Genomic DNA, 57,671 nt, shown 5'->3' on the forward strand with positions numbered 1-57,671 from the left:
CTGGCGTTGACTTTTGGCACGCTGTTGAGTTCTCAAGGAACGGTCGCTTCCTTTGTACTCACCCTCTCGGGCTTTCCTCCGGGCGCTTCCCTTCGCTGTTCCAAACTCTATCAGTGTTTTTCCGGCCCTCCGACCACCGTCCTGCAGGCATGCAGAAGGCGACCCAGAGATAGGATCTGACAAGTTGGTTGCTGCCCGGCCAGGACGCAAGGTTGCGTCGCTCAGCCCCAAGCAGGAGTACGACTGTACACGCGGCGACGGAGCGGGTGCAAATCGATTTGAGGTATGGTCTAGACCACTTCGGAGCGCCTGTGCGGAACCGGCACTTCAGGTGACATACGCTGCTGAACAGTGTGCCGCCCGGTACCTACGGGGACGGCCATATCGATCTCCACCCCTGGGAGGCTTCCCATGACCACCGTGACGTCCCCGCTCGCAGGACGCGTTATCGGACTGGCGGCAGTGCCGGATCCGGTCTTCTCCGGGGCCATGGTCGGCCCGGGCACAGCGATCGATCCCGTACGCGAGCCCTCCGAGGCCGTCTCGCCCGTGGATGGCGTCATCGTCTCCTTGCACCCCCACGCGTTCGTCGTCGTCGACGAGAACGGGCACGGCGTGCTCACCCACCTCGGTATCGACACCGTGCAGCTCAACGGCGAAGGCTTCGAGTTGCTCGTGAACAAGGGCGACACCGTCAGGCGCGGGCAGGGTGTCGTTCGCTGGAACCCGGCGGCCGTCGAGACCGCCGGCAAGTCCGCGGTCTGCCCGGTCGTGGCGCTGGAAGCCACGGCCGAAGCTCTCTCCGATCTTCGCGACAACGGCGATGTGAAGGCCGGCGACAGTCTCTTCCTCTGGAAGTGACGCCAGTGCCGTCCTGTGACGGCGTGTACGACAACCACCGCGGCGGCGGGGTCCGCCGCTCTATCGGAGACGGGTGAGATGGAGACAACGCTGCGAGGCGTCGGGGTGAGCCACGGTGTGGCCATCGGCGAGGTTCGGCACATGGGAACGGCGGTGCTCGAGCCGCCCGCGAAGCAGATACCGGCGGAGGACGCGGAGCGTGAACAGGGGCGCGCCCGCAAGGCCGTCGAGGCGGTGGCCGCGGACCTGATGGCGCGGGGCAACCTGGCCGGTGGCGAAGCCCAGGCGGTGCTCGAGGCGCAGGCCATGATGGCCCAGGACCCCGAGCTCATGGCCGATGTGGAGCGACGGATCGCCGTCGGCAGCACGGCGGAGCGCGGGGTGTACGACGCGTTCGCCTCCTACCGCGAGCTGCTGGCGGGAGCCGGTGAGTACCTCGCCGGTCGCGTGGCCGACCTCGACGACGTGCGGAACCGTATCGTCGCCCGGCTGCTGGGGGTGCCGATGCCGGGTGTCCCCGACAGCGACGAGCCCTACGTCCTGGTGGCCCGCGACCTCGCGCCGGCCGACACCGCGCTGCTCGACCCGACCCTCGTGCTCGGCTTCGTCACCGAGGAGGGCGGGCCCACCAGCCACAGCGCGATTCTCGCCCGGGCCCTCGGGGTACCTGCGGTGGTGGCGCTGCCGGGTGCCGGTGAGCTCGCCGAGGGCACGATGATCGCCGTCGACGGCAGCACGGGAGAGATCTTCGTGGAGCCCAGCGACGAGAAGAAGGCGCAGCTCGAAGCGGCGGCTGCCGAGCGCAAGGCGGCGTTGGCGGCCTCGACCGGGCCCGGCGCCACGGCGGACGGTCACAAGGTGCCGCTGCTCGCGAACATCGGCGGGCCCGCCGATGTGGCGGCGGCCGTCGAGGCCGGTGCCGAGGGCGTGGGTCTTTTCCGCACGGAGTTCCTCTTCCTGGACGACAGCAAGCAGGCACCTTCGGAAGAGAAGCAGGTCGCCGCGTACCGGCAGGTGCTCGAGGCGTTCCCCGAGGGGCGTGTCGTGGTACGGGTACTGGACGCGGGTGCGGACAAGCCGCTCGACTTCCTCACGCCGGCCGACGAGCCGAACCCGGCGCTCGGCGTGCGGGGTCTGCGGACGCTGCTCGACCACCCGGAGGTTCTGCGTACTCAGCTGACCGCGCTCGCCAAGGCCGCTGAGGGGCTGCCGGTCTACCTCGAGGTCATGGCCCCGATGGTGGCGGACCGTACGGATGCCCGGGCTTTCGCGGACGCCTGCCGTGAGGCCGGGCTGCGGGCGAAGTTCGGCGCGATGGTGGAGATTCCGTCGGCCGCGCTGCGGGCTCGCTCGATCCTCCAGGAGGTCGAGTTCCTGTCGCTGGGGACGAACGACCTCGCCCAGTACACCTTCGCCGCCGACCGCCAGGTGGGTGCGGTGTCCCGTCTGCAGGACCCCTGGCAGCCCGCCCTGCTCGACCTGGTGGAGCTGTCCGCCGAGGCGGCCAAGGCCGAGGGCAAGAGCTGTGGTGTCTGTGGTGAGGCCGCGTCCGACCCGCTGCTCGCGTGTGTGCTGACCGGTCTGGGTGTCACCTCTCTCTCGATGGGTGCCCCGTCGATTCCTTACGTCCGGGCGACGCTGGCGAAGTACACGCTGGCGCAGTGTGAGCGGGCCGCTGCGGCGGCACGGGCGACGGACAGTGCCGAGGATGCGCGCAGTGCGGCGCAGGCGGTGTTGTCGGGCGAGTAGGCCCCATCGGGTCGACGGCGTTTTCTGGAGGGGCGCTCCACTGAGGTGGAGCGCCCCTTTGTGCTTCAGTGCCGGTGCCCCTGGGCGGGTTTCTCCTCTCCGAGGTCGGGCGGCGCGCAGTAGTCGACGTTGGACTCGGGGGAGATCAGGTCTCCGGATTCGACGTCGGTGCAGTAGGCGTCGAAGACTTCTCCCGCGGTGAGGGGTTCGAGTCCGTAGGAGCGCATGCGCCAGCCGTAGACGCGGTCGGGTGTGCCCGGGGCTGTGGCGCGGATGACGAGTCCTCCCGGGCTTTCGGTGGCCAGGCCGAGGGCCAGGACCGTGGTGAATTCGAGAGCTTCGGTTTCGTCCAGTTCCAGGGCGGCACCGTCGTCGGTGATGTGGAGGGCGGCGACGAGGGTCTCGGGCGGTCCGGTGACACTGCAGACGAGGTGGCGGTCGCCCGGTGGTGCCGTGTCGAGGATGCGGACGAGGAGCTCCGCGGCTCGGGTGAAGGCGGCGCGGCCGATGTCCTCGCCGCAGGAGGTGCAGGCGCCCAGGCGGGCGAGGAGGGTGGACGCGTACTCCCAGGTGGCCTGCCGGACGGCCTCGTCGACGAGGGCCGGGAGCAGATCGGCCAGCGGTCGGCCGTCGTAGGGAAGGGTCGGGCCTGTCGCCGCGATCTGGGCGGTGAAGCGTGAGCGGCTCGACGGCTTGTCGGGGTCCAGGTCCTTCCGTGTGCAGAAGTCGGCGTACTCCGCGGGGTCGAAGAGGGCCACCGTGGTGTGGCTGCCCTGCAGGGCCCTGGTCCTGAGGAGGGCCTCCACGTGTTTCAGATAGGTCGCGTGGTCGTCGAAGGTGAAGCTGCCGTAGCGCCGCATGGCCCTGAAGTCGTGATCGTCGGCGAGCAGGCCGATGGTGCCGGCGATTTCGCGGTGCAGGACGCGGCGCTTGGTCCGGTTGTCGGTGCGTGTCATGAATCCCCCTGTGCACGGTCGATCAATGCTCACTCACAGTAACCGGCGGCACTGACAGTGGGACCGGCTCGATGACCGTGCGCTCGACCGATCACGGAAGGCACAGGTCACAGCGGCTTCCGCTGCGATCTGCGCCCTGAGCTCCGGTGACGGGGAGTCGCGAGTGAAGGGGGTCAGGCCGACGTCAGGCGCGTTTGCGGGCCAGCTCCTCGTAGAAGTTCAGCAGGCCGAGATCGTCGATGGAGCCCGGGTTGACCGCCTTCTCGAGCGGGGTGCCCTGGAGGAGTCGTTTGACGGGGACCTCGATGCGCTTGCCGGTGAGGGTGTGCGGGACGCCGGGTACTTCGATGATCTCGTCGGGGACGTGGCGCGGCGACAGCTGCTCGCGGATCGTCTGCTTGATGCGGTTCAGCAGGGCCTCGTCGAGGACGGCTCCGGGGGCCAGGTGCACGAAGAGGGGCATCCAGTAGCCGCCGTCGGGCTGCTCGATGCCGATGACGAGGGATTCCTTGATCTCCGGGAGCCTTTCGACCGCTTCGTAGATGTCGGCGGATCCCATGCGGACGCCCTGGCGGTTGAGCGTGGAGTCGGAGCGGCCGTGGATGACGACCGAGCCGCGGGAGGTGAGGGTGATCCAGTCACCGTGCCGCCACACGCCGGGGTAGGTGTCGAAGTAGCTGTCGTGGTAGCGGCTGCCGTCGGGGTCGTTCCAGAAGTGGATGGGCATCGACGGCATGGGGTTGGTGACGACGAGCTCGCCGACCTCGTCGATGAGGGGGCTGCCACTGGGGTCCCAGGACTGCAGGTCGGTGCCGAGGCAGGGGGCCTGGAGTTCGCCGACGTGGACGGGGAGGGTCGGTACTGCTCCGGCGAAGCACGAGCACACGTCGGTGCCGCCGCTGACGGAGGCGATCCACAGGTCGTCGCGGACCTCGTCGTGGAGCCAGCGGAATCCGTCGGGGGGCAGGGGTGAGCCGGTGGTGGCGACGCACTGGACGGAAGAGAGGTCGAAGTCGCGGGAGGGGTGCACGTCGGCCTTGCGGCAGGCCATGACGTAGGCCGCGGAGGTGCCGTAGAGGGTGGCCTTCGTACGTTCGGCGATCCGCCACTGGGCGGCGGTGTCGGGGTAGCCGGGGCTGCCGTCGTAGAGGACGATCGTGGTGCCGGTGAGCAGGCCGGAGACGAGGAAGTTCCACATCATCCAGCCGGTCGAGGTGTACCAGAAGAAGCGGTCCTCGGGGCCGAGGTCGCAGTGCAGGCCGAGCTGCTTGAGGTGCTCGACGAGGATGCCGCCCTGGGACTGGACGATGGCCTTGGGCAGGCCGGTCGTTCCGGAGGAGTAGAGCACCCACAAGGGGTGGTCGAAGGGCACCTGTTCGAAGACCGGGTCCGTGTCGGCGGAGGTGAGGGCCGACCAGTCCAGGGCGCCCTCGGGGGCCTCGGTGCCGAGGAGCGGGATGTGGATCACGGCCCGCAGGGTGGGGAGTTCGCGGCGCAGTTCGGTGACGACCTCGCGTCGGTCGTGCTCCTTGCCGCCGTAGCGGTAGCCGTCGACGGTGAAGAGCACGACGGGTTCGACCTGCTGGAAGCGGTCGAGGACGCTGCGGGCGCCGAAGTCGGGCGCGCAGGAGGTCCAGACGCCGCCGACCGCGGCTGTGGCGAGGAGGGCGACCACCGCCTGCGGGACGTTCGGCAGGTAGCCGCTGACGCGGTCGCCGGGGCGCACGCCGAGGGCGCGCAGTTCGGCGGCCAGAGAACCGACCTGGCGGCGCAGCTCGCCCCAGGTGACGGGGCGTGGTTCGTGGGTCTCGTCCACGTGCAGGAGAGCCGGTTCGTCGGCGCGGGTGGCGGACGCGCGCAGGGCGTGTTCGGCGTAGTTCAGGGCCGCCCCGGGGAACCACTCGGCGCCGGGCATCGAGCGGTCGCCGAGCACGCGCGCGCAGGGCTGCGAGAAACGGACGTCGAACCACTCGGTGACGGCTTTCCAGAAGGTGTCCAGTTCGTCGACGGACCAGCGCTGCAGGGCCGCGTAGCCGCCCTCGGCGGGGGCGCCGTGGTGCTCGGCCGCCCACGCCTGGAACCTGGTGATCCGTGCGCGGGCGATGCGCTCGGGGTCGGGCTGCCAGAGCGGCTGGTTACTGACGGTCGACATGGTCGGCTCCCGGACTGTGCGCGTCGTGTGCGTCCTCCGCGCACGGGCTGGGGTGTGCGCGTGAGCGGCTGGCACGGACAATGCCATGTGATCGACTTCGGCACCAGGGTGCGCCCCACATAGTCCGTGTCGTGAAGATGTGGTCCTGGCACGGGTGAACGGCAGTTGAACGACACGCCCGCGCGGGGCCGTCAGTGGCAGGGTGAGCAGCATGAACGGTCGTGACCTGGTGCGTTCGGTGAAAGCGGTGGCTTCGGTGGGGGCGGCGCAGGGTGTGCGTACCGTACGAGCAGCGTGGCGCAGGCGTCGGGCCGACGCCACCGGGCTGCCGGCGCGCGGCGCGGAGCGTGCGCGGGTGCCCGGGCCCGTGGTGGATGCGGAGCCCGGGCCGGGTGGCGGTGTCGTCCGGTTCAGCCGGTCGGAGCTGCGGATTCTGGTAGCTGTGAACGGCGCCGTGTTCTGGGGCTGGGACGGGGCGGGGCCCGAGCCGTCCTACGCGCTGGCCGGGCGCTGTCCGGAGCCGGATCCACGGGCTGTCCTGGAGCCGGACAAGGACGGCGGCTGGCGTGTGGTGGCCGAGCGGGTGACGGTCGTGGTCTCGCGGCACGGCGCGGTGGAGGTGCGGACGCCGGGCGGGGTCGCCCTGCGGCGTGATCTGCCGCCGCGGTGGTGGGAGCCGGTCGGCGGCGGCCCGGCACGGTGGATGCAGCGGTCGGAGGTGGGCGCGGACGCGCGGTTCTTCGGCCTTGGAGGGCGTACCTCGGGTCCTCGGCTGCCGGACGGGACGTACCGGCTGTGGAACTCCGATCCCGGCCGCGCCTTCGCGCCCGGGGACGACCCGCTGTACATCACGATGCCGGTGCAGCTGGTGGTGTCCGACGGGGGGACGCATCTGGCGTTCCACGACAGCTCGTGGGACGGCACGGTGACGTTGCGCCAGGGTGAGGAGGGCGCGGGTTCCGGGCACGACCGTGCCGGGACGAGCGAGCTGCGGATGGACGGCGGCCCGCTGCGCTGCTGGGTGATGGTGGGCACCCCCGCGCGCGTGCTGCTCGCCTGGGCGTCGCTCACCGGGGCGCCCGCGCTGCCGCCCGCGTGGGCCCTCGGGCACCATCACGCACGGTGGGGGTTCGGCGGCGAGCAGGAGGTGCGGCGGATCGTCGCGGGCTATCTGGAGCACGGTCTGCCGCTGGACGCCGTGCACCTGGACGTCGACCACCTCGACGCGCATCAGGTGTTCACCGTCGACCAGGACCGCTTCCCCAAGCTGCCCATGCTGGCCGAGGAGCTCCGGCGGGAGGGCGTCCGGCTGGTGTCGATCGTCGGGCCGGGTGTGAAGGCCCTGCCGGGCCGGGAGGTGTACGACTCGGGGGCGGCCGAGGACGCGTTCGTGCGGGATGCCTCCGGGGAGGTGGTGGAGGGCGTCGTGTGGCCCGGGGAGGTGGTTTTTCCCGACTTCACGCACGCGCGCGTGCGTGAGTGGTGGGGCGCTCTCTACGAGGAGCGGCTCGCCCAGGGCTTTTCGGGCTTCTGGCACGACATGAACGAGCCCACGACGTTCACCGCCTTCGGGGAGTCGACGCTGCCGCGCTCGGCCCGGCACGCGCTGGAGGGGCGGGGCGGTGACCATCGGGAGGCGCACAACGTGTACGCGCTGTGCATGGCCAGGGCGGGCTTCGAGGGGCTGCGGAAGCTCGCGCCCGAGGAGCGGCCGTTCCTGTTCTCCCGTTCCGGATGGGCGGGGATGCAGCGCTACGGAGGGACGTGGTCGGGCGACGTCGCCACCGGCTGGCCGGGGCTGCGGGCGTCGTTGGCGTTGGTTATGGGGCTCGGCCTGTGCGGGGTCCCGTACTCGGGGCCGGACATCGGGGGGTTCGACGGGAATCCGTCTCCCGAGCTGTATCTGCGGTGGTTCCAGCTGGGCGCGTATCTGCCGCTGTTCCGTACGCACGCGAGTCTGCGGGCGGGACGCAGGGAACCGTGGGAGTTCGGTGGCGAGGTGCTGGAGCACGCGCGTGTGGCGCTGGTCGAGCGCCGGCGGCTGCTGCCCTACTTCCTGACGCTGGCGCATCTGGCGAGGCGCACCGGTGCGCCCTATGTGCGGCCGCTGTGGTGGTCGTCGCCGGAGGAGCGGGTGCTGCGCGACTGCGAGGACGCTTTCCTGCTGGGTGACGGCCTGTTGGTGGCGCCGGTGCTGGAGCCGGGCGTGGGCCGGCGTGCCGTGCGGTTGCCGCGGGGGCGCTGGTACGACGTCGCCACGGGGCGGGCGTACGAAGGGCCGGGGCAGGTGCTGGTCGAGGCGCCGCTGTCGCGCATCCCGGTGTTCGCGCGCGCGGGTGCCGTGCTCCCGGTACGTGGGGAGGACGGGGCGCTGGAGTTGGAGGTGTGGGCCCCCGCCCGGGGACGGACCGGGGGCGGGCTGGTCGTGCCGGACGGGGGCGAGGGGTGGGACGAGCCGGAGATCGAGCGCTACACCGCTCGGTGGGCGGGCTCCCGGGTGGTCGTCGAGCGGGAGGGCGAGGACGGCGGCGGTTCTCCGCCCTACCCGGTGCGGGTTCGCGGGACCGAGGAGACGTGAGCTGCGCCGGGCCCGGGAGTGACACGAGCGCCGGTGCCGGGAGTCATCAGTTCCGCCGGCTCCCCGGCCCTCCTGCCTCGAGCTTCGCGAGGGACGGGGAACTCGTGAGGTCAGATGTACCGGCCCTCGAACCAGGCCCGGGCCGCCAAGGTGTGCAGGGGGAAGGCGAGTTCCTCCGGCCTGCGCAGCAGGTGCCAGCCCTCCGTCTCGTCAGTGGCGGCGGAGGAGGGAAGGCTCTCGGCCGGACGTTCCGGAAGGAGGCCGAACAGCAGCAGGTGCCCGTCGGGTGAGCTCATCGCGTCGACGAGCCGTACGTCCCGGCCGGCCGCGTCGATGCCGGTTTCCTCCCGGAGTTCGCGTATGACGGCCTGCCGCCAGTCCTCGCGGTCGTCGATGTAGCCACCGGGCAGGGCGATGCCCCCGCGCGCGGGAGCGATGGTTCGGGTGATGACGACCAGGGCGGTGCCCTTGGTGTCGTACACGGGCTGGAGGGCCACCGCGACCGGGAGAGGGTTGCGGTAGGCCACAGCCCCGCACACCGGGCAGGTGCGGGGCCAGCCGGTGATGCCCTCTCCGTAGGGCGCGCCGCAGCTCGAACAGTGGGAGTTCGGGACGGAGTTGGAAGCGGAGTGTTGAGTTTCGGACACGCGGCGGACTGTAGCCGATCGTGGAGAGGACGCCATGAGCAGGCTGCTCAGTGAGCGCTCGTGAGCGACTTCCTGGCCACGGGGAAGTCGAAGTAGGTGTCCGGATGGGCTTCGGGCTTGAAGGTGTAGTGCCACCACTCCTCCGGCAGGTTCACGAAGCCGAGGCCCTCCAGAGTGTTCTTGAGGAGCAGGCGGTTGGCGCGCTGTGCGCCCTGGACACGCGGGTCGAGGGTGTGCGAGAGGGTGTCGAAGCAGTCGAAGCCGGTCCCCATGTCGATCGAGTTGTCCGGGAACCGCGCGCCCTTGGACGCGAAGCACGGCACCAGGGGCTCCCGCGGGTGGTAGGGCCTGGTCGGCTTGGCCGGGAGCCTGACAAGGGTGACGTCGAGGGTCGAGCCGCGACTGTGGCCGGAATTCGCCGCGATGTACCCGTCGGCGAACAGACGCGTCTTGTCGACGTTCGGGTAGAACTCGCCCTTCATCGCCAGGTCATCGAGGTCCTCGGCCCAGCGGACGAAGTGGTCCACCGCGCGCTGGGGCCGGTAGCAGTCGTAGACCTTCAGGGTGTAGCCCTGGCGCAGGAGCTTGCGTTGGGCCTTGTGGAGGGCTTCGGCGGCAGGTCGGGTGAGGATGCAGAGGGGCTGGCGGTAACCGTCGATGCGCTCGCCCACGAAGTTGTGTTCGGTGACGTAGCGCATCTCCTGAAGGATCGTCGGGTCCACGCTTCTCAGCGCCACGAAGTCCTTCGGCGCCTTGGGGTCGGTGCCGGCCCGGGCGGCCGGGGTGAGGGCGGTTGACGCCAGCAGGACTGCGACTGCGGCGATCAGGGCACGTGCCACGGTGGTGAGTCGTGTCATGTCCCTGCGTCTACCAGGGGAGTGGACGTCAGGGGAAGGACCGCGTGCGAGAGCAACCGATCGGTGCAACGGGTGAATTCACCCTGAGCCTCACGCTGTGTGATTGAGCGGGAATCCTGCGTGAACGTCTCGTGAACCGTGCTCGGGCGTGCGCCGGTGGCGTCCATCATGCTCCCGTGCCCTCCTGGACGGATACTCTCCGCTTCGCCTTCCAACCAGTGGTCAATCTGACGACCGGCGCGGTCGCAGGGCTGGAGATACTCGCCCGCCCGGAGACCGGCGGAATCCTCGCCGAGGCCCGCCGTGATCCCGGACTCGACTGCCGGCTGGCGGTGTCGGCGATCCGGGCGGCGGTGCGCAAGGAGACCCTGCTTCCGCTGTTCGTCAACGTGTTCGCGGGAACCCTCGCGGATCTCGGCGGACTGCCCTCGTTGCACGACGCCGTGCGTGCGGCGGGGCGGCTTCCCTGGGAGGTGACGATCGACGTCTGCCCGCCGTACGTACATGTGCCGCAGCAGGCTCTGCTGGACGCGGTGAACGCGCTGCGAGGGCAGGGCTTCCGGATCTGCGCGGACGGTGTCGGGGACGGGGACGTTCCTCTGCGGCTGCTCGCGGACCTCTCGCCCGGCCTGGTGAAGCTGGACGCGTCGCTGCTGGCGCGACCGGCGGTGGTGCGGTCGATGCGGACGCTGTGCGACGAGCTGGGGGCGCTCCTGGCCGTGGAGGGTGTCGAGACCGAAAGGCAGTACGCGGCGGCGTTCGCGGCCGGGGCGCAGTTGGCGCAGGGCGAGCTGTTCGCGCCGCCAGCGCGCCTGCCCGCCGCGGACGTGTATCTCCCGCCCCGCTCCCCCGCCGAGGTCACCGCGCCGCGGTCCGGGCCGTCGGTGCGGGAGTTCGTCCGGCCCGCTGCCCTGCTACCCGCGACTGCGTCCGCGGGGCAGGTGCGAGCCCTGCTGACCGAGTCGCCGGACGTGTCCGGGGTGCTGCTCGTGGACACCGCCGGCGTCCCGGTCCGATCGGTGCACCGCTCCCGGTTCCTGCTGTCGATGTCGGGGCGCTACGGGCACGCCCTGTACGCCGACCGGCCCGCCGCGAAGCTCGGTGACCCGCCGCGGACGGTGGGCGTCCACGCGACGGCCTGGGAGGTGCTGGACGTGGTGGCGGTCGGCCGAAGGAACCGCACCTCGGACGACGTGGCCGTGGTGGACGAACACGGTCGGTGCGTGGGGGTCGTGCGGCTCGCGGACCTCGTGCGGGCGCTCGCCGAGACGCGGGTGGAGGAGGCGGTGGGGCTGAATCCGCTGACGCGGCTGCCCGGCTCCGACGCCATCACCGGCGAGGTGGACCGGCGGATCGCCGCGGGGCGGGCGTTCGCGTTGAGCTGGCTGGACGTCGACCACTTCAAGCAGGTCAACGACGGGGCCGGATTCGCCGCAGGTGACGAACTGATCCGGGCTGTGGGCCGGGCGCTGCTGGGGGCGGCGGCGGACGGCGGGCGCGTGGGGCACGTCGGCGGGGACGACTTCCTGGTGCTCGCTGATCCGGACGGGCTCGATCCGCTGGCCGCCTCGGTCCTGGACGCTCCCTGGTCGGCGGGTGGCCGGCCGGTCACGTTGTCGCTCGCGACGCTGCTGTGCGTGCCGGGCAGCCTGGCGGACCATCGGGAGGCCGCGGCCTGCCTGGCGCCGTTGAAGGCGGCGGCGAAGGCACTGCACGGTGCGAGTTGGGTGCTGGGCCGGGCCGGCGTTCCGGGCCATGAGACCCGCCGGGGTTCGCCGCAGACGCCGGTGCGTGGGTGTGCGGCCTCGTCTGCGGCTGCGGCTGCGCCGGTAGCGGCGTTTGCACCTGGGGCTGCGCCTGCGCCTGCGCCTGCCGCAGTGCCGGAGGGCTGCGGGGCGGTGGTCGAGAGGGACGTGCAGGGTGTCTGAGGCGCCTGGGAGAGGGGCGGGCGGCGGAGGTACCCGGTCTGGTCGATGCTGCGCAGGGCATCGGGCGTCAGGGTGCATCCGCGGCGGCCACGGCCCGGCGGACCTCCTGCGGTTGAGAAACCGCCAGGTCAGGTGAATCCTGGACACTAGCAAGCGAGGAGCCAGGTGCGGCTGGGCTTTTGCCTCCCGGCGGAGTCCAGCACAGGCCGGACACCATCAGCCAAGCCTCGCGCGGCGCATCGAGGCCCGCGCGGGCCCGGACCAGATCTGAACAACCACCCGACCGGGCGCCGCCGGACCGAGCAACCGGCCCGTCGGCCCGGCGCGAGCCCGGTGGCCGTCCGACGGCCGTCAACCGTTGCGGTCGGCGACCTTGACGCTCCATTGGTGCCGGGGAACACTTCCGGTGTCAGTCGACATCGCCGCACAAATTCGGCGTATCCGGCACTTCGGCGTACGGTGCGCCTGCGCCAAGGCCCGCTCCCCTCTCGGGCGACTCGGCTGCGACGGCACGGTCTTCACTGATGCCGGGCGGGGCACCGACCTCTCCCTGCCTTCGGCTGAAGTTGCCACGGGAAACGCACCCTGCATGTGAGCACCGGGCGGCTCGTCCCGGGCCAGGCTGAGGAGCAGCCATGACTAACGGAGACATTTTCGTCGGCGAGATGATCGGCACGGCGATTCTGATTCTCTTCGGTGCCGGCGTGTGTGCCGCTGTCACCCTCAGGTTCTCGAAAGCCCGGGCCTCCGGGTGGATCGTGATCACGTTCGGCTGGGGCTTCGGGGTGCTGGCCGGCGCGTACACCGCCGCTCCCCTCTCCGGAGGCGTCATCAACCCTGCCGTGACCTTCGGCCTGGCCGTCGACACCGGCGTGTGGAGCAAGGTCTGGGTCTACCTGCTGGGCCAGATCACCGGCGCCATGATCGGGGCCGTCCTGTGCTACCTGGTGTACTACGCCCAGTTCGCCGCCAACGTGCGCAAGACGGGCACCACGGAGGGCACGGTGGACGAACCCGTTCCGACACTCGGGATCTTCTCCACGATCCCGGAGATCCGGAACCCGATCGCCAACCTGATCACGGAGATCCTCGCGACCATCGCCCTGGTGTTGCCCATCCTGGCCCTGGTCGGCCAGGACAGGCATGTCGAGGGCGTCGGCATCGGTCTGATCCCCGGCGGCGGCGGCATCTACGGGTCCGGTATCGCGATCCTGCTGGTGGCCCTGCTGGTCGTCGGTATCGGCCTGTCCCTGGGCGGGCCCACCGGGTACGCCATCAACCCGGCGCGTGACCTCGGCCCGCGCATCATCCACTCCATCCTGCCGATCCCGAACAAGGGCACGTCCGACTGGGGCTACTCGTGGATCCCCGTCGTCGGACCACTGATCGGCGGCCTGCTGGGTGGCGTCATCTACAACGCAGCCTTCTGAAACAGCCGAAGGGGTAGCCATGACGGAAAACTCCGCGAAGTACGTCGCAGCCATCGACCAGGGCACCACGTCGAGTCGCTGCATCGTCTTCAACCAGGACGGCGCGATCGTCGCCGTGGACCAGCGCGAGCACCGCCAGATCTTCCCGAAACCCGGCTGGGTGGAGCACGACGCCACCGAGATCTGGTCCAAGGTCCAGGCGGTGGTGGCAGGGGCGCTCGCCAAGGCCGGTCTGAGGGCCGACCAGCTGAGCGCGATGGGAATCACCAACCAGCGCGAGACGACCCTCCTGTGGGACCGGGCGACCGGCAAGCCGGTGCACAACGCCATCGTGTGGCAGGACACGAGGACGGCCGCGCTGTGCAACCAGCTGGGCGGCTCGGACGGGCAGGACCGTTTCCGCGAGCAGACGGGGCTGCCGTTGGCGACCTACTTCTCCGGGCCCAAGGCGGCCTGGCTGCTCGACAACGTGCCCGACCTCCGGGCGCGTGCCGAGCGGGGCGAGATCGCCTTCGGCACCATGGACTCCTGGCTGATCTGGAACCTCACCGGCGGGACGGACGGCGGGCAGCACGTCACCGACGTGACCAACGCCGGGCGCACCATGCTGATGAACCTGGAGACCCTCCAGTGGGACCCCTCGATCCTCTCGGCGATGAACGTTCCCGAGGCCATGCTGCCCGAGATCCGGTCCTCCTCCGAGGTGTACGGCACGGCCGTCGGCCAGCTCGCCGGCGTACCCGTGGCGTCGGCTCTGGGCGACCAGCAGGCGGCCGTCTTCGGACAGGCCTGCTATGACGTGGGCACCGCCAAGAACACCTACGGCACGGGAAGCTTCCTGCTGCTCAACACGGGCGACCGGCCGGTGCCGTCGAAGAGCGGACTGCTGACGACCATGGGGTACAAGATCGGCACCGAGGCGCCGGTCTACTGCCTGGAGGGCGCGATCGCCATCACGGGCGCACTGGTCCAGTGGTTCCGGGACCAGCTCGGCATCATCCGCACGGCGGACGAGATCGAGCCCCTGGCGGCGAGCGTCGAGGACAACGGCGGCGCGTACATCGTTCCGGCGTTCTCGGGTCTGTTCGCCCCGTACTGGCGCTCCGACGCGCGTGGCGTGGTCACCGGCCTCACCCGGTACGTCACCAAGGCGCACCTGGCGCGCGCGGTGCTGGAGGCGACGAGCTGGCAGACCCGCGAGGTCGTGGACGCCATGTACCAGGACTCCGGGGTGCACATCACCACCCTGAAGGTCGACGGCGGCATGACGAAGAACAACCTGCTGATGCAGCACCAGTCGGACGTGCTCGACGTGCCGGTGGTGCGGCCCAAGGTCTCCGAGACGACCTGCCTGGGCGCCGCGTACGCGGCCGGTCTGGCCACCGGTGTGTGGAACGACCTGGACGAGCTCAAGGCGCACTGGCAGAAGGACGTCGAGTGGACGCCGAACATGGAGGCGTCGATGCGGGACCGCGAGTACCACAACTGGCGCAAGGCCGTGGAGAAGAGCTTCGGCTGGGAGGAGGGCGACGACAGCTGACCACGCGCGCGTGGAGCGTCGCTGACGGCTGCGGCCCGTACCCCTGTCGGCGGGGGTGCGGGCCGCGTCCGGGATTCGGGCGGTGTCAGCCCCTGACGGCCTCGCGATGGTCGGCCGCGTACGCCATGGCGTGCTGGACGACGCCGATGAGTGCCTCCTTGACCGACTCGCGGTCGCGGGCGTCGGTCATCATGAGCGGCACGCCCTCGTCGAGGTCGAGGGCCTGGCGGACGTCCTCGACCGGGTAACGGGGAGCGCCCTCGAAGCAGTTGACCCCGACGAGGAAGGGGATCGAGCGCCGTTCGAAGTAGTCGACGGCAGCGAAACAGTCCTCCAGACGGCGGGTGTCGGCGAGTACGACCGCACCGAGCGCGCCCTCGGAGAGCTCGTCCCACATGAACCAGAACCGCTCCTGGCCGGGCGTTCCGAAGAGGTACAGCACCAGGTCTTCGCGGAGGGTGATGCGGCCGAAGTCCATGGCCACGGTCGTCGTGTGCTTGCCTTCCACGCCGCTGGTGTCGTCGACCGGGCGCCCGGCCTCGGTGAGCAGTTCCTCGGTGCGCAGCGGCCTGATCTCGCTGACCGCGCCGACGAGCGTGGTCTTGCCCACGCCGAAGCCGCCGGCCACGAGGATCTTGAGCGTGACGGGCTCGACCGGAGGCTTGCCACGCTCAGAACGCCCGAAGATCATCGATCTCTTCTCCTGCTTGATGGGGGTCGGGCGACGGCGGGCCGTAGCCCCCGCCGCCTGGGGTTTCGATGACGAGTACGTCGCCGCTGACGAGGTCCGCGGAGTCGCTGCCACCCAGTTCGGTCACCGTGCCGTCGGCGTGCTCCACCCGGTTGGCGCCGACAGCGCCCGGTTCACCGCCCGCCATGCCGTACGGGGCGACGCGGCGGTGCTGGGACAGGGTGGAGACGGTCATGGGTTCGAGGAAGCGGATGCGGCGTACGGCGCCGTCCCCGCCGTGCCACCGGCCGGCGCCGCCGCTGCCGCGCCGGACGGCGAACTCCTCGAGGCGCACGGGCAGTCGCCACTCCAGGACCTCGGGGTCGGTGAGTCTGGAGTTGGTCATGTGGGTCTGGACGACGGGCGCGCCAGGGAAGCCGTCGCCCGCCCCGGAGCCTGAGGCGACGGTTTCGTAGTACTGGTGGCGTTCGTTGCCGAAGGTGACGTTGTTCATGGTCCCGGAACCCTCGGCCTGGACGCCGAGCGCCGCGTAGAGGGCGCCGGTGACGGCCTGGGAGGTTTCCACGTTGCCCGCGACGACGGCGGCGGGCGGCTCGGGGGCGAGCAGGGAACCGGGCGGGACGACGATGCTCAAGGGGCGCAGACAGCCGTCGTTGAGGGGGATGTCGTCGGCGACGAGCGTGCGGAAGACGTACAGGACGGCTGCGTTGACGACCGAGAAGGGCGCGTTGTAGTTGGTCGGCAGCTGCGCGGAGGTGCCGGTGAAATCGATGGTCGCGGCCCGCTGCTCGCGGTCCACCCGCACGGCCACGCGGATGACGGCTCCCGAGTCGGTCTCGTAGGCGTACTCGCCGTCGTCGAGGGCGTCGATGACGCGGCGCACCGCCTCCTCGGCGTTGTCCTGGACGTGCCTCATGTAGGCCTGGACGACATCGAGGCCGTAGTCCTGGATCATGCGGCCGACCTCGTCGACGCCCTTCTGGTTGGCGGCGATCTGGGCGCGCAGGTCGGCGAGGTTGGTCTTCGGGTTGCGGGAGGGGTAGGGCGCCTCGGCGAGCAAACGCAGGGTTTCGGGCTCGCGGAAGCGGCCGTTCTCGGCGAGCAGCCAGTTGTCGAAGAGGACGCCCTCCTCCTCGATGGTGCGGCTGCCGGCGGGCATGGAGCCGGGGGCGATGCCGCCGATCTCGGCGTGGTGGCCGCGGGAGGCGACGTAGAAGAGGATCTTCGGATCCCGCTTCTCACCCTCCTGAGCGTCACTCTCCGTGTCGGCGGCACGTGTCGTGTCGAAGACCGGGGTGATCACGGTGACGTCCGGCAGGTGGGTCCCGCCGTGGTACGGGTCGTTGACGGCGTAGGTGTCGCCCGGGCGCATGCGGGGGCCGCGCCGGTGGATGACCTCCTTGACGCTCGTGCCCATGGAACCCAGGTGGACGGGGATGTGCGGCGCGTTGGCCACCAGGTTTCCGTCCGGGTCGAAGAGGGCGCAGGAGAAGTCCAGCCGCTCCTTGATGTTGACGGACTGGGCGGTGGATTCGAGGCGGGCGCCCATCTGCTCGGCGATCGACATGAAGAGGTTGTTGAAGACTTCAAGCAGAACCGGGTCGACTTGCGTACCGAGATCGGAACTCTGCGTAATCGCGGCGCGTTCCATGACCAGATGCCCCTCGACGGTCGCCGCGGCCCGCCAGCCGTCGTCGACGACCGTCGTGGAACCGGCTTCGGTGATGATCGCCGGACCGGTGACGGTGTCGCCGGGGGGAAGTTCCTCGCGGCGGCGGAGGGGCACGTCGCGCCAGGCGCCGCCCGTGTGGAGTCGGACGGTCCGGGTTGCGGTGGGGCTGTGGTCGGGGCGACCGCCGGGGGCGGTGGAGGTGGCCTCGTAGGGAGCGAGAGCGGACAGATCAGGGGGTGCGGTGATGCCGGTGGCTTCGACGGAGAGGGCTTCGACGACGATCGGGCGGTCGAGCGTGAAGGAGTACGTGGCGCGATGACGTTCTTCGAAGGCGTGCCGCATCGTGCCGGGCTCGGTCAGCTCGACGGTGAGGGTGGTGTCGGTGCCGTCGTAGCGGAGTTCCGCGCGGCGGGTGACCTGGATGTGCTCCTCGGGGACGTCCTCGGCGAGGAGTTCGGCGCGGGCTGCGGCTTCGAGGTCTTCGGCGGTCCTGAGGACGCCGGGCATCGAGGCGGGTTCGAGGGAGGCTTCGACGGACTGCTCGCGCATGGCGGTGGTATCGGCGAGTCCGATCCCGAGTGCGGACAGGACACCGGCCATGGGTGGTACGAGGACGGTGCGGATCCCGAGGGAGTCGGCGACCATGCAGGCGTGCTGGCCTCCTGCGCCGCCGAACGTGGTGAGGGCGTAGCGGGTGACGTCATGGCCCTTCTGGACGGAGATCCGCTTCACGGCGGACGCGATGTTGGCCACGGCGATCTGCAGGTACCCCTCGGCGACCTGTTCCGGCGTGCGGTCGTCGCCGGTCCGCTCGCCGATCTCGCGGGCGAGAGCGGTGAAGCGGTCCCGGACGAGCACCTCGTCGAGGGGCTCGTCGCCGCCCGCTCCGAACACCTTCGGGAAGTGGGCGGGCTGGATCCGGCCGAGCATGACGTTGGCGTCGGTGACGGCGAGCGGGCCGCCACCGCGGTAGCAGGCGGGCCCCGGCTCCGCACCCGCCGAGTCCGGCCCTACACGGTAGCGGGAGCCGTCGAAGTGCAGGACCGACCCGCCGCCGGCCGCGACGGTGTGGATGTCGAGCATGGGGGCGCGCAGCCGGACGCCGGCGACACGGCTGGTGAACACCCGCTCGTACGCGCCCGCGAAGTGGGAGACGTCGGTGGAGGTGCCGCCCATGTCGAAGCCGATGACCCGGTCGAAGCCGGCGAGCTGCGACATGCGGGCCATGCCGACGATGCCCCCGGCCGGCCCGGACAGGATGGCGTCCTTCCCGCGGAACTGCCCGGCCTCGGTGAGGCCGCCGTTGGACTGCATGAACATCAGCCGTACGCCTTCGAGCTCGTCGGCGACGTGCCGGACGTAGCGGCGCAGTACGGGCGAGAGGTAGGCGTCGACGACGGCGGTGTCCCCGCGGGGTACGAGCTTCATCAGGGGGCTCGTCTCGCTGGAGAGCGAGATCTGCGGAAAGCCGATGCGGGCGGCGATCTCCCCGACGGCCTGTTCGTGCGCCGGGTGGAGGTGGCTGTGCATGCAGACCACGGCGACGGCCCTGACGCCGTCGTCGTACGCCTCCTGGAGGGGTCCGGTGAGGGCCTCCAGGTCCGGGGCGCGCAGGACGGTGCCGTCGGCGGCGATGCGCTCGTCGACCTCGACGACACGCGAGTACAGCAGTTCCGGCAGGTCGATGCGGCGGGCGAAGATGCTCGGGCGGTTCTGGTAGGCGATGCGCAGGGCGTCGCGGAAGCCGCGGGTGATGAGCAGCAGGGTGCGCTCGCCCGTGCGCTCCAGGAGGGCGTTGGTGGCGACCGTGGTCCCCATGCGCACGCTGTCGACGGGGTCGCCCGAGCCGGCCAGCAGGGTGCGGACCCCTTCGACCGCGGCGTCGGCGTAGCGTGCGGGGTTGTCCGAGAGCAGCTTGTGCGTGAGCAGCCGGCCGTCCGGGCGCCGGGCGACGACGTCGGTGAAGGTGCCGCCGCGGTCCACCCAGAACTGCCAGCCAGTCACGTCAGTACCCCGCTTCCGCGCTGCTCACAGCGCCCGGAGGCCGTTGATCACGTCGCGCAGAATACTCTCGTCCGGCAGCTCGGCAGGGGGCACGGGCCGGTTCACATGGACGAATTCCGCGTCCACGAGATCTCCGACGAGGACCCGTACCACTCCGATCGGCAGGTCGAGTTCCGCTGCGAGTTCGGCGACCGACTGCGGGATGTCGCGGCACAGTTCGACGATATCCACATGCTCCGGGGAGAGCATGTGGTCGGCTTCCGGGTCGTCCGCATGCGGCTCCACGACCACGACCGCGATCAGGTCCAGGCGGTGCTGGCCCTGGCTGCTGGTGCGGCCGCGGGTCATGGCGTACGGGCGGACGACCGGTCCGGCTTCGTCGTCGAACCAGTGGCTTCTTCCCTGACCGTCAGCGCTCATGCCATCCCACTACCCGCCTGCGGGCAGATCGGTGCGTGGGGCGGACGCCAGATGCACGCCCACCCGCTTCACGAGGAGCGTCATCTCGTAGGCGACCTGGCCGACATCGGAGTCGGCGTCCGAGAGGACGGCCAGGCAGCTGCCGTCGCCGGCGGCCGTCACGAACAGGAAGGCATCGTCGAGCTCGACGACCGTCTGGCGGACGTTGCCGGCCTCGAAGTGACGTCCCACGCCCTTGGCGAGGCTGTGGAACCCGGAGGCGACGGCAGCCAGGTGCTCACTGTCCTCCCTGGTCAGGTCCTTGGACAAGCCTGTCGGCAAACCGTCGCCGGAGAGCACGAGGGCCTTGCGGATGCTCGCGACACGGTCCACCAGATCATCGAGGAGCCAGTTCAGCTCCCCCGTGTTGGTCGCGGTGTGGCCGGTCGCCTTCGGTGCGGTCATCGACCGTCCCCCTCTGTCGTTCCTTGTGGTGCTGTGCCGCTGTGGGCGGCGTCGCCCGCGGCGTTCTCCTCACGGCCACGCTGCCAGCCACGCTGGAGCGATGCCATGCGGCTGCGTACTTCCTCGGCGTCGCGTTCGGCGGGCTCTGCCCTGTCCTCACTACGCGGCTCCGAGCTCCGCTTCAGCTGCGGGGCCAGGCTGGCCTGCCGGACGCGCCGAGGCAGCGGGGAGGTGCCGGGACCGGACTGTGGTGCGGAGCCGGTTCCGCGGGAGGCTGCGCCCGGGCCCGCCTCACGGCCGGGGGCACCGCCGGTGCCGGCCGGCGTGGAGCCGGAGCGCTGGTCCGATCGTTCCGGCCCGCTCGAGGCGATCTCCGCACGGCGGGTACGCCTGGGGAGAGCGGACGGCTCCGACCCGTCGCCGGCGGCGCCGCCGGGTGCGGCCGGGGGCTGTGTGTGGTCCTCTGTGCGGCCGACCGCGCCGATGCCACGGCGGCCCGAGTCCGTCCCGCGACGCCGGGCGGGCAGCGGCGGCGGCGTGTCCGGCAGGGCGTCACCCCGACGGCCGCCGGTGGCCGGGCTCTCGGTGCGGCGCCGTGCCGGAAGCGGGAGCGCGGGTTCGGGTCCCGCCCAGTCGGTGCCTCGGCCGGGCGCGGGCTCCTCGCCCCGGTCGCGTGACGGGAGCGCCGAGGTGGTGCTCGAATCCGTCCGGCCGCCGGCGGGGGTCGTCTCCTCGTCCGGCCTGCCCCGCCGGGGGCGCGGCTCGGTCACCGGGCGCCCGTGCGAGCTGACCAGCTTGGGGGTGTGGCGGCGGGGCAGCGCGGCCGGAGCGCCCAGCTCGTCGTCGCTGTCGGTCCGGTCCCCCGTGCCGCGGGCGTCGGCGGGCTGCCGACGCGGATCGGTGCGGCGGCCTGCGCTCTCGTCCGGGTCGCGGGTGAGGGAGTGGCGGGGGCGGAACAGACCGCCGTGTTCGCTGTCCTCGTCCTCGATGGCACCGGGGAAGTCTCCGATGGCGTCCAGGTCGACGGGGGCCTCCAGCTCGACCGGGCCGTCCAGCAGGCCGGCGGGCAGGCCGGGGCGCTGCGCGGGCGCGTGGGACAGTGCGGCGCGGCGGCTGTCCTGCGGCTCGCTCTCCGGGGCCAGCTGGGGGCGGTCGAGTCGGAACCCGATCCCGTTGGTGTCCGGGACGTCGTCGGTGAGCAGCGTGTCGGGGATGAAGACCACGGCGGTCGTGCCGCCGTACGGGGAGGGCTGCAGGGAGACCCTGACGTTCTGGCGCTGGGCGAGCCGGCTGACCACGAACAGACCCAGCCGGTCGGTGTCGGACAGCTCGAACTCCGGCGTCTCGGCGAGCCGGAGGTTGGCGTCCAGGAGCGCTTCCGCGGCCATGCCGAGGCCACGGTCGTGGATCTCCAGGGTGAAGCCGTTGGCGACACGCTCGCCCAGGACCTGGACGGCGGTGTGCGGCGGCGAGAAGACCGTGGCGTTCTCCAGGAGTTCGGCCACGAGATGCGTGAGGTCGGCCACGGCCGGTCCGGTGATGGCGTTGCGGGGAAGGCGGCGGACCTCGATGCGCTCGTAGTCCTCGACCTCGGCGACGGCGGCGCGTACGACGTCCATGAGCTGTACGGGCTTGCGCCACTGGCGGGAGGGTGCGGCGCCGGAGAGGATCACGAGGCCCTCGGCATGCCGGCGCATACGGGTGGTGAGGTGGTCGAGGCGGAACAGGTCGGCGAGCTCCTCGGTGTCCTCGGTGCGGCGCTCCATGGCGTCGAGGAGGGTGAGCTGCTTGTGGAGGAGGACCTGACTGCGGCGCGCGAGGTTGACGAAGACCTCGGAGACGCCCGCGCGCAACTCGGCCTGCTTGACGGCGGCTTCGACGGCCGCGCGCTGCAGGGTGTTGAGGGCCTGACCGACCTCGCCCATCTCGTTCTTGTCGTATTCGAGGCGCGGGACCTCGGTCTCGACGTCGACCTGCTCGCCCGCGGAGAGGCGGCGCATGACGCTGGGCAGGCGCACTCCGGACGCCTCGTGGGCATCCAGGCGCAGCTGACGCAGATCGCGGATGAGGGTGCGGCCGACGCGTACGGACAGGAAGAGGGAGAGCAGGAGCGCGATCAGGCCGAGAGCACCGGCGATGACCGCCTTGGCGATGACGCCGACGGCCACGGGGTGGACGCGGTCCTGATAGCGGTCGTTGGCCTGGTCGTTGAGGGTGCCCAGCTCGTCGAGCACGTTGCCGGCGGCGCTGTCCCAGCTCTTCGCGGAGACACCGCGGGGGGTTCCGGCCCCGGAGGAGACGGCGGCTTCCTCGGCCACGCGCAAGGGAGCGGAGGAGGCGTTCTTCCAGAAGCTCTGGTAGCGGTCGCGCTCCGCCACGGGCAGCAGCGGCAGGTTGACGTCGTACATCAGGGTGCGCTGGGCCACGAGGTCGGAGATGTCCCGCTCTTCGGAGTGGGAGATCCTGCCGACGATCAGGGCGGAGCCGAGGAGGGCGTCCTCGCGGGAGAGCAGTTCGCGGGCGCGGGCGAGATTGACCAGGGCGCGGTACTGCTTGTCCAGTTCGATGTTGTCGACCACGTGCAGGTTGGCCAGGAGGACGTAGCAGGGGTCGACGAGCCGGTTGTAGAGGTCGAGGGCCTGGGTCCGGTTGACGGTGCCGTCCTCGACACTGCGGCGCAGCGACTCGATGCCGTCGAAGCCGTCCAGAACGGCGGTCAGCCGCTCGTCGGTGTCCGCCCCCATCGCGTCACGTACATCGGGGTTGCGGGCGTTCTCGCGGATGCCGCTGACGGCCTTGTCGGTGGCGGACCGGCTGCGCCGGAGCGCGGCGAGGCCGTCGGACGCTCGGGGGTCGGCGAGGTAGACCAGGGTCTGACGGCGTTCTTCCTGGAGGACGCGGACGGTGTCCTCGATGGGATAGCCGATCTTCTCCACCACGGACGACACGTTGAACAGGTCGCTCGCCTCACGTCCCGTGAGCACGGTGGCGAAGGTCCAGATCGCGGTCAGGGACACCAGCGGCACGAGAAGCAGCGCCACGATCTTCCGGCGGATGGACTTCCCGCGAAAGCGCATGGCCTCCCCCACCTCGGGCCCCCGGCTACCGGGGGTACACATGTACGTCAACAAACGGCGCGAGCCTACTACCGACCCACAGGGAACTCGAAGGCCGGTCCGGAACCTGAACTTCCGCGCCAGCCACGAGGCGTGGCGAGTTGTCCGGCCATTGCGGGAGTTGTCTCCCCGAAACCGGTGGTGGGGGCGCGGGTCAATCCCCGAGCAGCCCGTCGTCGGTTGGCTGAAATTTTTCGATTTCCGGGAATCTTCGTGAGCGGCCGTTCGTCCTACTCCATGGGAAACGGGGGCGGAATCGGCCACAGGAGCCGCGTCCCGCATCTGTGCGGCGTAAAACAGCGCAAGCCGGGCAGCCACTGGGGAGCACGGGTCTTCGGATGCGAGCGAGCGGTCTGCTGGCGGTGGGGAGTGACACGGTGATGGGCACGGCGGAACGGCGCGGTGCGTCCAGGGCGGGTGGGGCGCGGTTGACGGAGCATCAGAAGGTCGAGGCAGCCGATCGCGACAGCTTCGAGGGCGTGGCGGAGCCCGGCGAGCAGGAGACGGGGGTTCTGACTCGTGAGGCGGGTCGCGGCGCCCGGGAGCGGCAGTATCACCGGCCTCTGTGGGTCGAGGAGCCCGCGCGGCGGCGCCGGTTGCCGGATCCGGTGCGGACGGCGGCCGTGCGAGCGGTCCTCCTCATAGCCGTGACCCTGGTCCAGGCCATGGTGGCTTTCCTGTGCACCCTGGCGGGGTCCTGGCCGGCCTTCCCCATGGTGATCAGCAGTGTGGTCAGCACGATCGCGGCCACCTGGGGGGCGCTCGACGTGTGGGTGACGCGCCAGGTCTGGAATCAGCGCAACGGCGTGGTGTCGGTGCCGAGCAGCACGGCGCGGGCCCTGCGGCGCGAGCGGCGGCGGACCAGGCGGCAGGAGCGTGCCGCCGAGCGGGCGCAGGAGCGGATACGCCGGCGGAGTGGCGCCGGGCAGTTGTCCCACTCCTGACGCAGGACGGCAGGCGCCGGGACGAGGCGGGCGGGGCCCGGGACCAGGCCGGGCAGTTGTCTGCTCATGAGGGAGGGCGGCGGGTGCCGGGACGAGAACGGCCGGCGGGCACGGATTCCTGCCCTCGCCTTCTCACCGCAGGAGCCGCTGCGTCTGCCCCTCCCCTGAGCTCCGCGTGAGTTCGCGCCTCGCTCGCATGAACGGGCGTGGCCGGTCCACGGCGAGGACGGCGGTCGTACTGCCGTCCCGTTCGTAACGGGCCAGGAATCCGCCCTCGGCCGGTGCGCCGTCGGAGAGGTGCCCCTCGGTGATGCGGACGGTGTCGCCGTCCCGGCGCCGGCCGGCGAACTGGATCCGGGCGCCGTACTGGTCGGACCAGAAGTAGGGCACCGCGACGGCGGCCTCGGCTGTACACGTCCGGCGAGCAGGTTGGTCACGGCGGCTCTCGACGGCTGGGTGGCGGACGTCCAGTGCTCGGCGCGGTGGCCACCGACGCAGGCCACGTCCCCGACGGCGACGACCTGCGGCAGGGCCGTCACGCAGCCGTCGTCGCACAGGTACCCGCTCCTGCAGACGGCGTGGACGGTCGCCCCGGCACTCGCGGCGGGCAACACCTTCGTGCTCAAGCCGAGCGAACTGCCCCCGCACACCGCCGTCCACCTCGTGCGGCTGCTGGCGGAGGCCGGTCTTCCGCCGGGGCGCCGCCAACCTGGTGCCGGGCGCGGGGCCGGAGGCGGGCGCCCCGCTCGCCGACCATCCGGACGTGGACCTCGTCTCGTTCACCGGCGGCCTGGAGACCGGCCGCCGGCTGATGGCGACCGCCGCCGCGACGGTCAAGAAGGTGGCCCTCGAACTCGGCGGCAGGAACCCGAACATCGTCTTCGCGGACACCGGCTTCGAGGCTGCCGTCGACATGGCACTGACCGCCGTGTTCCTGCACTCGGGGCAGGTCTGTTCGGCCGGGCACGGCTGCTCGTCGAGGACTGTCTGCACGACCGGTTCGTCGACGAACTCGTACGCCGGGCGCAGGACATCCAGCTGGGCGGGCCGTTCGACGACCGGGCGCAGACCGGGCCGCTGATCTCGGCGGCTCACCGGGCCAAGGTCGAGGCGTATGTGGCCCGGGGCGTGGCGGAGGGCGCCGTGCTGCGCTGCGGCGGATCCCGGCCGGACCGGCAGGATCTGGCCGACGGCTTCTACTACCTGCCCACCGTCTGGACGAGTACGCCTCGGGGATGTCGGTGGTCCGGCAGGAGTCCTTCGGACCGGTCCTCACCGTCGAGCGGTTCACGAGCGAGGAGGAGACGGTGCGCCTCGCCAACGACACCGTCTACGGCCTCGCCGGCGCGGTGTGGACGAGCGACGAGGCCCGCGCGGCCCGGTTCGCGGTCCGGCTGCGGCTCGGCACGGTGTGGATCAACGGCTACCACCCCTACGTTCCGCAGGCGGAATGGGGCGGATTCAAGCAGTCCGGCTTCGGACGCGAACTCGGGCCCGCGGGGCTCGCCGAGTATCGCGAGACAAAACACATCTGGCGCAACACCCGCCCCAGCCCTCAGGGTTGGTTCGACTGATCGAACCGACCCTGAGACATCCATTGAGGAACCGCCCATGAAAACAACTGCAGAGTCGACCGACCCACACGGCCGGGACGACGCCGAACTCACCGAGTTCGGCTACAGACCCGAGCTCAAGCGCACCCTCGGCAACTTCCACACCTTCGCCGCGGGGATCAGCTACATCTCGATCCTGACCGGCACCTTCCAGCTGTTCTACTTCGGCTACGGCAGCGGCGGCCCCGCCTACTGGTGGTCGTGGCCGATGGTCTTCGCCGGCCAGTTCATGGTCGCCCTGTGCTTCGCGGAGCTCGCCGCCCGCTACCCCGTTGCGGGCTCCGTCTACAACTGGTCGAAAAAGATAGGCAATCCGCATCTGGGCTGGCTCGCCGGCTGGATGATGCTGATCGCCTCGATCGTTTCCATATCGGCCGTCGCGCTGGCCTACCAGCTGACGCTGCCGCAGATCTCGTCGTTCTTCCAGTTCGTGGGAGACGGCACCGGTACGTACGACGTGGCGACCAACGCGGTCATCCTGGCCGCGGTGTTGATCCTGTTCACGACCCTCGTGAACGCCTTCGGCGTCAAGCTGATGGCACGGATCAACACGGCGGGCGTGTTCATCGAGTTGATCGCCACCGTCGTACTGATCGTCCTGTTCGCGGTCCACATCACGCGCGGTCCGCAGGTCGTCATGGAGACGCACGGCACCGGCGCGGGCTACGGCAACGGCTACCTGGGCGCCTTCCTGGTGGCCTCGCTGGCCTCGGCGTACGTCATGTACGGCTTCGACACGGCCGCCTCGCTCGGTGAGGAGTCCCTGGACCCGACCCGCAACGCACCGCGCGCGATCATCCGGGCGATCGTGGCCTCCTTCATCCTGGGCGGCCTGATCCTGCTGCTCGCGCTGATGAGCGTCTCCAGCCTGAAGGGCGACAAGCTGTCCACGGACGGTCTGCAGTACATCGTGCTGGACGTGCTCGGCCCGACGGCCGGCAAGGCGATGCTGTGGTGCGTGCTCATCGCGGTGACGGTGTGCGCCCTGGCCGTGCACACAGCGGCGATCCGGCTGGCGTTCGCGATGGCCCGGGACAACAACCTGCCCGCGTCCTCGAAGCTGGCCAGGTGTCACCCGAAGTTCCAGACGCCGGTCCTGCCGACCGTGATCATCGGGATCCTGGCGCTGGCGATCCTGGTGGTCAACATCCGCCAGCCGCAGATCTTCACCGTCGTCACCAGCATCGGCATCATCATGATCTACCTCGCCTATCTGGGGGTCACGGTGCCCCTGCTGGTCGCACGGCTGCGCGGAAAGTGGCAGCCGGCGGGCGAGGGACGGTTCTCGCTGGGCCGCTGGGGCCTGCCGGTCAACATCCTGGCGGTCCTGTGGGGCGCGGCCATGACGCTCAACCTGATCTGGCCGCGAGCCGCGGTCTACAACGCCTCGGCTCCTTACCACTGGTACCTGCGCTGGGGCGCGGTGCTGTTCGTCGCCGTCATCGCGGGCGGCGGCTTCGCCTACTACTGGTTCGTCCAGCGGCACCGGACCGGGGTGCTCGCGGAGCACCGTTCCGAGGTGTCGGCCACCGCTCCCGTCACCGCCCCGGCGGCCGACTGAAGGCTGAAGGAGAACCCATGATCACTCATGAGTTCGACTACGTCGTCGTCGGTGGCGGCACCGCGGGCAACGTGGTGGCGGCCCGGCTCTCCGAGGACCCCTCCGTCACGGTGTGTGTGCTGGAGGCCGGCCCGAGCGACGTCGGCGACGACGACGTCGCTGCGGCTGGAGCGCTGGATGGGCCTGCTGGAGTCCGGCTACGACTGGGACTGCCCGGTCGAGCCGCAGGCCAGCGGGAACAGTTTCATGCGGCACGCCCGGGCGAAGGTGCTCGGCGGCTGCTCATGCAGAACTCCTGCATCGCCTTCTGGGCCACCCCGGCCGAGGACCTCGACGCCTGGGCGGCCGCGGGCTGCACGGGCTGGAGCGCGGCCGACCTGTTCCCGCTGTACCGGCGGAGGACGCCGGGTCCTAGGAGACCGGGCGCTTGTACATCCTGGTCGCCGTGATCTCGCTGTGCACCGCTTCCCCCGCCTGGGGCTGCTGCGGCAGTCCCGGGCGGAGGTGTTCCTCGACGCTGATGTACTTGAGTCCTGCCCTCAGGTCGGCGTCGTTGCGCATCCGGATGACCAGCGGGAACTCGGCCAGCGCGGTGGTGTCGAACAGGCCCGTGGTGTAGAGGAGCTGCACGCCGAGGGCGTCCGACACCGCCCGCTGGAGTTCCAGCAGGTACGTGGCGTTGGCGCGGCCGATGGGGTTGTCCAGGAACAGGGTGCCGGCGTGCCGGTGCTTGTCACGGCCCCGGTCGTTGGAGCGCAGGGCGGCCATCGTGCAGTAGAGGGCGATGGCGGCGGTGAGGAGCTGACCGCCGGAGAAGACGTCGCCCATCTGCCCGACCGGGACCCGCTCGGCGCGCAGCACCGCGTCCGGCTTGAGGATCTCGACGGCGACGCCCTTGGGCTGGAGCGCGGCGGCGACGCCCCGCAGCAGCAGGGACATGCCGTCGCGGCGCAGGTCGGAGTTCTTCTTGACCGCGGCACGGGTCGCCTCGTCGACGACCTCGCCGAGCCGCTCGGTGAGGGTGGCCTGGTCGGGCTCCTCGAAGCGGATACGGAGGAACTCCTGCCCCGACCACTCGCCGAGGCCCTCCGGGAGGCGGGAGAGACGCTGGGCGGAGCGCAGGGTGGCCAGGGCCGACTCGACCAGGCCGCGCAGGCGGTCCACGATCGAGTCGCGGTTGCGTTCCAGCTGCTGCAGTTCGTCCGTCAGGACGCGCAGGCGGGGTGCGAAGGCGTCCGCCCACTTCTGGGCGTGCTCGGGCAACGCGGAGGCGGGCAGTTCGCGGATCTGCTGGCGGGCCGGGGTACGGACCTGCTCGTAGCGCGTGGAGTTGGCGTGCCGGACGAGGATGTCGCTCGCCTCACGGACGGCTCCTTCGGCGGCGGACAGGTCGGCCGCGCAGCCGCGCAGCGAGCGCCGGGCCTCGGCGGCCGCGTGCCGGGCCTCCTCCGGGCTGCCGGCGTAGGGCTCGGGCTCTTCGGGCTCCTCGTCCGTGGCGTGCTCACGCAGCAGGTCGCGGAGCATGGCCGCGATCTCGTCGAAGCCGCTCTCCGCGTCCTCGGCGGCGCGGTGGGCGTCGAGGAGCTCGGCGTGCGCCTCGCGGGCGCGGTCCAGCGCCTCGGTGTGCGAGGCGAGTTCGGCCGTGGCGGTGCGCAGCAGGGTCTGCGCGTGTTCGGTGTCGCGCGGTCGGAGGGCCTCGGGGAGGTCCGTGTGGGTCTCGCCGTCGTCGGCGGGGGCGAGGCGTTCGGCCTCGCCGCGCAGCCGTCCGAGCTGCTCGCTCGCGGTCGACATCCGGGTCTCCAGGAGCTGCACCAGCTCCTCGGCGCGGGCGGCGGCGGCCTGGCGGCTGGGGCCGTCGGAGCCGTCGGGGGATTCGAGGAGCTGTTCCGCGCGCGTACGGACCTTGTTGCTCAGCCGGTCCAGTTCCGCGCGGGCCGCGCTCTCGTCGCTCTCGGCGCGGGCCTGCTCGGCGCGCAGGTCGGCGCCCACGCCGACCTTCTCGTACACCTGGGACGCGGCCCGGTAGGCCTCGCGCAGGGCGGGCAGGGAGGCCTTGGGGATCTGCTCCTCGTCCTCGGGCACGTCGTTGGGGGCGCCGGCGATCTCGGAGCGCTCGGCGCGCAGCGCGCGGGCGGTGCGGCGGGTGTCGTCGGCGGCGCGCTGGGCGGCACGCCGGTCCTCGTCGGCGGCCCGGGCCCGCTCCAGGCAGGCCTGGGCGCTCGCCTCGGACTCGGCCGCCTCGTCGGCCAGTTCGCGCAACTTGACCTGCCATCCGGCCCGCTCGCGCAGCCGGAAGGCGAGTCCGGCGAGGGCGTCGGCGGAGCGGCGGGCCTTCTGCGCGGTCTCCTGCCGCTCGTCACGGACGCGCGCGGCCTCGGTGGCGACCTCGTCGGCCTCGGCCCGCAGGGTCCGGGCCTCTGCCAGTTCGGCCTCCGACTCCTCGGCGAACGCGTGGGTGTCGTGGGCGGCCCGGGCCAGTTCGGTCAGCCGGCCGGCGGGGCAGCCGGTGCGCCAGGAGGCGAGCCGGGCGGCCAGTTCGCGGTCCTTGCCGAGCCGGGCGGCGAGCGTGCGGATCTCCTCGTCCCGCTCGGTGGCCCGGGCACGCAGGGCCTGCCGCTCCTCGTCGGCGGCGTGCTCGTCGTGCATGGCCGGGTTCGGCGGCACGAGGAACACGTCGCCGCTGTCGGTGTCCGCGGCCGGGGTCGGGGCGAGCAGGGCGGCGGCGGTGCCGACCGCCACGGCGGACCGGGGCAGCAGCGCCGCGTCGCCCAGGGCTTCCCGGGCGCGGGCGTGGGAGTCCGGGTCGGTGATGATCACGCCGTCGACGAGTTCGGGCCGGGCGGCCAGCACGCGTGCGTGGTCGGCCGGGTCGACGGCCTGGGCGAGGTAGCGCCAGCCGGGCAGCGCGGGGATGCCGTGCTCGCCGAGGAACTCGACCGTGGCCAGCACGTCGGGGCCGGGCGGCAGCAGCCCGCCGTCGCCGAGCGCGCCGAGGATCCGGGAGTCGTCGGCGGCGGCCGTGCGCAGGTCGAACAGCTGCCGCTCGGCGGAGGAGACCGCGCTGTCGAGCAGGTCGCGCAGGTCGTCGGCGAAGCGGTCGAGTTCCTCGGAGGTGAGCCCCTGCTCGCCGGTGGCCGGCTGCGCGGCCGGCTGACCGTCCGTGCCGTGCCGGGGCTGCGGGATGCCCGGACGGGTCTGCGGGGTGAGGCTGAGCAGTTCCGCCAGCCGCTCCTCCCCCGCGAGCGCCTCGGCGGTACGGCGCTCGGCCTCGTACGACCGCTTCGCCGCCGTGGCCGCGTCGGCGGCGCGGGCCGCGGTGAGTTCCGCGCGGCTCTCGGTGGCGGCGGCTTCGCGCGCCTGCTCCGTGGCCCGGCGGGACGCCTCGCGGGCGGCGTCCCAGGCTGCGACGGCGGTCTTCTCCGCGTCGCTGGCGGCGAGGGCCGCGCGGGCGGGGTCGGCGTCCGGCGCGGAGTCGTCGAGCCAGCCGGCCCGTACCGCTTCGGCGGTCTCCTGCTCGACCTCGGCGAGGCGCTGCTTGAGGTGCCCGGTCTCGCTGCGGGCGCGCTGTGCCTGGGTGGCGGCGGCGGTGGAGTCCCGGTAGGCCGCGTCGCTGACCTCCTGGAGGGCGGCGGAGCGCTCCTCCTCCTCGTTGGCGTGGCTCTCCGCCTTCTCCGCGGCGGCGTGCAGAGCGCGTACGAGGTCGACGGCGGCCTTGGAGCGGGCGGCCAGGGCGGGCGCGGCGTCACGCTCGGCCTCCTGGATGGCCGCGGAGACGCGGGTGACGCGGTCGGAGGCGGCGCGGTGGCGCAGCACGGCCTCGGCGGCCTGCCATGCCGAGTACAGGGTGCGGGCGTCGGCGAGCTCGCGCTTCTGCGCGGCGGCGGACTTCTCGGCCCCGGCCAGCGCCAGCGAGGCATGCCGGTAGGCGAGTTCGGCGGAGATCAGCGCGCTGCGCTCGCGGGCCTCCTCGGCGTGGGTGACGGCGTACGCGGCGGCGGTGACCCGCTGGGCCAGGTCGGCGGCCCGGGCCCGCTCCCGCACACCGCGCGCGGACAGCCTGCGGGCCAGGCTCCGGGTCCGGCGCTCGGCCGCGGTGTGGATGTCACGGGCGCGTGAGCGGGCCTCGGCGGCCTCGACGATCCGTCCGAGGAGGTCGACGGACCCGGCGGTGAAGTCGCGTTCGGCGATCAGCTCGGCGCGTCGGCCCAGCTTGTTGCCGAAGCCGCTGACCAGGTCGGCGAGCCCGTCGGTGTCGCGGGTGTCGGTGACGGCGCGCAGCAGCAGGTCGGTGAAGTCGGCGTCCTTCTTTACGGCGAAGAGACCGGCCGCCTCGCCCTCGTCGGCGTTCATCTCGCGCTGGTAGCGGAAGAGTTCGGGGTCGAGGCCGAGGTCGCCGAGGTGCTCGATCCAGCGGTCGTGGATCTCCTCCCAGTGCACCTCCAGGTGCGGGTAGTTCTTGCCCGCCTCCGTGAGGGCGTCACGGAATCCCTTCATGGTGCGGCGCCTCCCGCGAGCGCCGGACTGGCCCTCGGCCGCGGCCCGTACGGCGGTGGCCTCCGCGACGGGGAGGTTGTCCAGGCTCAGTCCGGGGCCGGGCCGGAAGGAGTACCAGGCCTCGGCGAACTTCCGCGGGTCGTTGGAGACCTGCCGCCCGCGCCACTCGCTGACCTTGCCGACGACGACGCACTCGCCGGTCAGCACGTGCTGCCACTCCAGCGCGACGTGCCCGCAGTCGTCGGCGAGCAGGAACTTGCGCAGCACGCCGGAGCTGGCGCCGCCGAGGGTGTTGCGGTGGCCCGGCAGCATCACGGAGAAGATCAGCTTGAGCAGCACCGACTTGCCGCCGCCGTTCTCCAGGAAGAGCACGCCCGCGGGCGCGGGCCGGCGCGGCGGGCCGACCGGCTCCTCCTCGAAGAACTCCGCCTGGGCGGGCGCGGGGTCGGGCACGATCCCGCCCACACCGCGCAGGTCAAGCACGGTGTCGGCGTAGCGCGCACCGGCGGGCCCGATCGAGTAGAGGCGGACCCGGGACAGCTCGTACATGGCGGACTCTCGTAAGTCTTCGTGAGATGGGGAGTTCAGGAGGAGTGGAACGGCAGCCCGGCGTCGGCGACCAGTTCCAGGTCGTCGCTCTCCTCGGCGGCCACCAGCGTCGGCGTGCCGTCGGTGACCGGGACGACACCGAGGTCCAGCAGCTCGGCCATGGCGGCGGTGCCGGCCATGTCGCGGACCTGGAGCTGGTAGCGGGCGGTCGTGCGGTAGGTGCCGCCGTGGTCGTCGCCGGTGCGCTGCAGGAAGCCGGATTCGGTGAGGAACGCGGCGGCCTTGGCGACGATGCCGGTGGTCGAACCGGCCAGGCGGCGGGCGTCCTTGGTGGCGCCGGTCGCACTGCGCCGTACCCAGATCCGCCAGGCGGCTTCCAGGCCGGGCGCGTCGGTCGCCGGGTCGGTGTTCTCGCCCTGCTCCTCGGCGCGCTCCTCCAGACGGCGGCAGGCCTGGCGGACGAAGGCGTCGACGCCGTTGACCGTGATCCGGCCGATGTAGCCGTCGTCGGCGAGGTCCTCGGGCCGCGGGAACGCCATGGCGGCGACGGCGAGATGGGCGAGCCCGTGCAGGAACCGGTCGCCGCCGTCGGCGGACGTACGACGCGCGTAGTCGCCCATGCGGACGGCGAACACCGAGTCCTCGGCGGCGGTCACGGCCATGCCCGCGCGCGGGGAGACCTCCAGCACGATCAGCCCGAGCCCGGTCGCCACGGCGTCCGCGAGCCGCGCGAAGGGCGGGTCCTCGCGGTAGCGGCGCAGCAGGTCCGCGTACTCCTGGTCGCGGGCGGGCTGCAGCTTGGGCTGCAGGCCGAACGAGACGAGCCGAGCCGCGTCGGCGGCGTCGGCGGGAGTGACGGCGGCGGTGGCCGCCGGGGCCGGGTCCTCCGGCTCGCTCCACTCGACGTGCTCGCTCACGACGTGAACTCCTTGACCTTGTGGACGGGGTTGCGGGCAGCGCCCTCAGGGGCGCGGGGAACTGCGCGGTCGGCCATGACGGCGTCGCAGCCGCCCACCGGCCGGAGCACTACGCGGCCTCCGTCCGGTCCGCCGCCATCCCCGCCGCGTCCAGCAGGGCGGTGCCGACGATCAGGTCCGCGCCGCCGAACTCCGGGTCGTCGAGCTCGGTCCCGTCGTCCACGGCGAACAGCAGCTTCTGCTCGCCCTGGCGATAGGCCGTGCCGACCGGCGGGCTGGCGGCGTGCACCGCCAGCAGGGCCACCAGGTAGGGCAGCTCGGGGTCCTGCCGCCGGGCCTCGGCCAGCAGCCCCGACAACCGGCGCGGCGCGTCCGCGGGCAGGTCGAGCAGTTCCTGCGCCGCCGCCAGTTGTTCCTCGCTGAAGCGGCTGTCGTCCGGCGTGGCGATCAGGTCGGGCTCGGGCATCTCGGCGCCCAGGTGCTCGCGCTCCACGGGCGGCGTCAGCAGTATGTCGACCAGGTCCCCGACCCGGACGGACACGGGCGTGCGCAGCCCGGTGCCGCTGCCGAAGAAGGCGTCGGTGACGCGGACGGCCTGCTCCAGCGGCAGCGGGAGCACGGGCGAGACGAGATGCCCGTAGAGGTCCGTGCCCGACGTCGTCAGGGGTGTGGCGAAGGCCTGCCGGTCCTGTTCGGCGCGGAACAGCGGTCCGGCCTCCAGCAGCCTCGACTGGAGCTGGGTGTGGCGGCGGATGCAGTCCTTGACGATGTCGACGAGCTCGGCGGTGCGGCGCTTGTGCTCGGGATCCTCGGACTCGTCACGGGCCTTGCGGATGTTGGTGAGGATCGCGTTCTCGTGGCGGTAGCGGTCGGCGACGTGCTCAAGGGCTTCGGCGATCATGTCGGGCACGGCGGAGAGCCAGTCCACCGCGCGCACGTTGCGCCGGGTCGCGTCCAGGGCGCGGCGCAGGGTCTCCGAGTACTGCACGGTCCGGTAACGGGCCTGTTCGGCGGCGAGCTGGGCGTCTGCGAGCCGGCCACGGCTGATCAGGATCTCCAGCTTGACCTCGGCGGCGATCTGCGCGCTGGTGACGTCCGTGTCGAGGGCGCCGACGAGGACGTTGACCGCCTCGTCCGTGGTGCGGAGGTAGACCGTGCCGCCGGGGCCGGGGACCTCCTCGATCAGCTTGAAGTCGTAGTCGCGGCGCACATAGGTGCCGTCCGCGCCGAACGTGCCGTACACGGCGCGGAAACCGCGGTCCACGCTGCCGACGTTGATCAGGTTCTCCAGGACCCAGCGGGCCACCCGCTCGTGCTCGGCGGCCGGGCGCTGTGCTGCCTGGGCGGCGATGCGCGGGACGAGGCGGGCGACGATCTGGTCGTGGTCCGCGCCCGTGTCGAAGTCCATGTTCAGGGTGACCAGGTCGATGGCCGCGAGGGCGACCTCCGCCATGCCGTACACCGAGTACTCGCCGGCCAGGTTGGCCTTGCGCGCGTCCAGGTCGTGCAGCGGCGCGGTGCAGGCGAGCGCGCGCAGACGCCGCGCCAGGCCCTCGTCGGCGGCCGGCCCCGGGGCGGGGCGCGGCCCCGCGCTGAGCTGGGGCGGAACGCTGTCCGTCGATGCAGGCGAAGTCACGGTGCACAGACTAGGTCCTGGGTCTGACAACCTCCCAAACGGCGCGGTACGCCCTCCGGGCCGGGCAGCTGCGCGGACCCTCGGCCGCCCTCACGGATACCCTGAGCCGCTGCCCTCGGCCGCCCTCACCGATACCCTGAGCCGCCGCCCTCAGCCGTCCTCGCCGACCCGCCGCCGGTACACCTCGACCACGCGCTCCAGCGAGTCGTCGAGATATCCCGCGAGCAGGCTCTCGGCCTTCTCGCGGTCCCCGCCCTGAAGCGCCTCCAGAATTGCGACATTCCGCGCTATATAGGGTTCATGCAGGCGCTGCGGTTCGTCCACCACATGGAAAGCCAGTCGCAGTTCGGCGAAGACGCTCCGCATCAGCTCGGCGGTGCGCTCGCTCGCGGCGAGGGCGACCAGTTCCCGGTGGAAGTGGATGTTGGCCGTACCCACTCCTTTCCAGTCACCTTCCCGGGCCGCCGCCCGCCCCTCCGCGACCGCCTCGGCGAGCCCGTCCAGGCCGTACGGCGGCTCACCGAGGCCACGGACGACGGCGCACTCGACGAGCCGCCGGGTGCGGTAGATGTCCTCGACGTCCTCGACGGTCAGGACCCGGACGAAGACACCCCGGTTCAGCTCGTGGACGAGCAGACGCTCGTGCGTGAGCAGCCGGAACGCCTCGCGCAGCGTGTTGCGGGAGACACCGAGCGCGCCGCCGATGCTGTCCTCGGACAGGCGGGTGCCGGGCGGGAAGTACCCCTCGGCGATCCGGCTCCTGAGGATGTCCGAGACCCGCTCCGCGGTGCTGGTGCGCCCCAGGAGGGCCCGGTCGTCGGCGAGGTCCTTCAGTTGCTCTGCCATGCCGGAATTCAATCGCAGATCACAAGAACGAACCAACATGGGTATTGAGGGATCGTTGAACAATCCTCTACGGTGCTACGCACGGCGTCGCTTCCCCCATAGCGGCGCGATCGCCTCCGTACGGCACGGCTCACCCCGAAGCACCCTCCGTCCTCCCTCTGCGAGGTGCCCATGAGCACGACCCCTCCACCGCAGGCCCAGATCGACGACCCACGCCCCGCGACCACCGAACGCACCTCGGACGACGGGGCGTTCGGCTGGCTGCGCGCCCTGGGCCCGCGTGGCCGCCGCGCCTTCGCCGGCGCCTTCGGCGGCTATGCGCTGGACTCGTACGACTACTTCACGCTGCCGCTCAGCATGGTCGCGCTGTCCGCCTACTTCGGCCTGAACAGCGGCCAGACCGGTCTGTTCACCACGGTCACCCTGGTGGTCTCCGCGGTCGGTGGCGCCCTCGCGGGCGTGCTCGCCGACCGCGTCGGCCGGGTCAAGGCCCTGATGCTCACGGTGATCACGTACGCGGTGTTCTCCGTCGCCTGCGGCTTCGCGCCCAACTACGAGACGCTGCTGGTCTTCCGCGCCCTCCAGGGCCTCGGATTCGGCGGCGAGTGGGCCGTCGGCGCGATCCTGGTCGCCGAGTACGCGAGCGCCAAGAACCGGGGGCGCACCCTCGGCGCGATCCAGAGCTCCTGGGCCGTGGGCTGGGGCCTCGCCGTGATCGTCTACACCCTGGTCTTCTCGGTGGCGGGCGACGACCTGGCCTGGCGCATCATGTTCTGGACCGGCGCGCTGCCCGCGCTCCTCGTCATCTGGCTGCGGCGCAGTGTGCACGACGCCCCCGAGGCCGCCGCCGCGCGGGAACAGAGCGCGGACAAGGGCTCCTTCACAGCGATCTTCAAGCCCGGTCTGCTGCGGATCACCCTGTTCGCGGGGCTGCTCTCGACCGGGGTCCAGGGCGGCTACTACACGCTGGCCACCTGGGTGCCGACGTATCTGAAGTCCGAGCGCGACCTGTCGGTCGTCGGCACCGGCGGGTATCTGACGTTCCTCATCTCGGGCGCCTTCATCGGCTATCTGACCGGCGGCTACCTCACCGACAAGCTGGGCCGGCGGCGCAACATCTGGCTCTTCGCCCTGCTGTCGGCGCTGTGCATCCTGGCGTACGCCAACATCCCGAGCGGCGCCAACACCCTGCTCCTGGTGCTCGGTTTCCCGCTCGGGTTCTGCATGTCGGCGATCTTCAGCGGCTTCGGCTCCTACCTGAGCGAGCTGTACCCGACGGCGGTGCGCGGGACGGGGCAGGGCTTCACGTACAACACCGGGCGCGCGGTGGGCGCCGTGTTCCCCACGACGGTCGGGTTCCTGGCCGACAGCTGGGGAGTCGGCGGCGCGCTGGTCTTCGGCGCGATCGGCTACGGCATCGCCGCCCTGGCGCTGCTCGGGCTGCCCGAGACGCGCGGGAAGGAGCTCGCGTGAACGGCACGAGCACCGAGGACCGCCCCCTGCTCCTCGTGGACGAGCACGCGCGCGCGTGGAGCCCCGCGACGGCCCGGGCCCGCTTCCGGGAGGGCCTCACGGGCCCCACGGCGGGGGTCGCGGCGGGCCACACCCAGGCCAACCTGATCTCGGTGCCCGCCGACTGGGCCTACGACATGCTGCTGTTCTGCCAGCGCAACCCCAAGCCCTGCCCGGTCCTCGACGTCACGGACGCCGGCTCCTGGACGACCGTGCTGGCCGAGGGGGCGGACCTGCGCACCGACCTGCCGCGCTACCGGGTGTGGCGGGACGGCGAGCTGGTGGACGAACCGACGGACGTGCGCGCGTACTGGCGCGACGATCTGGTGTCGTTCCTCATCGGATGCAGCTTCACCTTCGAGTGGGCGCTGGGAGAGGCCGGAGTGCCGATCCGCCACGTCGAGCAGGGCCGCAACGTCCCGATGTACGTGACGAGCCGGCAGTGCCGTCCGGCGGGGCGGCTGCACGGGCCGCTGGTGGTGTCCATGCGGCCGGTCCCGCCCCGGCAGCTGGCGGCGGCGATCCGGGAGAGCAGCCTCATGCCGGCGGTGCACGGCAGCCCCGTGCACTGCGGCGACCCCTCGGGGCTCGGCATCGCCGACCTCGGCCGCCCCGACTTCGGGGATCCGGTGGACGCCGAGCCGGACGACATCCCGGTGTTCTGGGCGTGTGGAGTGACCCCGCAGGCGGCCGTGACGGCCTCGCGCCCGCCGTTCGCCCTCACGCACGCCCCGGGGCAGATGTTCCTCACCGACGCCCGCGACGAGCAGTACCGCGTGGCCTGACAGGAGACACGGCACATGACCTCGATCGACCTGAACGCCGACCTCGGCGAGGGCTTCGGCCGCTGGCGGCTCACCGACGACGAACGGTTGCTGTCCGTCGTCACCAGCGCCAACGTGGCCTGCGGTTTCCACGCCGGGGACGCGGTCACGATGCGCCGGGTGTGCGAGCTGGCGGCCGAGCGCGGTGTCCGGATCGGCGCCCAGGTGTCCTACCGGGACCTGGCCGGGTTCGGGCGGCGCGCGATGGACGTGCCGCCCGCCGAGCTGGCGGCCGAAGTGGCCTACCAGATCGGCGCACTGGAGGTGTTCGCGCGTGCGGCGGGCGCTCGCGTGGCCTACGTCAAGCCGCACGGCGCGCTCTACAACCGGGTCGTGCACGACGAGGAGCAGGCCGCCGCGGTCGTCGACGGCGTGCTCCTCGCGGACGCCGCGCTGCCCGTGCTCGGGCTGCCCGGCTCGCGCCTGCTGACGCTGGCCCAGAAGGCCGGACTGCCGGTCGTCCCCGAGGCGTTCGCGGACCGGGCCTACACCGACGAGGGCACCCTGGTGCCGCGCACCCTGGAGGGCGCCGTGGTCACCGACCCGGACACCGTCGTGGAACGCTCCCTCGCCCTGGCCCGTTCCGGCGAGGTCGTCTCACGCTCGGGGACGCGCGTCGAGGTGCGCGCCCGCTCACTGTGCCTGCACGGTGACACCCCGGGTGCGGTGGAACTGGCCCGCCGGGTGCGCGAGCGGCTGGAGACCTCGGGGGTCCGGGTGGAGGCCTTCGCATGAACGTGCTGCCCGTCGGCGAGGACGCCCTGCTCGTCGAGGTCTCCTCGGACGACGAGGCCCAGGCCCTGCACGCGGAGCTGCTGCGGCGCCGCGCGCAGGGATCGCTCTCGGCCCGCGAGATCGTGCCCGCGGCCCGCACGGTCCTCCTGGACGGCCTCGACGCCCCCGCCCGGCTGGCCGCGGAACTGACCGCCGCAGAGCTGCCGTCCGCTCCCCCGCGCGCGGGTGCGGTCGTGGAGATCCCGGTGCGTTACGACGGCCCGGACCTGGGCGACGTCGCCGCGCACTGGGGCGTTCCGCGGAGCGTGGTCGCCCGCATCCACGCGGAGACGGAGTTCCGGGTCGCCTTCTGCGGCTTCGCACCCGGCTTCGGCTACCTCACCGGGCTGCCGCCGCGTTACGACGTCCCCCGCCGGGCCACTCCGCGCACGGCCGTTCCCGCGGGCTCGGTGGCGCTGGCGGGCCCGTACACGGGCGTCTACCCGCGCTCGTCGCCGGGCGGCTGGCAGCTGATCGGCACGACGGACATCGTCCTGTGGGACCACTCGCGCGTCCCGGCCGCGCTGCTGTCGCCGGGCACGCGTGTGCGGTTCGTCCCCGAGGCGGGGTCATGACGGACAGCGCGCTCGCCGTCGTCCGCGCCGGCGCCCTCACGACCGTGCAGGACGCGGGCCGCCCCGGCCATGCCCATCTCGGCGTTCCCCGCTCCGGGGCACTGGACCGGCCCGCCGCGGACCTCGTCAACCGGCTCGTCGGCAACGCCCCCGGGACGGCCGTGCTGGAGACGACCCTCAACGGCTGTGCCGTACGTCCCCGTTCCACCGTCACCGTGGCGGTCACGGGCGCGCCCTGCCGGGTCACGGTGGACGGGCGGCCCGTCGCCTGGGGCGCGCCGGTGCGGGTGCCCGCGGGGGCGTTGCTGGACGTCGGGGCCGCTGGGTCGGGCGTGCGTGCGTACGTAGGGTTCGCCGGGGGCATCGCGGTCGAGCCGGTGCTGGGCAGCCGGTCGACGGACCTGCTCTCGGGGCTCGGCCCGCCTCCGCTCGCGGACGGGACGGTGCTGCCACTGGGCCGGCCCGTGGGCGGGCACGCGCGCGTGGACGTCGTCCCGCAGCCGGCGCCCCCGGCGGAGCTGGTGCTGGGGGTGACGCTCGGCCCGCGCGACGGCTGGTTCACGCCGCAGGCCGTCCACACCTTCGTCTCCGGTGCCTTCCGGGTCTCCGCCGCGAGCAACCGCATCGGGCTGCGCACTGAGGGACCCGCCCTGGAGCGGGCCCGGCCGGGCGAACTGCCCAGCGAGGGCATGGTGCTGGGCGCCGTGCAGGTCCCGCCGGACGGCAGGCCGGTGGTGTTCCTCGCCGACCATCCGACCACCGGGGGCTATCCGGTGATCGCGGTGGTTCGCACGGCCGACCTCCCGGCCGCCGCCCAGGCGGTCCCCGGCACACCGGTCCGCTTCGTGTCCGTGCGCCGCCGCTGACCCGTCGGGACCGGCACAGCCGGGTGATCGCAGGCCGCCACTGAACCGCCAGGACCGGCAACAGCCGAGGTGACCGCAGGCCGCCGCCGAACCGCCCGGACCGGCAACAGCTGAAGTGACCGCATGACACGACATGACTGCCCGGACCGACCACAGCTGAAGTGACCGCATGACACCGCCGAACCGTCCAGGCCTGTCACGGCCGGCCGGTCTGGGCCGCTGACAGGCCCGCCAGTGCGGCGGACACCGCGGCCGAGGCCCGCAGGTCGAGCCGGGCGCTCGTGCCCCGGGCTCGGTGCCGGAGTTCGTCGGCGGCCAGGGTCAGCAACTGGGGCAGCAGGTCGGTGCACCGGCGGGCCACCCAGCCGGTGCCGGCGGTGGCCAGCCACCTCAGGCTCGCCGACCGGGTCGGGCCGGGGAACTCCGGCTCGGCCGAGGGCCCTGGCCCCGTCGCGAGGCCGTGCTCGGCGAGCAGCGCGTGGAAGCGCAGGGCGAGTTGCCGGTGCCCGCGTTCGCCCGGGTGCAGCCGGTCCGCGCTCCACAGGGCACGGTCGGTGACCCAGTCGCCCTCGCACGCGTGCAGATGCAGCGCCTCGTACCGCTGGGACAGGGCGTGCACCACCGTGTTCACGGCCCGTTGCCGCCGGGCCAGCGGGTGGGCGAGAGCCGAGGGCAGGCCCAGCATCGTGCCCGGGTCGGGCAGACAGGCGGTGAGCAGGACCGCGCCCTGCTCGCTGCAGGCCGCGTACACCCGGTCGAGCCGCGCGGCCACGGCCCCGATGTCGAAGGTGCAGCGCAGGGTGTCGTTGACGCCGACGACGACGGACACCAGGTCGGGCCGCAGCTCCAACGCGGTCGGCAGCTGCCGCTCCAGGACGTCCCGGGTCTGTGACCCGCTCACCGCGAGGTTGGTGAACCCGACCCGCTCCCCGGCGATCCCGGCCGCCTCCCCCGCGATCCCGGCCGCCTCCCCGGCAACCCCGACCACCTCACCGGCGAACTCGGCCCGCTCTCCGGCGCGCCCGTCCCGCTCTCCGGCGCCCCCGTCCCGCTCTCCGGCGCCCCCGTCCCTCTCCCCCGCGCGCCCGTTCCGCTCTCCGGCGAGCCCGGCCGCGAGCAGCGCGGCCCAGCCACGCCACTCCCCGTCACCCACGGGGTCCCCCACGCCCTCGGTGAGCGAGTCCCCGAGGGCCACGAACCGCAGGGGCCGCCTGTGCCGCGGGGGTCTCATGCCATGCCCCGCGGCGCGAGGGGCCGGGCGGGACGTACCGGGACGGCCGCGTCGTGCGCGGCGAGGAACGCGTCGACCGCCGCGTCCCACCCGAAACACTCCGCACGCGCGCGTGCCGCCTCGCGCCGGTCCGCCTCCAGGCGTTCCAGCAGCAGGTCCACGGCGTCCGCGAAGGCCTCCCCGTGGTCCGCCGCGACGGCGCCGGCGGAACCGATCACCTCCGACAGCGCGGACGAGGCGCTCGCCACCACGGGCGTACCGCAGGCCATGGCCTCCAGCGCGGCGAGCCCGAAGGTCTCGGCGGGCCCCGGTGCCAACACCACGTCGGCGGACGCCTGGAGCGCGCCGAGCAGCGGGCGGTCGGAAACGTGCCCGAGGAAGGTGACCGGCAGGCCGCTCTCACGCGCCCGCTGTTCGAGCCGCGCGCGCAGCGGGCCGTCCCCGGCCACCACCAGCACGGCCCGGCGTCCGCGCCGCCGCAGCGCCTGCAGGGCGTCCAGCGCCGTGCCGGGCCGCTTCTCCACGGACAGCCGAGAGCACATCACGAGCAGCGTCTCGTCCGCGCGCGCGTGCCGGGCCCGTATCTCCGTATCGCGCAGCGCGGGGTGCCGCTGCACCAGGTCGACGCCGAGCGGTGCCCGGACGACGTTGCGGGCCCCGATCCGCACGAACTCCCGCTCGGCGAACTCGGTGGTGCACACCACGCGCGCGTAGGTGTGGGCCGTACGGGCGTTGAGGGCGTCGGCGGCGCGCCGGGCGGCTCCCTCGGGCAGGCCCCAGGTGCGCAGCACCCCGTCGGCCGTCTCGTGGGAGACCATCACGGACGGGATCCGGGCGCGCCGCGCCCACCTGCCGGTCCACCTGAGGGTCGTGCGGTCGGACACCTCCAGCCGGTCCGGTGCGAGCTCCTCCAGGAGCCGCGCCACCCGGCGCTTGTCGACGAGGACGCGATAGCCGCCGGTGCCGGGCAGGAGCGGCCCGGGCAGGGTGATCACCCTGCCCTGCCCGGTCTCGCGGTCGCTCGTCCGCTCGCCGGGGATCACGAGGACGGGCTCGTGCCCCGCTGCCTTGTAGCCCTGTCCGAGTTCGCGCAGCGCGGTGCGCAGTCCGCCGGACGAGGGGGCGACGAAGTTGGCGAGCCGGACGATCCTCAGCGACCCGCGGTCGCCGCTGCCGGAACGCGGGCCGCTCATGCCGCCACCGCCGTCCGGCGTCCGGCGAGCACCTGCGTGTAGTGACCGATGAGCCGGTCTCCGACGGCCGCCCAGGTGCGGCCCTCGACGGTGGCACGCCCGGCGGCGCCGTAGCCGGCCCGCAGCCCGGCATCGGCGGCCAGGGACCGCACCGCGTCGCGGACGCCGGCCGCGTCGTGGGGCGGCACCAGCAGGCCGGTGTGCCCGTGCGCGACCAGGTCGAGCGGACCGCCCGCGGCGGGTGCCACCACCGGCAGGCCGCTGGCCATGGCCTCCTGAACCGTCTGGCAGAAGGTCTCGAAGGGGCCCGTGTGCGCGAACACGTCGAACGAGGCGAAGACCCGGGCGAGGTCGTCACCGGTGCGCCGGCCGAGGAAGACGGCGCCCGGCAGCGCCTGCTCGAGGCCGGGCCGGCTGGGACCGTCGCCGACGATCACGACCCGGACGCCCTCCAGGCCGCAGACCCCGGCGAGGAGTTCGACGTGCTTCTCGGGGGCGAGCCTGCCGACATAGCCGACGATCAGCTCTCCGTTCGGGGCGAGTGCGCGGCGCAGGGCCTCGTCGCGCCGGTCGGGCCGGAACCGTTCGGTGTCCACACCGCGCGGCCACAACCGGACCCGGGGCACCCCGTGGGTCTCCAGGTCGTTCAGGGCCGCGCTGGACGGCGCGAGGGTGAGGTCCGCGGCGCCGTGCACGGCGCGGATGCGCCGCCAGGCGGCGGCTTCCCCGGCGCCCATGTACGTACGGGCGTAACCGGCCAGGTCGGTCTGGTAGACGGCGACAGCGGGGATGCCGAGGCGCGCGGCGGCGGCCATGCCCCGTACGCCGAGGACGAAGGGGCTGGCGAGGTGGACCACGTCGGCACGGTGCTCGACGAGGGTGGCGGCCAGGCGGCGGCTGGGGAGGGCGACGCGGACCTGGGGGTAGCCGGGGAGCGGGAGGGAGGGGACGTGGACGACGGGGCACGGCGCGAAGGCGACGGGCTTGTTCCCCGGTGCGGGGGCCGGGGCGACGACGACGGGGGCGTGACCGCGATCGACGAGGTGCCGGGCGGTCTGGAGCGCGCAGTGGGCCACGCCGTTCACGTCGGGGGGAAAGGATTCGGTCACGATGACGACACGCATACCGGTGTTGTCGCCGTGCCGGACGTGCCCGCGTCAACGTGGATCTTTCCGGACGAGGAACGTCCCATGAGCGTTCTGAGGTGCACCCGCGCAGGTCAGGCGGTGTCCATACGCTCCTGACCCGCGGGTCACCCCTTGTTCACCCTGGAGGCGTGGTTCCGCCCCGGCATTCCGTCGGCGAAGGGCGTCCAGCGGTCACACCGCGGGCTCCTCGGGACCGATCCTGCTGCGTACGGCCGTCTGCACCTCGGCCTCTTCGGCCGGGTCGGCGGCGAGCCGGCGCAGTCGCTCGACGACGCGGGTGTCTCCGGTCTCGGCGTGCCGGGCGGCGATCTCCCGGGTGGTCTCCTCGCAGTCCCACAGGCATTCGACGGCGAAGCCGGTGGCGAAGGAGGGGTCGGTGGCGGCGAGGGCCCGGGCGGCCCGGCCGCGCAGATGGGAGGAGGCCGTCTCGCGGTAGACGTGGCGCAGTACGGGTGCGGCGCAGGCGATGCCCAGCCGTCCGGTGCCGTCCACGAGGGTCCACAGGGTGGGTGCGTCGGGGCCTTCGCCCCGCACGGCCTCGCGCAGGGCCGCGAGGACCAGGTCGCGGTCCTGGACCCCGCCCCGGCAGGCCAGCACGCGTCCGGCGGCGGCGCCCAGCGGATCCGGGCGCCGGGCCCAGCCGCGCGCCCGGTCCACGGCGGCCAGTGAGCGCATCCGCTCGAAGGCGTCGACGGCCGCGTCCACGACGAGTGTCGAGCCGTTGGCCACGGCGCCCTCGATCAGTTCGAGGGCCTCGGGATCGTTGCCGTCGGCGAGGTACCGCAGAGCCGTGCACCGTGCTCCGTCGGTGCCGGCCTTCGCCGCCTGGACGATCTCGGCCCGGTCCTCGGGTCCGGCCACGGCGCTGAGACAGCGGGCGGCCGGCACGTGGAGGGCGGCTCCCCGCTCGATGCCCTGCTGGGCCCATTCGAAGACGGCCTGCACGCTCCAGCCCGGGCGGGGGCCGGAGGGGCGCATCTGGCGCTGCCAGCGGTCGAAGCAGCCCGTCTCGTGAGCGGCACGCACACGGGTGGCGACGGATTCGCGCGGATCCTCGGCCCACAGGCGCCAAGGGCGGGGCTCGAAGGCGTCCCGGACGGTGGCGGCCAGCTCGGCGTCGCCCTCCGGGTCGGCCGGGAACCGGGCGAGGACGGGGGCGGCGAGGGCGCGCAGGCCCGCGTCGTCGTCCCTGAGGGCGAGCTCGTCGAGGGCCCAGGCCCAGTTGGAGCCATGGGCGGCGTACCTGCGCAGCAGTTCGAGCGCGTCCCGCCTGCCGTAGGAGGCGAGGTGCCCGAGGACGGCCAGGGCGAGCCCGGTGCGGGACTCGTCGCTGTCGAGGACGTCCTCGGCGCCGAAGAGATGGGCCTCGACCTCGTCCAGCTCGCCGTTCAGGTCGAGGTAGAGGCGGGCGTAGTAGAGGGAGCGGTTCTCCACCTGCCAGTCGTGGCGGGGATCGCGCAGCACACAGTGGTTCAGCGCCGCCAGCGCCTCGGGGCGCGGGGCGGTGAGCGCGTGCAGCGTGCCGTCGCCGCGGCCCCGCTGGAGCAGGCCGAGCAGCGTACCGCTGGGCGCTATGACCGGATCGAACATGGGAAACAGCCTCACATCAAGCGTCGACGCAACCGGGGACGTGTACTACCTGGCCGCGTGACAACACGTCGGAGCGCCCGCCGTTTCCTGCTTGCTGTAGACCATCTTCCTCTGCCTCTCGTCGGTGGCCCTTGCGGACCGCGTCACGGCCCGCGCGGTGCGGCAAAACCTGCCCAACCATCACGTCCGTGAACCACGTCGTCATGATGACTCGGCACTTCCGTCTGCCGCGACCGAAATTTCGGCGGCCCTTTACCGCCTCCCCCGTTTTCGTTGTCGTTCCAGGTCAGACCGGTCGGCTCAGTGCTCGCCGAACAGTTCGAGCAGTTCCGTCCGGCCGAACATCCGGGCGGTGTCGACCGCCGAGGGCGTGCCGGCGGACGGGTCGGCCCCGCCCTCCAGGAGGGCCTTGATCACGTCCGTCTCGCCCTTGAAGACGGCCCCGGCGAGCGGGGTCTGGCCTCGGTCGTTCACACGGTCGGCCTCGGCGCCGCGGTCGAGCAGGGCGCGCACCGCCCCGGAGTGGCCGTGATAGGCGGCGAGCATCACGAGCGAGTCGCCGCGGTCATTGGTGAGGTTGGCCGGAACACCCGCGTCCACGTAGGCCACGAGCGGCTCGGTCTGTCCACGCCGGGCCAGATCGAAGACCTTGGTCGCCAGCTCCACGACCTCGGGGTCGGGGACTTCGGTCATCGGGTGGACCGCCTCTCCACTACGCATCGCCTCCGGTGTGTACGCCTGCGAGGGCGCAGCCGTACGAGTGAATCGCCAGGGTACTGGCTGGCGCTGCACATGACCCGATCTGCCCGAGGTAAAGATCAGCGCAGACCGGGACGAGTGCATCCCCCCAGCTCGACCGGGCCCGTGACCACTCCGCCGCTCGGGGCGAATAGTCCGAACTTCACCCACTTGCACCTTTTATCGTATGGATACAAGCTGTGAGCCTGGAAGTACTCATGGTGACTGTCCCCGCGAACCAGGAGAACCCAAATGATCCTCTCCATCTCAGGTGTGGTCCTGCTCGGCATCGTCGTCTTCATCTTCTTCCGCAAGGACGGACTGAAGGCGTCGCATGCCGTGGTCGCCATGCTGTTCGGCTTCTATCTGGCGAGTACCGCCATCGCCCCGAGCATCAAGGCGGGCGGCGAGAGCCTGGCGAGCCTCCTCGGCGGAATCAAGTTCTGACGCGCCCGTCCCCGTACGCATCCCGCACGTACGCACTCCCTGGAGGCAGTAGTGGCCCGGCGCCCCCTCCCCCGCATTCTGAGCAACGGCAGCGCGCAGCTCGCCCGGAGCCGGGAGCTGGCCCGGACGGCCGCCGACAGCGCCACCGACGTCCTCCACCCGCTGATCACGATCACGCGGGGTCTGCGCCGGCTGGCAGCGGCCGGGCGGCGCAGATGGACCGAGACCCCCAAGGAGCGACGGGGGGCGCTGCTGTTCCTGGTGGCCTCCGTCGTCCTGGTCGTGGCACTCGCGCCGTACGGACCGCTGCTCGCCGTCATCACCCTGATGGCGGCGGCCGCCTGGCAGGGGAGGGAGCGCTCCCCGAGAGCGTCGGACGGGCCCGACGAGTCGCAGACGCAGCGGCTGAAGTCGCTGTACGACGCGCTCGTGCCGCACTTCTCCGCCGCCGAGGACCCCGAGCCGCTGTACTCCCACGGCGGCGCGTGGGACAAGGCCTTCCCCACCTACGCGTTCGACGGCGGGGGCCGGATCTCGCAGCTGGTGGTGCGCTACCCGGCGTACTTCACCGACGGCGAGCCCGAGGCCCGCGCCCGGATCGAGCACCTCCTCGCGGCCAAGTCGGGCCGCGGCCGCGAATACCACTTCACGTGGGACGAGGAGGGCAACCAGTTGACGGTCGGCGTGCTCCTGCCCCTGCCCGTCGACATCGCCGCCCAGCGTTTTGTCACCACCCCCGGCGAGACGGTCCTCGGTTTCACCGACCCCACCCGGGTCCAGCGCACGCTCCCCGTCACCTGCGGCGAGCGGCGGCGGGACGTGCCGCCGGTCGTCTGGCGCACGGGCCTGCGCTCCACCGAGCCCCACCTGCTCGCTGTCGGCCAGCCGGGCAGCGGCACTTCCACCCTGCTGCGGTCCATCGCCCTGCAGGCCCTGCGGCACGGCGACGTGGTGATCCTCGACGGCGGCGGCACGGGCGAGTACGCCTGCCTGACCGGCCGGGACGGCGTCCTGGCCGTCGAGGCGGGGCTCGCCGGGGTCACGGCCGGCCTGGAGTGGGCCGCGACCGAGACGGAGCGCCGTCTCATCGCCGCCAACCAGGCCCACCAGGCGGGCGATCCGCCGCCCGACGACACCAGGCGCCCGCTGTGGATCATCGTGGACCGCCCGACGGCGTTCACCCACCTGGCCGCCACCGACGGCCGCAAGGACCCCCAGTCCCTCCTCCAGGTCCCCCTCCGGCACGGCCGCCCGGCGAACGTGACGGTGGTCGTGGCCGAGCAGCTGGACAACGTGGACGCCCTGAGCGATCCGGTTCGCCGGCACACCCGCGCCCGTGTGGTCCTGGGCCCGGCCACGGCGGCCCAGCTCGAGTCGGTCCTGGGCGCGCCCCCGCGCACCACTCCGATCGACGAGCTCCCGCCCGGCCGCGGGTACGCCCGTCTGGGCACGGGCCCGGTCCACCGCGTCCAGGTCCCGGCCACGCCGAACCCCTACGACGACGCCACGCCCGACGCCCTCTGCGAGGCGGTCCTGGACCTCCTCCCGCCGCGCACGGCCCCGGCGGACGGGGAGACGATCCCGGAACAGGACCCGCCGGAAGGCGAGTCGGCACCGGTTCCGGCAGGGGAAGAAGCGGAGTCGGAGGCGGGGTCGGCGTCGGAGGCGGCGGATGCGCGGTCGCGACCGGCGGCGCAGGCCCTGGCAAAGGAGCCCCTGCCGGACCCGGCCAAGGAGCCGGACCCGGTACCGGTCCTCACCGAAGAGCCCCTGCCCGACCCGGTACCGGTCCTGACCAAGGAGACGTAGCCGCGGCCGACACGCCGCTGAGGGTGCACAGACCCCAACGGCCCCGCTCGGTCCGCCGGATCCGCCGGATCCGCCGGGTTCCCCCGCTTCCCCGGTTCTCCTGATCCGCCCTACGCGCTACGCCCTACGCCACGAACGTGCGCGGCGGCTCCGCGGTCCCCACCGCGCCGCTCTCCACCAGCCCCGCCGCCGCGGCCAACCGCACGGCCGCCTCCTCCGCCACCGCCCCGCCCACGGTGAACGGCAGCCGCACGTACCCCTCGAACGCCCCGTCCACCCCGAACCGCGGCCCGGACGGCACCCGCACTCCCACCCGCTCCCCCGCCTCGGCCAGCCGCGACCCGGACAGGCCCCCGGTCCGCACCCAGAGCGTCAGCCCGCCCCGAGGCACCTCGAACTCCCACGTCGGCAGCTCCCGCCGCACCGCGGTCACCAGCTCGTCCCGGTTCGCCCGGGCCTGCTCCCGCCGTACCTCCACGGCCTGCTCCCAGCCCCCGGTCCCGAACAGCCAGTTCACCGCCAGCTGCTCCAGCACGGGCGTGCCGAGATCGGCGTACGCGCGGGCAGCGACCAGACTGCGGATCACGTCCGGGGCGGCCCGCACCCACCCGATCCGCATCCCGGCCCAGAAGGCCTTGCTCGCCGACCCCACCGTGATCACCGTGGACCCGGCGGGGTCGAACGCGCACACCGGCCGCGGCATCCGCACCTGCGGGTCGAGCCACAGCTCGCTCATCGTCTCGTCCGCGATCAGCACCGTTCCGGCGGACCGCGCCGCGTCCACCAGCCGCCTGCGCTGGTCCTCGTCCGCGAGCGCCCCGGTCGGGTTGTGGAAGTCGGCGACGACGTAGGCGATGCGCGGGGCGGCGTCCCGCAGGACCTGCCGCCAGCGGTCCATGTCCCACCCCTTGAGCCCCTCGGCCATGGCGACGGGCACCAGCCGTGCCCCGGCCTCCCGCATCAACTGGAGGATGTTGGCGTACGAGGGCGACTCGACGGCGATGCGCTCGCCCCGCCCGGCGAACAGATGGCAGATGGCGTCGATCGCGCCCATCGCACCGGTCGTGACCATGATCTGCTCGGGCATGGTCGGGATCCCGCGGGCGGTGTAGCGCTCGGCGATCATCGCCCGCAGGGCGGGCAGTCCGGCGGGATAGTCGCCGTGCGTGTGCGCGTAGGGCGGCAGCTCCTCCAGGGCGCCCTGGACGGCCCGGGTGAGCCAGGGTTCGGGAGCGGGGAGGGCGGCGCAGCCGAGGTCGATCAGGGAGCCGAGTGCCTCCGGCGGCAGGGGCTCCAGACCGCGCGCGGGCAGCGGGTTCCCTGCCGGGACGGCGGTCCAGCTGCCCGCACCGCGCCGGGACTCCAGGAACCCCTCGCTGCGCAGTGCCTCGTACGCGGCGGCGACCGTGGTGCGGCTGACGGACAGGGAGAGGGCGAGTTCACGTTCGGCGGGAAGCCGGGCCGCCACCGGGACGCGCCCCTCGAGCACCAGCAGGCGGATGCCGTCGGCGAGCGCGCGATAGGCGGGCGGCCGGCGAGTGCCGGGCCCCGCCGGGCGGTCCTGCTGGGAGCTGAGGAGCCGCGCGAGCTGTGCCGCACCCACGGCCGAGGTCCATTCCGCCATCGAAATCAGTCCACCTTCCCCGGATTGGCCATGGATGGCCTCTCCATCCAAGCCACAGGGTGTCATGAAGCAGTCCACTACCACCACTGGGGGCACGTCATGGCCACGCAGGGGCGCCTCGCCCGTCGTCTCGTCCAGCTCTACGCGGGTCTCGCGCTGTACGGCGCGAGTTCGGCGCTGCTCGTCCGGTCGGGGCTCGGGCTGGAGCCGTGGAACGTGCTGCACCAGGGTCTCGCCGAGCGGACCGGTCTGTCGATCGGTGTCGTGCTGACCCTGATGGGCGCCGCGGTGCTGCTCGCGTGGATCCCCCTGCGGCAGCGGCCGGGCCTGGGCACGATCTCCAACGTGCTGGTGATCGGCATGGCGATGGACGCGACGCTGGCGCTGGCGCCCGACGTGCACGGCCCGGCGCCGCGCATCGCGCTGATGGTGGCGGGGATCGTCCTGAACGGCGCGGCGACCGGCCTGTACATCGCGGCCCGCTTCGGGCCGGGGCCGCGCGACGGCCTCATGACCGGACTGCACCAGCTGACGGGCGTCTCGATCCGCCTGGTCCGCACCGGCATCGAGCTCGCGGTCGTGGCGACCGGCTTCGCCCTGGGCGGCACCGTCGGCATCGGCACGCTCCTCTACGCCCTGGCGATCGGCCCGCTCGCCCAGATGTTCCTGCGCGTGTTCGCCGTCCCCCGGGCATCCGGCGGCAGCACGGCCGTTGCCACCGGTCAACCGCGAGGAGCGATACTGCGTTCGTGACCCCGCGGATACGCCATCCCTACCTCGACCATCCCGGCCCGATCGCCTTCGCCCACCGGGGCGGGGCCGCGGACGGCCTGGAGAACACCGTGCGGCAGTTCCGGCGGGCCGTCGAAGCGGGTTACCGCTACATCGAGACCGACGTCCACACCACCGCGGACGGCAAGCTCGTCGCCTTCCACGACGCGACGCTGGACCGGGTGACGGACGGCGGGGGACGGATCGCCGACCTGCCGTGGCACGAGGTACGGCAGGCCCGTGTGGCGGGCGAGGAGCCGCTCCCCCTCTTCGAGGAGCTCCTGGAGACCTTCCCCGACGTGCGCTGGAACGTGGACGTCAAGGCGGAGGGCGCCCTGCTGCCCTTCCTCGACCTGGTCGGGCGGACGAACTCCTGGGACCGGGTGTGTCTCGGCTCGTTCTCCGACGCTCGGGTGGTGCGTGCCCAGCGCCTGGCCGGTCCGCGCCTGGCCACGTCGTACGGCACCCGGGGCGTGCTCAGCCTGCGGCTGCGCTCCTGGGGGCTGCCGGCGGCGGTGCGCCGCTCGGCGGTGGCCGCGCAGGTCCCCGAGATGCAGTCCGGCATCCAGGTCGTGGACCGGCGCTTCCTGCACACCGCCCACGCACGCGGGCTCCAGGTGCACGTGTGGACCGTCAACGACGCCGAGACGATGCACCGGCTCCTCGACCTGGGCGTGGATGGCATCATGACCGATCACATCGACACACTGCGCAAGGTCATGGAGGACCGCGGCGTCTGGGTCTAGGGGCCCCGAGCACCTCCCTCCGCGCGTTCACGGGGAAGCGAGGGCACGGGTGGGCGACGACACCGTGCGGACACCACCGGCCGACGGGGCCGCGCAGCTGAGACGCGAACAGCGCGGCTGGTACTTCTACGACTGGGCCTGCTCCGTCTACTCGACGAGCGTGCTCACCGTGTTCCTCGGCCCCTACCTGACGTCGGTCGCCAAGTCGGCGGCCGACGCCGACGGCTACGTCCACCCCCTGGGCATCCCGGTGCGGGCCGGGTCCTTCTTCGCGTACTCGGTGTCCCTGTCGGTGATCGTCGCCGTCCTGGTGATGCCCCTGGTGGGCGCCGCCGCCGACCGCACCGGCCGCAAGAAGCCCCTCCTCGCGGCCGCCGCGTACACCGGCGCCACGGCCACGGCGGCCATGTTCTTCCTGGACGGCGACCGCTACCTGCTGGGCGGCGCCCTGCTGGTCGTCGCCAACGCCGCGCAGTCCGTGGCGATGATGCTCTACAACTCCTACCTGCCGCAGATCGCCCCGCCCGAGCAGCGGGACGCGGTGTCCTCACGCGGCTGGGCCTTCGGCTACGCGGCGGGCTCGCTGGTCCTCGTCGCGAACCTGGTCCTCTACACCGGACACGAGGGCTTCGGCCTCTCCGAGAGCACGGCGGTCCGCATCTGCCTGGCGTCGGCCGGCCTGTGGTGGGGTGCGTTCGCACTCATTCCGCTGCGGCGGCTGCGCGATCGCGGGGCCGCCGGCCGGGAGGCGGCCCTCCCGGGCTTCCGGCAGCTGGCGGCGACCGTCCGCGACATGCGACGCCATCCGCTGACACTCGCCTTCCTGCTCGCGTACCTCGTCTACAACGACGGCATCCAGACGGTGATCTCGCAGGCGTCGATCTACGGCTCCGAGGAACTGGGCCTCGGGCAGTCCACGCTCATCGGCGCGGTCCTGCTGGTGCAGGTGCTGGCGGTGGCGGGCGCGCTGGCCATGGGCCGGCTGGCCCGGACGTACGGGGCCAAGCGCACGATCCTCGGCTCGCTGGTCGCCTGGACGGTGACACTGGCGGCCGGGTACTTCCTGCCGGCCGGGGCGCCGGTGTGGTTCTTCGCCCTGGCCGCCGGGATCGGGCTGGTCCTCGGCGGCAGCCAGGCGCTGTCCCGATCCCTGTTCTCGCATCTGATCCCGCCGGGCAAAGAGGCCGAATACTTCTCGGCGTACGAGATGAGCGACCGCGGCATGAGCTGGCTCGGGCCGCTGCTGTTCGGCGTGACCTACCAGCTGACGGGGAGCTACCGGGACGCGATCATCTCGCTGGTGGCCTTCTTCGTTCTCGGGTTCGCCCTGCTCTACCGGGTCCCGCTGCGGCGTGCGATCGGCGAAGCGGGGAATCCGGTTCCTGACAGGATTTAGCACTCGGAGCGAAAGGGCTGTAGTGTACGCGTTTGGCCTGCCAGGCGTACCGTTACTGCGCGTCAAAGATGCCGAAACGCTGGGTTATATCTGTTATCAGATGTGACAAACCGGGCGCTGGTGGGTACAACAAGGGCGGCTACGACGGCGACGCATGACCCGGAACGAGACCCGGAACGGGAATCTTTACCGCCGACCGGACGTTGACCGGATGACGACGACAGCGACACCTGTCCTGTGGGCGACAAGCCCGGGAGGCACGATTCATGAGTGAGCGAGCTCTTCGCGGCACGCGCCTCGTGGTGACCAGCTACGAGACGGACCGCGGCATCGACCTGGCCCCGCGCCAGGCCGTGGAGTACGCATGCGAGAAGGGGCACCGGTTCGAGATGCCCTTCTCGGTCGAGGCGGAGATCCCGCCGGAGTGGGAGTGCAAGGTCTGTGGGGCCCAGGCACTCCTCGTGGACGGCGATGTCCCTGAAGAGAAGAAGGGCAAGCCCGCGCGTACGCATTGGGACATGCTGATGGAGCGGCGCACCCGTGAGGAGCTCGAAGAGGTCCTCGAGGAGCGCCTGGCGGTGCTGCGTTCCGGTGCGATGAACATCGCTGTTCATCCCCGTGACAGCCGCAAGTCGGCCTAGTCCCCCAGGGCCTGGCCCGAACAACAGCGCATCACAAGACCGCGGGCGCCGTACTTCACGTACGGCGCCCGCGGTCTTGTGCATGTCCGGCTGCCCGGGGTGGGGGCCGAGGAACGGCCCCTCGGCCACGCGCTCCCCCGTGCGGCTCAGTGCGTCAGCGGCGGGCGCGGTGGCTGCGGGGCGTCGCCCGGCTCGTCCCTGATGACCTCGCCCTGGACGACCTTGCCGTCGGGCCGGCGCATACGCGCCTGCTGGAAGGCACCGCCCAGGCCGCCCGCGCCGGCCTCCCGCAGCTTGCGCTCGAAGGTGCGCTCCGCCGAGCGGCTCACGATCTTCTGGACCGGCGGCAGCAGCAGGAGCAGGCCCACCGCGTCCGACACCAGACCGGGGATCATCAGGAGCAGGCCGCCCAGCATCATGAGGCCGTTGCCCTCGCTGTTGGACCGGCCCGCTTCGGGCATCACACCGCTCTGCTGCTGTTGCAGCGCCTCGGAGAGCTTGCGGAAGGCCCGCCGTCCGGCCCGCTTGATGACGACCGAGCCGAGGACGAGACCCGCCAGCAGAACGAGGAAGACCACCAGCCCGCTGGTCGCCCCCGCGACCAGGGTGAGCAGCCAGATCTCCAGCACGAGCCACGCGGCGACCCCCAGCGGCAGGAACGTACGCAGCCGGGAGCGCTTGGGCCGGGCAGGGGACAGCGGGGTCTGAGCGCCAGTCGTCATGCGTCCAGTGTGCCTGGCCCCGGCTCAGCACGGGATAAGGCCACCATCAGCTCTTTCTGTGAACGGCCGCCCCTGAAGCGGTCTGCCGCTACGGCTTGGTGGGCTTGCCGCCGCGCCCCGTGACCTTGCCGATCCGCTCCCCCACGCCCCACGCCGTGACACGCCACAGCGCCTCGACGAGGATGTCGCGGCTCATCTTGGAGTCGCCGAGTTCGCGCTCGACGAACGTGATGGGCACCTCGATCACGTGGTAGCCGGCCTTGACCGCGCGGCGGGCGAGGTCGACCTGGAAGCAGTACCCCTGGGAGGCGACCTCGTCGAGGCCGAGGCCCTGAAGGGTCTCGCGGCGGAAGGCACGGTAGCCGCCGGTGATGTCGCGCAGCGGCAGATCGAGCGCCAGCCGGGAGTAGAGGCTGCCGCCCCGGGAGATCACCTCGCGGGACTTCGGCCAGTTCACCACCCGGCCGCCCGGCACCCAGCGCGAGCCCAGCACCAGGTCGGCGCTCTTGAGGGCGGTGAGCAGACGGGGCAGTTCCTCGGGCTGGTGGGAGCCGTCGGCGTCCATCTCGATCAGCACGCCGTAGTCCCGCTCCAGGCCCCAGCGGAAGCCCGCCAGGTAGGCGGCGCCGAGGCCCTCCTTGCCCTTGCGGTGCAGCACGTGGACGTGGTCGTCCTCGACGGTCAGCTCGTCGGCCAGCTTGCCCGTGCCGTCGGGGCTGTTGTCGTCGGCCACGAGTACGTGCGCCTCGGGGACGGCCTCGCGTACCCGGCCGACGATGCTCTTGATGTTCTCCGCCTCGTTGTAGGTCGGGATGATCACCAAGGCCGTGCCGAGCGGGCCGAACTTCCTCTCCCGGGCTTCTGCCGCGAGGGTTCCGTCGCCGTCGTTCACTACTGCCCCTTCATGTTCATACGCAGGGGTCCACCATAGTGGGCCCGGCCTGCGATGACGTGACAGGACGTTCGAATCGCGGTGTCGAATCCGGAAGACGGGGGTAAGAGCGCGCCTCCGGATGCGTGTGTGTACGGCGGATGGGGGCCCGGCGCCCTTCGGGCCGACCTGGGATCCGCTGGCTGCGGATCGACCGAAAGCCGTTGTCTACTGAGCGCGCGGGCCCCACCCGGGTCACACCTCCCCGACCGGCCGGAACGTTCCCTCGGCGCTGCACCGGCCTGAGCCTGGCTCCCAGTGGCGGTGCCCCGGTGCGGCACACCGTCCCTGACCCGGCGGCGCCGCGGCGAGTGCTCGGACGTTCCCGTGTCGGGCGTCCGGTGGTGGACTCGGCCGAACCTACCGGCCCCCTGCGGCCGCCTGTCAACAGTCGTTTGACCTGCGCGTCTCACGGCAAAGCCCTGGTCAGCGCCGAGGATACGCAGGTCGCGCGCCGGGGGCCCGGCGCGCGACTTCATGCGCGCCACCCCCGTAGATCACTCGCCCGGCCGTACGAAGACCGTGCGTCCGCCCACCACGGTGCGCAGGCAGACGGGCAGGTCGTGGCCCGGAGTGAGGTCGGGAAGACCCGGGGTGCCGGAGCGGGGGTCCGTCGACCAGCGGGCGACCCGGTCGTCCGGGGCCTGGACGACGAGTTCGCCGGTGCGCCAGACGGCGTAGTCGGCGGGGGCGCCCGGGACCAGCACGCCCGCGTCGTCCCGTCCCACGGCCCGCCAGCCGCCGCGCGTGTGAGCCGTGAAGGCGGCGCGCACCGAGACGCGGTGCTCCGGCGTGCGGTGGAAGGCGGCGGCCCGGACCGTGCCCCACGGGTCGAGCGGGGTCACCGGGCTGTCGGAGCCGAACGCCAGCGGGACACCGGCGCGCAGCAGGGCCGCGAAGGGGTTCAGGCCACGGGCCCGCTCCACGCCCAGGCGCTGCGCGTACATACCCTCCTCGCCGCCCCACAGGGCGTCGAACGCGGGCTGCACGGATGCCGTGAGGCCGAGCTCGGCGAAGGCGGCGACACTCTCCGGGGTGAGCATCTCGGCGTGCTCGACGCGGTGCCGGGCGGCCCGGATCCGGCCGAGCCCGAGCTTCTCGGCGGCGGCACGCACCCCGTCCACCACGGCGTCCACGGCCGCGTCGCCGATGGCGTGGAAACCCGCCTGCAGGCCCGCCTCGGTGCAGGCCACGACGTGCGCCGCGACCGCGCCGGAGTCCAGGTAGGTGATGCCGGTGCGCGCGGCGTCGGCGTACGGCTGGTGCAGACAGGCCGTGTGCGAGCCGAGGGCGCCGTCGACGAACAGGTCCCCCGCCGCGCCGGCCGCGCCCAGCTCCCGTGCCTTGGCGACGTCCTGCTCGGCCCAGTAGCCGACGACCCGCGGCCCGGGTTCCTCGCCCGCGAGGCGGAGCAGGCCGGTGAGGTCGTCCTCGGAGGAGATCGCCGGCCCGGCGCACTCGTGGAGCGTGCCGATCCCGAGCGAGACGGCGTGCGCGAGGGCGGCGCGCTGGGCGTCGCCGCGCTGCTGCGGCGTGACGGCGGCGAACGCGGCGGCGCGCACGGCGTGATGGGAGTCGGCGGTGAGCGGTCCGTCCACCCGGCCGGCACCGGGGACCAGGTCGAGCAGGGCCGTCGTGACGACCGCCGAGTGGACGTCGATCCGGCTGAGGTAGAGGGGCCGGTGCCCGGCGGCCTCGTCGAGTTCGGCGCGCGTCGGGGGCCTGCCCCCGGGCCAGCGGGCGGCGTCCCAGCCGTGCCCGAGCAGCACCCGGTCGTCCGGACGGGCGGCGGCGAAGTCCCGCACGAGGGCCAGCGCCGCCTCGAGGGACGGGGCGCGGGACAGATCGAGCCCGGTGAGGGCGAGTCCCGTCGCGGTGGTGTGCACGTGCGCATCGGTGAACGCGGGGGTGACCAGTGCCCCGTCGAGGTCGACCACCTCGTCGACCCCGTCGGCGAAGGCGTCGGCGGCTCCCTCGGAGCCCACCCAGGCGACCTGCCCGCGCTCCACGACCATCGCGGTGGCGAAGGGGTCGGCAGGGCTGTGGACCTCTCCGCGACGGAGAAGAACGGTCTTGGGCGGGGCGGTGGACTCACTCATGGAGCACAGTCTCACAGGGGCAGGGGGCGACGCCCGCATCAGGGGCGCGGGGAACTGCGCGGACTTCCCCGCACGATCCGCACCCGGCGACCGGCGGTCAGATCCGCGGCGGCCGCGCCTCGTACGGCGTGGACAGCACGACCGTCGTCCGCGTCGACACCCCGGCCAGCGACCGCACCCGCGCGAGCAGCTCCTCCAGCTCGTGCGGCGTCGCCACCCGCACCTTCAGGATGTAGTTCTCGTCGCCCGCGACACTGTGGCAGGCCTCGATCTCGGGCACCCCGGCCAGCCGGTCCGCGATGTCGTCCGGCGCACTGGGATCGAACGGTTTCACCGAGATGAACGCCGTCATGGGCAGCCCGACGGCCTCCGGGTCGACGACCGCGGCATAGCCCCGGATGACGCCCCGCTGCTCCAGCCGCCGCACCC

At 72.4% G+C, this 57,671-nt stretch carries 42 protein-coding genes and 3 pseudogenes (1 of these 45 running past the window's edge); 21 read left to right on the plus strand and 24 right to left on the minus strand.

Translation table 11 applies throughout. The annotated features are described in order from the left end of the window. Positions 1-411 precede the first annotated feature (411 nt). Positions 412-861, plus strand: a complete 450-nt coding sequence (locus ACFCXS_RS36650) for a PTS glucose transporter subunit IIA (protein ID WP_376647677.1) — start codon at positions 412-414, stop codon at positions 859-861. Between the two features lie 78 nt (positions 862-939). Then, positions 940-2,610, plus strand: coding sequence for a phosphoenolpyruvate--protein phosphotransferase (ptsP, locus tag ACFCXS_RS36655; RefSeq protein WP_376647678.1), 1,671 nt, complete (start codon positions 940-942; stop codon positions 2,608-2,610). A 65-nt stretch (positions 2,611-2,675) separates the two neighbouring features. Here ptsP and ACFCXS_RS36660 read toward each other — a convergent pair whose 3' ends face one another. Both ACFCXS_RS36660 and ACFCXS_RS36665 read right to left on the minus strand, forming a co-directional pair. Continuing rightward, positions 2,676-3,566 (minus strand): hypothetical protein, encoded by an 891-nt coding sequence (locus tag ACFCXS_RS36660; protein ID WP_376647679.1) that lies wholly within the window; start codon positions 3,564-3,566, stop codon positions 2,676-2,678. A 184-nt stretch (positions 3,567-3,750) separates the two neighbouring features. Next, positions 3,751-5,718, minus strand: a complete 1,968-nt coding sequence (locus ACFCXS_RS36665; RefSeq protein ID WP_376647680.1) for an acetoacetate--CoA ligase — start codon at positions 5,716-5,718, stop codon at positions 3,751-3,753. A gap of 211 nt (positions 5,719-5,929) precedes the next feature. Here ACFCXS_RS36665 and ACFCXS_RS36670 point away from each other — a divergent pair, with 211 nt between their 5' ends. Further along, positions 5,930-8,296 carry a TIM-barrel domain-containing protein gene (locus tag ACFCXS_RS36670; RefSeq protein WP_376647681.1) on the plus strand — a complete coding sequence of 789 codons (2,367 nt, stop codon included), beginning with the start codon at positions 5,930-5,932 and terminating at the stop codon, positions 8,294-8,296. A 110-nt stretch (positions 8,297-8,406) separates the two neighbouring features. Here the strand turns inward: ACFCXS_RS36670 and ACFCXS_RS36675 are convergent, their stop codons facing one another. Together ACFCXS_RS36675 and ACFCXS_RS36680 are read right to left on the minus strand one after the other, a co-directional pair. Next, positions 8,407-8,943: an NUDIX domain-containing protein gene (locus tag ACFCXS_RS36675; protein WP_376647682.1), complete on the minus strand. Its 537-nt coding sequence runs from the start codon at positions 8,941-8,943 to the stop codon at positions 8,407-8,409. A gap of 47 nt (positions 8,944-8,990) precedes the next feature. Further along, positions 8,991-9,800, minus strand: a complete 810-nt coding sequence (locus ACFCXS_RS36680) for a M15 family metallopeptidase (RefSeq protein WP_376647683.1) — start codon at positions 9,798-9,800, stop codon at positions 8,991-8,993. 176 nt (positions 9,801-9,976) lie between these two features. Between ACFCXS_RS36680 and ACFCXS_RS36685 the strand changes: the two genes are divergently transcribed. From ACFCXS_RS36685 to glpK, 3 genes are all read left to right on the plus strand, one after another. Then, complete coding sequence (locus ACFCXS_RS36685; RefSeq protein WP_376647684.1) at positions 9,977-11,728, plus strand: EAL domain-containing protein; 1,752 nt, start codon at positions 9,977-9,979, stop codon at positions 11,726-11,728. Positions 11,729-12,363: 635 nt separating this feature from the next. Continuing rightward, complete coding sequence (locus tag ACFCXS_RS36690) at positions 12,364-13,158, plus strand: MIP/aquaporin family protein (RefSeq protein ID WP_376647685.1); 795 nt, start codon at positions 12,364-12,366, stop codon at positions 13,156-13,158. 19 nt (positions 13,159-13,177) lie between these two features. After that, the gene (gene glpK / locus ACFCXS_RS36695; RefSeq protein ID WP_376647686.1) at positions 13,178-14,698 is read left to right on the plus strand and encodes a glycerol kinase GlpK; all 1,521 of its coding nucleotides are present in this window, start codon (positions 13,178-13,180) and stop codon (positions 14,696-14,698) included. An 85-nt stretch (positions 14,699-14,783) separates the two neighbouring features. Here the strand turns inward: glpK and ACFCXS_RS36700 are convergent, their stop codons facing one another. The 5 genes from ACFCXS_RS36700 to ACFCXS_RS36720 are packed head-to-tail and all read right to left on the minus strand — an operon-like array spanning position 14,784 to position 23,006. Further along, positions 14,784-15,389 (minus strand): ATP/GTP-binding protein, encoded by a 606-nt coding sequence (locus ACFCXS_RS36700; RefSeq protein ID WP_376647687.1) that lies wholly within the window; start codon positions 15,387-15,389, stop codon positions 14,784-14,786. Next, positions 15,370-19,065 (minus strand): hydantoinase B/oxoprolinase family protein, encoded by a 3,696-nt coding sequence (locus ACFCXS_RS36705; RefSeq protein ID WP_376647688.1) that lies wholly within the window; start codon positions 19,063-19,065, stop codon positions 15,370-15,372. Before ACFCXS_RS36705 ends, ACFCXS_RS36700 begins: the two co-directional genes overlap by 20 nt. Before the next feature lie 24 nt (positions 19,066-19,089). Then, the gene (locus ACFCXS_RS36710; RefSeq protein WP_376647689.1) at positions 19,090-19,485 is read right to left on the minus strand and encodes a DUF742 domain-containing protein; all 396 of its coding nucleotides are present in this window, start codon (positions 19,483-19,485) and stop codon (positions 19,090-19,092) included. Between the two features lie 9 nt (positions 19,486-19,494). Continuing rightward, the gene (locus tag ACFCXS_RS36715) at positions 19,495-19,929 is read right to left on the minus strand and encodes a roadblock/LC7 domain-containing protein (RefSeq protein ID WP_376647690.1); all 435 of its coding nucleotides are present in this window, start codon (positions 19,927-19,929) and stop codon (positions 19,495-19,497) included. Beyond that, a complete protein-coding gene (locus ACFCXS_RS36720; protein WP_376647691.1) occupies positions 19,926-23,006 on the minus strand; it encodes a nitrate- and nitrite sensing domain-containing protein in 3,081 nt (1,026 codons plus the stop codon). The genes ACFCXS_RS36715 and ACFCXS_RS36720 overlap by 4 nt, the downstream gene beginning before the upstream one ends. Before the next feature lie 419 nt (positions 23,007-23,425). Between ACFCXS_RS36720 and ACFCXS_RS36725 the strand changes: the two genes are divergently transcribed. Further along, positions 23,426-23,989 carry a hypothetical protein gene (locus ACFCXS_RS36725; protein WP_376647749.1) on the plus strand — a complete coding sequence of 188 codons (564 nt, stop codon included), beginning with the start codon at positions 23,426-23,428 and terminating at the stop codon, positions 23,987-23,989. A 132-nt stretch (positions 23,990-24,121) separates the two neighbouring features. Here ACFCXS_RS36725 and ACFCXS_RS36730 read toward each other — a convergent pair. Beyond that, positions 24,122-24,552 (minus strand): annotated as a pseudogene (locus ACFCXS_RS36730) (oxidoreductase C-terminal domain-containing protein); the annotation flags it as partial. Between ACFCXS_RS36730 and ACFCXS_RS36735 the strand changes: the two are divergent. From ACFCXS_RS36735 to ACFCXS_RS36745, 3 genes and pseudogenes are all read left to right on the plus strand, one after another. Beyond that, positions 24,548-25,563: pseudogene (locus ACFCXS_RS36735) on the plus strand (aldehyde dehydrogenase family protein); the annotation flags it as partial. The pseudogenes ACFCXS_RS36730 and ACFCXS_RS36735 overlap by 5 nt on opposite strands. A gap of 37 nt (positions 25,564-25,600) precedes the next feature. Continuing rightward, on the plus strand, positions 25,601-27,163 hold the full coding sequence (locus ACFCXS_RS36740; protein WP_376647692.1) for an APC family permease: 1,563 nt from the start codon (positions 25,601-25,603) through the stop codon (positions 27,161-27,163). Positions 27,164-27,180: 17 nt separating this feature from the next. Continuing rightward, positions 27,181-27,561: pseudogene (locus ACFCXS_RS36745) on the plus strand (GMC family oxidoreductase N-terminal domain-containing protein); the annotation flags it as partial. A gap of 13 nt (positions 27,562-27,574) precedes the next feature. Here the strand turns inward: ACFCXS_RS36745 and ACFCXS_RS36750 are convergent. From ACFCXS_RS36750 to ACFCXS_RS36765, 4 genes are all read right to left on the minus strand, one after another. Then, positions 27,575-32,206 carry a hypothetical protein gene (locus ACFCXS_RS36750; RefSeq protein ID WP_376647693.1) on the minus strand — a complete coding sequence of 1,544 codons (4,632 nt, stop codon included), beginning with the start codon at positions 32,204-32,206 and terminating at the stop codon, positions 27,575-27,577. A gap of 35 nt (positions 32,207-32,241) precedes the next feature. Next, entirely contained in the window at positions 32,242-33,123 is an 882-nt protein-coding gene (locus ACFCXS_RS36755) for a hypothetical protein (protein ID WP_376647694.1), read from the minus strand. Positions 33,124-33,232: 109 nt separating this feature from the next. Then, positions 33,233-34,759: a hypothetical protein gene (locus ACFCXS_RS36760; RefSeq protein WP_376647695.1), complete on the minus strand. Its 1,527-nt coding sequence runs from the start codon at positions 34,757-34,759 to the stop codon at positions 33,233-33,235. A 150-nt stretch (positions 34,760-34,909) separates the two neighbouring features. Then, a complete protein-coding gene (locus ACFCXS_RS36765; protein WP_376647696.1) occupies positions 34,910-35,605 on the minus strand; it encodes a GntR family transcriptional regulator in 696 nt (231 codons plus the stop codon). A gap of 171 nt (positions 35,606-35,776) precedes the next feature. On the opposite strand from ACFCXS_RS36765, the gene ACFCXS_RS36770 reads away from it, so the two are divergent. From ACFCXS_RS36770 to ACFCXS_RS36790, 5 genes are read left to right on the plus strand one after another with little or no spacing between them, the layout of a single operon-like run. Further along, a complete protein-coding gene (locus tag ACFCXS_RS36770; RefSeq protein WP_376647697.1) occupies positions 35,777-37,078 on the plus strand; it encodes an MFS transporter in 1,302 nt (433 codons plus the stop codon). Beyond that, on the plus strand, positions 37,075-37,902 hold the full coding sequence (locus tag ACFCXS_RS36775) for a putative hydro-lyase (protein ID WP_376647698.1): 828 nt from the start codon (positions 37,075-37,077) through the stop codon (positions 37,900-37,902). Before ACFCXS_RS36770 ends, ACFCXS_RS36775 begins: the two co-directional genes overlap by 4 nt. Before the next feature lie 15 nt (positions 37,903-37,917). Then, the gene (locus ACFCXS_RS36780; RefSeq protein ID WP_376647699.1) at positions 37,918-38,676 is read left to right on the plus strand and encodes a LamB/YcsF family protein; all 759 of its coding nucleotides are present in this window, start codon (positions 37,918-37,920) and stop codon (positions 38,674-38,676) included. After that, complete coding sequence (locus tag ACFCXS_RS36785) at positions 38,673-39,290, plus strand: allophanate hydrolase subunit 1 (RefSeq protein WP_376647700.1); 618 nt, start codon at positions 38,673-38,675, stop codon at positions 39,288-39,290. The genes ACFCXS_RS36780 and ACFCXS_RS36785 overlap by 4 nt, the downstream gene beginning before the upstream one ends. Continuing rightward, positions 39,287-40,156, plus strand: coding sequence for a biotin-dependent carboxyltransferase family protein (locus ACFCXS_RS36790; RefSeq protein ID WP_376647701.1), 870 nt, complete (start codon positions 39,287-39,289; stop codon positions 40,154-40,156). The genes ACFCXS_RS36785 and ACFCXS_RS36790 overlap by 4 nt, the downstream gene beginning before the upstream one ends. A 196-nt stretch (positions 40,157-40,352) precedes the next feature. Here ACFCXS_RS36790 and ACFCXS_RS36795 read toward each other — a convergent pair whose 3' ends face one another. From ACFCXS_RS36795 to ACFCXS_RS36815, 5 genes are all read right to left on the minus strand, one after another. After that, positions 40,353-41,387: an SGNH/GDSL hydrolase family protein gene (locus ACFCXS_RS36795; RefSeq protein WP_376647702.1), complete on the minus strand. Its 1,035-nt coding sequence runs from the start codon at positions 41,385-41,387 to the stop codon at positions 40,353-40,355. Next, positions 41,384-42,580, minus strand: a complete 1,197-nt coding sequence (locus ACFCXS_RS36800) for a glycosyltransferase (protein WP_376647703.1) — start codon at positions 42,578-42,580, stop codon at positions 41,384-41,386. The genes ACFCXS_RS36795 and ACFCXS_RS36800 overlap by 4 nt, the downstream gene beginning before the upstream one ends. After that, on the minus strand, positions 42,577-43,704 hold the full coding sequence (locus ACFCXS_RS36805) for a glycosyltransferase family 4 protein (RefSeq protein WP_376647704.1): 1,128 nt from the start codon (positions 43,702-43,704) through the stop codon (positions 42,577-42,579). The genes ACFCXS_RS36800 and ACFCXS_RS36805 overlap by 4 nt, the downstream gene beginning before the upstream one ends. A 195-nt stretch (positions 43,705-43,899) precedes the next feature. Then, on the minus strand, positions 43,900-45,318 hold the full coding sequence (locus ACFCXS_RS36810) for a HEAT repeat domain-containing protein (protein ID WP_376647705.1): 1,419 nt from the start codon (positions 45,316-45,318) through the stop codon (positions 43,900-43,902). Between the two features lie 300 nt (positions 45,319-45,618). Then, the gene (locus tag ACFCXS_RS36815) at positions 45,619-46,011 is read right to left on the minus strand and encodes an ankyrin repeat domain-containing protein (protein ID WP_376647706.1); all 393 of its coding nucleotides are present in this window, start codon (positions 46,009-46,011) and stop codon (positions 45,619-45,621) included. A gap of 297 nt (positions 46,012-46,308) precedes the next feature. Between ACFCXS_RS36815 and ACFCXS_RS36820 the strand changes: the two genes are divergently transcribed. After that, on the plus strand, positions 46,309-46,503 hold the full coding sequence (locus ACFCXS_RS36820; RefSeq protein ID WP_030843336.1) for a hypothetical protein: 195 nt from the start codon (positions 46,309-46,311) through the stop codon (positions 46,501-46,503). Between the two features lie 51 nt (positions 46,504-46,554). Then, entirely contained in the window at positions 46,555-48,312 is a 1,758-nt protein-coding gene (locus ACFCXS_RS36825; protein WP_376647707.1) for a hypothetical protein, read from the plus strand. Between the two features lie 124 nt (positions 48,313-48,436). Here the strand turns inward: ACFCXS_RS36825 and ACFCXS_RS36830 are convergent, their stop codons facing one another. Next, positions 48,437-49,936 (minus strand): PLP-dependent aminotransferase family protein, encoded by a 1,500-nt coding sequence (locus ACFCXS_RS36830; protein WP_376647708.1) that lies wholly within the window; start codon positions 49,934-49,936, stop codon positions 48,437-48,439. A gap of 99 nt (positions 49,937-50,035) precedes the next feature. Between ACFCXS_RS36830 and ACFCXS_RS36835 the strand changes: the two genes are divergently transcribed. The 4 genes from ACFCXS_RS36835 (at position 50,036) to ACFCXS_RS36850 (ending at position 53,490) form a co-directional block, all read left to right on the plus strand. Continuing rightward, complete coding sequence (locus ACFCXS_RS36835) at positions 50,036-50,689, plus strand: YitT family protein (RefSeq protein ID WP_376647709.1); 654 nt, start codon at positions 50,036-50,038, stop codon at positions 50,687-50,689. Next, positions 50,686-51,453 carry a glycerophosphodiester phosphodiesterase gene (locus tag ACFCXS_RS36840; protein WP_376647710.1) on the plus strand — a complete coding sequence of 256 codons (768 nt, stop codon included), beginning with the start codon at positions 50,686-50,688 and terminating at the stop codon, positions 51,451-51,453. The genes ACFCXS_RS36835 and ACFCXS_RS36840 overlap by 4 nt, the downstream gene beginning before the upstream one ends. Positions 51,454-51,502: 49 nt before the next feature. Next, positions 51,503-52,849 (plus strand): MFS transporter, encoded by a 1,347-nt coding sequence (locus tag ACFCXS_RS36845; protein ID WP_376647711.1) that lies wholly within the window; start codon positions 51,503-51,505, stop codon positions 52,847-52,849. Between the two features lie 266 nt (positions 52,850-53,115). Then, positions 53,116-53,490: an RNA polymerase-binding protein RbpA gene (locus tag ACFCXS_RS36850; protein ID WP_030247095.1), complete on the plus strand. Its 375-nt coding sequence runs from the start codon at positions 53,116-53,118 to the stop codon at positions 53,488-53,490. A 146-nt stretch (positions 53,491-53,636) separates the two neighbouring features. Here the strand turns inward: ACFCXS_RS36850 and fxsA are convergent, their stop codons facing one another. The 4 genes from fxsA to ACFCXS_RS36870 form a co-directional block, all read right to left on the minus strand. Next, positions 53,637-54,212: an FxsA family membrane protein gene (gene fxsA / locus ACFCXS_RS36855; protein ID WP_376647712.1), complete on the minus strand. Its 576-nt coding sequence runs from the start codon at positions 54,210-54,212 to the stop codon at positions 53,637-53,639. Positions 54,213-54,300: 88 nt separating this feature from the next. Beyond that, positions 54,301-55,104: a polyprenol monophosphomannose synthase gene (locus tag ACFCXS_RS36860; RefSeq protein ID WP_376647713.1), complete on the minus strand. Its 804-nt coding sequence runs from the start codon at positions 55,102-55,104 to the stop codon at positions 54,301-54,303. Between the two features lie 536 nt (positions 55,105-55,640). After that, a complete protein-coding gene (locus ACFCXS_RS36865) occupies positions 55,641-57,242 on the minus strand; it encodes an amidohydrolase (RefSeq protein ID WP_376647714.1) in 1,602 nt (533 codons plus the stop codon). 97 nt (positions 57,243-57,339) lie between these two features. Continuing rightward, positions 57,340-57,671, minus strand: the 3' portion of a protein-coding gene (locus ACFCXS_RS36870; RefSeq protein WP_006136660.1) for an Lrp/AsnC family transcriptional regulator. Its footprint extends 109 nt past the window's final position; the window shows 332 of its 441 coding nt (coding positions 110-441); its start codon lies off the right edge, out of view; the stop codon is at positions 57,340-57,342.

The organism is Streptomyces sp. NPDC056373 (assembly GCF_042262425.1).
In the GTDB taxonomy this organism is placed as follows: Bacteria; Actinomycetota; Actinomycetes; order Streptomycetales; family Streptomycetaceae; genus Streptomyces.

Coding starts and splice junctions, on each gene's coding strand:
- ACFCXS_RS36665 (WP_376647680.1), bottom strand. CDS start 5,718: ATGTCGACCGTCAGTAACCAGCCGCTCTGGCAGCCCGACCCCGAGCGC.
- ACFCXS_RS36780 (WP_376647699.1), top strand. CDS start 37,918: ATGACCTCGATCGACCTGAACGCCGACCTCGGCGAGGGCTTCGGCCGC.
- ACFCXS_RS36795 (WP_376647702.1), bottom strand. CDS start 41,387: ATGAGACCCCCGCGGCACAGGCGGCCCCTGCGGTTCGTGGCCCTCGGG.
- ACFCXS_RS36660 (WP_376647679.1), bottom strand. CDS start 3,566: ATGACACGCACCGACAACCGGACCAAGCGCCGCGTCCTGCACCGCGAA.
- ACFCXS_RS36670 (WP_376647681.1), top strand. CDS start 5,930: ATGAACGGTCGTGACCTGGTGCGTTCGGTGAAAGCGGTGGCTTCGGTG.
- ACFCXS_RS36790 (WP_376647701.1), top strand. CDS start 39,287: ATGACGGACAGCGCGCTCGCCGTCGTCCGCGCCGGCGCCCTCACGACC.
- ACFCXS_RS36865 (WP_376647714.1), bottom strand. CDS start 57,242: ATGAGTGAGTCCACCGCCCCGCCCAAGACCGTTCTTCTCCGTCGCGGA.
- ptsP (WP_376647678.1), top strand. CDS start 940: ATGGAGACAACGCTGCGAGGCGTCGGGGTGAGCCACGGTGTGGCCATC.
- ACFCXS_RS36765 (WP_376647696.1), bottom strand. CDS start 35,605: ATGGCAGAGCAACTGAAGGACCTCGCCGACGACCGGGCCCTCCTGGGG.
- ACFCXS_RS36725 (WP_376647749.1), top strand. CDS start 23,426: ATGGGCACGGCGGAACGGCGCGGTGCGTCCAGGGCGGGTGGGGCGCGG.
- ACFCXS_RS36850 (WP_030247095.1), top strand. CDS start 53,116: ATGAGTGAGCGAGCTCTTCGCGGCACGCGCCTCGTGGTGACCAGCTAC.
- ACFCXS_RS36715 (WP_376647690.1), bottom strand. CDS start 19,929: ATGACCGCACCGAAGGCGACCGGCCACACCGCGACCAACACGGGGGAG.
- fxsA (WP_376647712.1), bottom strand. CDS start 54,212: ATGACGACTGGCGCTCAGACCCCGCTGTCCCCTGCCCGGCCCAAGCGC.
- ACFCXS_RS36820 (WP_030843336.1), top strand. CDS start 46,309: ATGATCCTCTCCATCTCAGGTGTGGTCCTGCTCGGCATCGTCGTCTTC.
- ACFCXS_RS36690 (WP_376647685.1), top strand. CDS start 12,364: ATGACTAACGGAGACATTTTCGTCGGCGAGATGATCGGCACGGCGATT.
- ACFCXS_RS36720 (WP_376647691.1), bottom strand. CDS start 23,006: ATGCGCTTTCGCGGGAAGTCCATCCGCCGGAAGATCGTGGCGCTGCTT.
- ACFCXS_RS36680 (WP_376647683.1), bottom strand. CDS start 9,800: ATGACACGACTCACCACCGTGGCACGTGCCCTGATCGCCGCAGTCGCA.
- ACFCXS_RS36740 (WP_376647692.1), top strand. CDS start 25,601: ATGAAAACAACTGCAGAGTCGACCGACCCACACGGCCGGGACGACGCC.
- glpK (WP_376647686.1), top strand. CDS start 13,178: ATGACGGAAAACTCCGCGAAGTACGTCGCAGCCATCGACCAGGGCACC.
- ACFCXS_RS36815 (WP_376647706.1), bottom strand. CDS start 46,011: ATGACCGAAGTCCCCGACCCCGAGGTCGTGGAGCTGGCGACCAAGGTC.
- ACFCXS_RS36810 (WP_376647705.1), bottom strand. CDS start 45,318: ATGTTCGATCCGGTCATAGCGCCCAGCGGTACGCTGCTCGGCCTGCTC.
- ACFCXS_RS36750 (WP_376647693.1), bottom strand. CDS start 32,206: ATGTACGAGCTGTCCCGGGTCCGCCTCTACTCGATCGGGCCCGCCGGT.
- ACFCXS_RS36650 (WP_376647677.1), top strand. CDS start 412: ATGACCACCGTGACGTCCCCGCTCGCAGGACGCGTTATCGGACTGGCG.
- ACFCXS_RS36700 (WP_376647687.1), bottom strand. CDS start 15,389: ATGATCTTCGGGCGTTCTGAGCGTGGCAAGCCTCCGGTCGAGCCCGTC.
- ACFCXS_RS36800 (WP_376647703.1), bottom strand. CDS start 42,580: ATGAGCGGCCCGCGTTCCGGCAGCGGCGACCGCGGGTCGCTGAGGATC.
- ACFCXS_RS36710 (WP_376647689.1), bottom strand. CDS start 19,485: ATGAGCGCTGACGGTCAGGGAAGAAGCCACTGGTTCGACGACGAAGCC.
- ACFCXS_RS36770 (WP_376647697.1), top strand. CDS start 35,777: ATGAGCACGACCCCTCCACCGCAGGCCCAGATCGACGACCCACGCCCC.
- ACFCXS_RS36785 (WP_376647700.1), top strand. CDS start 38,673: ATGAACGTGCTGCCCGTCGGCGAGGACGCCCTGCTCGTCGAGGTCTCC.
- ACFCXS_RS36805 (WP_376647704.1), bottom strand. CDS start 43,704: ATGCGTGTCGTCATCGTGACCGAATCCTTTCCCCCCGACGTGAACGGC.
- ACFCXS_RS36835 (WP_376647709.1), top strand. CDS start 50,036: ATGGCCACGCAGGGGCGCCTCGCCCGTCGTCTCGTCCAGCTCTACGCG.
- ACFCXS_RS36830 (WP_376647708.1), bottom strand. CDS start 49,936: ATGGCGGAATGGACCTCGGCCGTGGGTGCGGCACAGCTCGCGCGGCTC.